We start from the raw sequence: 57,671 nt of genomic DNA, 5'->3' as shown, positions 1-57,671 counted from the left end.
TACCACCTGTAGATAAACCTAAAAGTGACACAAAGACTAGTCCAACAATCAAACCTATCCCTATAGAGAGAGTTAATGGATCCATATTTTCTCCTATTAAATGTACAATTTTTTAAAACAAACCGTATTTATAAACCATGCTTCTCTTTATGACTTTTATCACAAAAATCTACTAAACTCATTCCGATATCTTTAATATTACCAACTCCAACAAGTATGTATGATTTAGCTTCTTGAGTTTCGTGTACTTTTTCAAGAATTTCAAGAGGTTGCTTGTCTTCACAAATGATAACTTGAGATCTCTTTTTATTAAGTGATTTTGCATATTTTTTATAGAAAGAAGTGAAAACTTCTGTACCTGTTCCAATAAGAACAACCAAGTTTGGAACTTGCCAATCAAGTATAGCTTCTGCTATCTGTTTAGACCTATCCTCTCTATCCTCTCGGCAGTTGACAACTAAAACTTTTTTATCACAATTCTCATACTTACTATAAAGCTTATCCCAAAGCATTTTAGTTGAAACTGGATCATTTGCAGCAAAAGCATTAGCAAAATTCATTTCAGAGCCTTTAATATCAAAATTATACTCTGTCATAGCTCCAGGATCAGGGGTTGCTTCCCACATACCTTTTAAAGCTACTTCTCTTGGTATCCCCAAATCATCTGTCACTTTTAATGCCAAAGCTACGTTAATTTTAAACTCAGAATATACAAACTTATTAATTTCTTCATCTGTTATTTTCTCAGCATCAGTAGCAGTAGCAACTATAAGTTCACTTCCCCTATCTTTACATGCATATTTGAAAAAATCAACATGCACATCTTCAGCTGTAAAATATTTTGCTTTTACAGGAACTGCCCCAGCTAAAGCTTTTGCAACATCTCTTTCTGTTGGACCCATCACATCTAAATGATCAGGTCTAGCATTAGTAAGTACGCCATGTGTAGCTTTAACTAATTTTAGCTCACATAAAGATTGTAATAATGGTTGAAGTGCCATACATTCTATAACTATAGCATCAGCTTTAGCTCTTTTTGCTTTAAACATTATTTTTACTTGCTCAGCTATATTACTAAAACCTATTCTAAAAACTGGAGTTTCTGAACCATCAACATTTATGTACCTAGCTAAAGTTCCTGTAGTTTTCGCAACAGTCCTATGGCCTCCAGCACGCACCCCAGCTGCTATTAATCTAGCAACGCTTGATTTACCCCTAGTACCATTCACATGAATACGTATCGGGATACTCCTAATACTTATATTATGGATAATGTTTTCTATTGTTAGATAAATACTTAGAACAAGAAAAACTCCTATAATCAGCCAAAAGTCCAAAATAAACCCCTTTCACACCTTTAAAACTTCTTTTCCTAATATATCATAAAAGCTAGCTTATCAAAAGCTAATGAGCTAATTTAAAATTTTTGATAGTCCCTTTAGTCGCAAAATAAATACCTATAATAAGCACAATACCCCAAATAATAAAGTTCGCAGTTACTTTCTCAAGGTGAAAAATTATACTAAAAACACCTGCCCAAAAAATAAATGTAGCATTAAAAGTAGTTCCTAGACTTGCTCCTATACGCTTTATAGCATAATAATAAGCGATATATGATGCCATAGCAGACATCACACATATGATAAGTATTTTTATCATGAAAAAGTTTTCCACCACCTTTAAAAATTCTAAAGGAAAAAATATACAAATAAAGATTAAGCAAACCAAATAAGATATTGCTGAACAAAACTGTCTTGTAGCTAATAAAAATGAACTATGACCTTCAGTAGTCTTTTTTAAGGCCAATGAAAATAAAATTGATTCTAGACCCCACCCAAGCATTGCACAAAGAGCAAACATAATGCCAATTAGTATCTTACCACCTCCATGACGCCCGCCAGCAATTGATATGAATATAACAGCCAAGACTGATAGCACTATGCCAAGTATTTTTAAGTTTGTTGGTTTTTCTTTTAGAAAAAATATTGCTAAAACAAGAGCTACTATCGGGTAACATGAAGTGACAACACCAGCATAAATAGGCCCAGCATATGATATACCAACTATACCAGCAACCATTCCTAGAGGTCCAGCGAAAATAGCCGCTAGACACAGTAACCAGAAGATTTTTTTTAAAGATTTAATTCTAGTGAAAAAAATTTTGGGAGAACTAAAATAATGGTATCCAAATATAGCCAAACAAGATGAAGTATCTTGCACAGCAGCTAAGAGTAAAGAAAAAATTATAGTTAACAATCCTGTTGATAGGATTCCTATTTTAATACTAAAAATATTGATATATACATCATTAAGGCCCCACAGCACGCCTGATAAGACTCCCACAAATATACCAAAAAATTTTAAAGACTTAAAACCTAACAAAATAAATCTATTACAAAATAAAACTAGAATCATAATAACATCTTAAAAGGTTTAAATAAACCATTTCAAACTTTTCTAGGGACGAGTAATTAAAAACCGACTTTTATAACTTCACCATTAGCAATACCAGCAACAGATTTTAGATAAGCATTTGCTACATCACTAGCCTTAACAGGTTTAAATCCAACAAAAAATGGTGCATATTTTTCTAAAGCTTCTTCAACAACAGTAGGGCTAACAATGTTTATACGGAAATCTGTATATTCAAGTGAAGCTGCCTTAACAAACCCTTCTAGAGCAGAATTTATAGTTGCAGCTATAGTACCATTAGCTATTGGTTGTATGTTTAATATTCCTGAGGTAAGTGTAAAGGATCCTCCTTTTGAAACATGTCTTGCACCAATTTGGACTAAATTTATCTGGCCTAAAAGCTTATTAGATAAACTTAAATCCCAATCTTTTTGCTCCAAAAGGCGTATATCCTTAAATACAACTTTACCTGTAGTCGATACAAGAGCATCAAAACTCCCTATCTGTTCAAATAACGCACAAATGGAGCTTGTATCCTGTATATCAACTTTGTAATCAGAACCTTTTCCAGAGAAACTGGCAGAAATAACATCAAAGCCAGCTTCAACTAAAGTTTTATACGTTGCTGAGCCTATCACTCCTGTAGCACCGATTAGAACAACTTTTTTAGCCATAAATTACTTAGACTCTAAATATTTTAGTAAATTCTCTGGAGAAGTCTCACCATATGGGTCATCTTCTGAATTATTGCATTTCCCCGGTTCTACAAAAAATTTCTCAATTTCACCATTATTTACGACCATAGCATACCTCCATGATCTTTTACCAAAACCAAGGTTTTCTTTATCTACAAGCATATCTAAAGCTGCAGTGAACTCACCATTTCCATCAGGAATTGGTTTAATATTTTTAATCTTTTGAAACTCGATCCATTTATTCATTACGAACGAGTCATTCACAGCCAAAACATAAATTTCATCGATTCCAAGCTTTTTAAATTTGTCGAAGTTGTTTTCAAAACCTGGTAATTGATATGTAGAACAAGTTGGTGTGAATGCTCCAGGAAGTGAAAACACAATCACTCTTTTGTTATTAAAAATCTCTGAAGTAGTTAAATCTTGCCATCTAAATGGGTTTGAACCACCTATACTTTCATCTCTAACTCTTATTTTGAAAGTTACATTAGGTACTCGTTTTATCATTTTTCATTCTCCGACGTTATTAGATACAAGGTTTATTGTATTACAAATACACCAGTTGTAAAATATATAAAAGTTATGTTTGTAATAAGTTTTGCTTATATGAATACTAGAACCTTAGAATACATAATAGCAGTATATGAAACTAAAAGCTTTATTACAGCATCTGAAAAATGTTTTGTAAGCCAACCAGCATTAAGTATGCAAATTAAAAAATTTGAAGAGTACTTGGATATACAAATATTCGAGCGAGGTACAAAACAAGTATTTACTACACAAGCTGGCGAAAAAATAATTACTCAAGCTTATAAAATAATTGATGAGGTGAAAAACTTAAATAAAATAGCTAGCATGTATTTAAAGGGCAGTAAAATTAGTGTCTCTATAGGAGCTTTTCCCACCATATGCCCCTATATCATGCCAAAACTTTTACCATCTATAAAACAGCAAATACCTAATTTAAGTATCTCTGTGGTTGAGGAAAAAACCGATATCCTCGTAAGTATGCTTGAACAAGGAAAATTAGATTTTGCCTTATTTGCTGATCCTATAGATCACAATCAATTTATATCCAAAAAACTATTTGATGATAAGTTTTTTGTAGCTGTAGCAAATACAAATAAACTTTCTAAAAAAAAGAAGTTATCTATAGCTGAAATTATAAAACAAAATCTTATGATTCTTGATGAAGGACATTGTCTTAGAGATCAGACTCTAAAATTATGCTCATTAAACAAATATAACAATATTAATTTTAAAGGAAGTAGTTTAGAAACTTTACGTCAAATGGTGTCCATCGATGAAGGCATAACTCTTATACCAAAAATAGCTTGTACTCAAATGGAGAATATAAGTTATTTAGCGATAAATGATCCGAATTTCAAAAGAGAAATATTTTTAGTAATGAGGAAAAATTCTGTATATAGTAAGATTTTTAAACAATTAGCTACTATTATAATTAAACATCATTAGACATAATTACTCTATTTACCAGCTAAACTTTGCTATTACTAGTGTTAGCAAAATCTTTTAAAATAGACTTAACATATAAGAATAAATCTGTATTTACAGTCTTTAAAATGATATTATTTGAAACTATAAATCTAAAAACTGCATGGTTTATAACTTTGATTTTAAATAAACATTTTAGACTACTTTTTCTTATATTCTTAACTTTTATAAGTTTCTGCAGCACTTATGCAGCAACAGCTCGTAGTGAAATACAATATTTAGTAAAGGAATATGGCCTTACTGATGTAAAAATAAGTATAGCTACCCAAAATACAATTTCTGGTGCAAACTTATACGCTTATGGCCAAAATAGACCAATGAAACCTGCTAGTAATAATAAAGTTTTTACTATGGTAGCTGCATTATTTGCTATACCTGATAGTTTTACGTTTACAACGACAGTTAACTACTCTAGCAACAAAGTAAAAGGTCATATTTTACATGGCGATCTATATATAAAGTTCTCAGGCAACCCTGCTTTAACTGGAGGACAACTATCATCTTTAATAAAACAAATAAAAACTACTAAGGAAATAACACAAATAACAGGAGATGTATATCTTGTTGGCAATTTTTCGGGACCATATATCCCAGAAGGATGGACAAAAGAGGATAGTACTTTTTGTTATGGAGCACCTGCTTCAAGTTTTACTATAAACAGGAATTGTACAGTAGTAAAACTAGCCAAGAATCCAAATAGTTTAACAACTCGTGTTATCACACTTAGCAATGCCAGCAATATTACAGTCAAAAATACGGCTAAGTATACTAATTCAGCAGAACCTACTATTATTTCTATGAACGATGATAACGTTTTATATATTAGAGGCTACTTATCTCGTGCTGCAGAAAAAATGTTCAAATTAGCTATTAAAAATCCTGCTTTAAAAACATTAAATACCGTTGATGATTTTTTAAACACTAATGGAATTAAACATAACAAAATAGCTATAACAACTTCAATACCACCAGGAAATACTGAACAATTAAGCATAAGTTCTGCAACTATAGGTAGTTTTATCGACCAAACACTTAAACACTCCGACAATCTGTACGCTGAAACGATATTAAACACTATTGGTCTAAAGCAAAAAGGCATAGGCTCAACTAATGGAGGAACAGCTGCAGTTCAAGAAATTCTTTATGATAAGCTTAATCTAGATACTTCGGCATTAACTATGTATGATGGCTCAGGACTATCACACCTTGATAGAGTTACAGCCCAGTTTATGGTTAATTTTTTAACTAAAACATACAATAGCTCTATTGGTCAAAAATTCTACAGTTACTTACCAGCATCTGGGATAAGCGGAACTATATCATATAGAATGGGGGACAAATTACTAGGTAAAGTACATGCTAAAACAGGCACTCTAGCTGGAGTTTCCACTCTTGCAGGCTATGTTCTTACAGAGAAAAATCATCGTATAAGCTTTTCTATTATGCTTAATGATCTTAAGGCTTCTGATAGGTATAATGCTCGTAGGTTTCAAGATAAAGTAGTTGATGTTTTTTATAGGCATTTATAAATGAAAAAAATATTTAAGATCATATCAGTAACTACTGTATTAGGTATACTTAACTCTTGTGCAACTGAACAACCTAAAAATATAAATAACGCTTGTAGTATAATCCATCAATATCCTAATTGGTATTACGATATGATTGACTCATACAATAGATGGGGAGTACCTCTTAATATTCAAATGGCTTTTCTTCGCCAAGAATCCTCTTTTAGAGCAGATGCTAAACCTTCTATGAATTACTATTTTGGTTTCATACCAGTAGGTAGAGCTTCAACAGCATATGGGTATGCCCAAGCTCTTGATGGTACTTGGGATCATTATAAAAAAGAAACTCAGCAATCTTTTGTCTCAAGGTCAAACTTTTCTGATGCTGTAGATTTTATAGGCTGGTATTTAAATAATGTACATAATAAAACAGGTATTAGTAAAACTGATGCCTATCACTTGTATTTAGCCTACCATGAAGGTATTGGTGGATATAAAAATGGTACCCACAAAAACAACTCTTTCTTAAAGAACTATGCTAGAAAAACAGCTGATATAGCACAAAAATACTCTACTCAATTACAAAATTGTAAGATCCCTGGTAAGCCACTATTATCTTACTTATTCTAGGAAATTTATGAATAAACAGCCTTTCAAAAAAACAATAAATATACGTTGGTCAGATACGGATAAAAACGGCCATGTAAATAATGGAAAATATTTTGATTATTTTGAAGAAGCTCGCACACAATGGGTTTATGCCTTTAAAAAACTTATTAATTGGGGCATAGAAAACTCTATCCAATTTGTTGTAGCTGAACAAAGCTGCAAATATATGTACCCCCTATTACACCCAAATACAATTGAGGTAACGCAGTATGTATCTAGAATTGGAGCAGCAAGTATAGAGTTTAAATATGAAATAAGGATACTAGGAAGTGACAGAATTGTCACAACAGCATACTCCAAGCTAGCATGTTATAACTTAAAAACAGCCAGATTAGAAAAGATACCTAATGATATAAAACAAGCTACTTTAGAAGACTATTATGAATAACGATAAGCAAAGCCTTAAAAAGCTAGAAAAACAAATATTACGAAAAACTGCCCAGGCTATTAATCAGTATAATATGATTGAAGATGGTGATAAAATTATGGCCTGTTTATCTGGAGGCAAAGATTCCTATTGCCTACTAGAAATGCTGTTACTACTACAGCAAAAAGCGCCTATTAAATTTGATATCATCGCAGTAAACTTAGATCAAAAGCAGCCTAATTTTCCTGAAGATGTTTTACCAAATTATCTCAAAGAGAAAAATATAGATTTTCACATTATAGAGCGAGATACTTATAGTGTTGTAAAAAGAGTAATTCCAGAAGGTAAAACCACTTGTGGGTTATGCTCTAGGATGCGCAGAGGCATCTTATATGACTTTGCGCAAGAGCATGGAATTACTAAAATAGCTCTAGGTCACCATCGTGATGATATAATAGAAACTTTTTTTCTAAATCTTTTTTATAATGGCTCTATCAAAGCTATGCCACCAAAGCTACTTAGTGATGATAAACGTAATATTGTAATTCGTCCATTAGCTTTTGTAACTGAAGAAGAAACTACAGAATACTCAAAGTTAAAAAACTTTCCTATCATTCCATGTAACCTCTGCGGTTCACAAGATAATTTGCAAAGAGTCTTTATTAAAGATATGCTTAACAAATGGGAAAAAAATAACCCAGAAAGAAAAAATGTGTTATTTAAAGCTCTGTCTAACATTTCACCATCACAAATGCTAGATAAAGAGCTTTTTGATTTTTTTAATATAACAAAAAATGACATACAAAGATAAGGAGTACAAAATGAAACTCAAAAAAATTGTTACTATTATATCCTACTCACTAATAGGGCTAACTATTAGCTCATGTTCTACCACTAGTAGTAACGACACAAGCACTGTAGAACAAACTGATAAAACGGCACCATCAGTGACAGTTTCCCCAAAAGATACTACACTACCTACAGCTAAAGTTACAGTAAAACAGGTTAAGCCTATTACACTTGAAATGCCTGCAAATGCTAGCTATACAGTAGGATACCAAATCGGATCTGGTATTGCTAAACAAGACTTTATTTTAAACGATGAGCAAACTATAGCTGGATTTAAAGATGCTATGGCAAATAAAAAGCCCAAATTGTCTGAAGAGCAAATACAAGAAAATATAGACTCTCTAAAAGACAAAATAATAAAAAGACAACTTGGTGTAGCTAAAGAAAATCAAACCAATTCATCTGCTTTTATAGAACAAATCTCTAAAATGAATAATATAATAAAAGTTAATGATGATGTTTATTATCAAATTGTAAAACAAGGAAATGGTAAAAAACCAAACTCTGATAGTCAAGTAACGATAGCATACAAAGGAACTACCCCTACCGTAGCTTACCGGAAAGATAATTCTAAGTTAGACTCAGTTAAACAAGCTAAACTAATAGGTCCTACTTTTGATTCAAGTGATAATGCTACTTTCCCGCTAACAAACTTAATTCAATGTTGGAAAGATGCTATACCAAAAATACCTGTTGGCTCCACTATTATATTATACTGTGCTCCCAAAGTAGCTTATGGCAGCAGAGCTCCAGCTGCAATAGGTCCTAACCAGGCACTATCTTTTGAAATAACACTTAAAGATTTTAAATAGGCTCTAATACCTACTAATATTGATATATCTGGTAATAAAATAAGTGTTATCTATTTATATCTTGCTGAAACTTTTGTTTCATTAATTCATCCAAACTTCTATCATAAAAAATTATTTCTAATAAGGAGATGGCGTCCATTTCGCTATTAAGTACTATACTTTTTACCTTTTTTCCCAAATCTCCCTGAAGCAATGCCGCCTTCTCTTGTGGAGATAAAATAAATGGTGGAGACTCTCCTTCTGATAGAAACTTATTAGAATTAAATAACATACATAAAAGTTTTTTAGCTGCCCTTATTTTATCATCCTTAGAAAAACCTGTATTAAACAAAGATGTATAGTTACCCTTTTGTTCTCGTTCTTTAATATAATTTAAAAGAGCATATGCTAACCTATTCCTGATACAAATTTTTTTATAAAAAAGAAAATCATAAGATCTTTTATTTTTTGTTAATTGATCAACTGGGGAAGTATGTTCAAATCCCTTTTTTTCTACATCAAAATGTGCAAATGTAATTTTAGTAGCTAATAATGTTATATTGTCAATTTCATTAATAAACATTTCTTCTTTGATATCTTTAAAGACTGTTTTAAGATCATCTCTAAACAAAGGATTCTCAATGCAAAGCTCCTTTACAAAGTAAATAATTTGTTTTCCTTCTTGTGATATTTGTCTTATCCCATTTTCTCTAGAAAGGAACTTATCTGAGAATATGATTTCAGTAGAGTCTGCAATTATATCGGGACTTATATTATCAAGAACGTTAGGAAGCTTACTAATAAAACCTATCCATGGATCTAGTAACACCCAACCTACTTTTTGTTTAACAACAACAAAACTATGTACAGGATCTCTAGAGTCAGTAACAAAAACATGTTCATAATGTTTTCTAAGGTTAAGTGATAAAAACAACGCTTGAAGCCTACAGTTAGAATATCCTGCTTTTTTTAAAGACTCATAAGCTTTACCTATATCATCTCTCTCCCACTCGAATACTTTTGCCGCGTATTCATCGTTATGGAAATAAAAATTATTAGTAAGAACTGAGTCTTTTCCTTCAACTCCAAATATTTGTCTATCATGTAGGTAAGGAGTTTCTCTTTTAGAATAAAGATGAGTGTATTCATCTCTTATATCTCTATCACAAGTTCTACTTACATAAAACTCTGACATTATTTTTTTGAAAATGTCTGTTATTTTTTTATCTATCAAGTTTTTAGCTCATTTTTTAAAAAAAAGCTTATCACTAATGTGTTTAAAATCAATAAGTTTCGTGATAAAAATAATAAATTGGTATTTTCCCGTACTAAACCTCACAGCAATACTTACTGACTAGAAGCTATGGCTTCTTCAACTAATTTATAATAATTCTCTTTATTTGTATATAATTTGCTAACGTTAAAGTCAGGATTCCAACCCTCTAGTTTATTTAAAAAAACCATGTACTTACTTCTGTCGCTCCCAATCTTCCTAGCCTCCCTTACCCAGTCTAAGCTTAATTCGCCGCTCTCAAACGCTAATTTATTATTTGGTACTACATCAAAAGAGAAAATACCCTTCGCTGTTTTAGTCATCGTGATATTATCCTTGGATAATTGATTAGGCAAATTTTTTCCTCTAACTACAGCACAAACAGTTAACGTGCCCCTAAAAATACACTCTAAGTCATATTGACTCGGGAAGTAATAGTTATCTATACAAGTCTGTAAATAATTAATCACAGAACTTATAGCTTTACCTTTGCGATTACTATGATTTTTAGTATACCAACCCGATGATTTTTCTTTCAACCTAATAAAGAAATCCCTTAAACTAATCAGTTGCTGGTATTTCTGAATATTATATTTTAAGCTTCTTCTAACACTACTAAATCTACGACCTTGTGCAAAAGAATCTCGTTTATTTACTAATTTTTCTTTTTGTATTTTATAGCACTCTTCAAATGTATCTATATATTGTTTATCTATTTTAATAATATTTGAGGAAGGATTTATTTCTAAATGTTGACCTATATACATAACATTACCCCTATAATAATCTAGTACATCATATAACACAGCATGTTCTAAGTGTCCTCTTAAGTTTGACAATTTTGTAGCTTTATATATCCATGGATCAATAATAACAGCATTTTTTAGCTCATCATCTTGTTTAAGTTCACGAAGACTTTTTTTATACTTAGTCCATTCTCCTGCAGCATTATTAGCTATATTATTAGCTAAGCTTAAGCTATTATGTGCTATAAGAAATGTATGCTTTTTATGTATTGACATTAAAGACAAATAAAAAGTGCCTATTTTTATTTCTTCTAAACCTTGTGCAATATGTAAAATAGCTAACGATAGGGAATCACAAAAACCTACACCTTTTTTTAAATAAACCTGACTTCTTTGAGGAGTATATGGTAGATCAAGTGTTTGTATTTGTTCTATCTTTTTCCACTTATGCTTGTAAAAGTCACTTTTTTTATAGCCCCTATATAAGTTATCAATGTTTTCAGAATATTTAACATAGGTTCTAACAGTCTGAACCAAAGCAGCTCCTATAGCTAATAACTCATCACTGTCAATCATTAGAAATATGTTTTAAATAAAAATAATATATTTTATCACTAATTTTAAAAAATATTTTTTATTTTTATATGAAAATAATTATATTTATATTAAAAAATTGTATAGCTTTTATTTCTCTCTTTTAACCATTAAATCACACAATAAACACATAGCTTTTTTATAATCACTATTTGGCAAAAACTGTATTGCCTGTTTAGCAAGCTCAGCGTAGTTACATGCTACACTATAGGAATACTCTATTGCTCCACTGGTTTTAACTATATTTATTATTTCATTTATTTGGTACTGACCCTGCTCTATTGCTGTTTTTAAAATAGTTTGCTTTTCAACGGAAATATTTGTTAATGCATAAATAGTAGGCAAAGTCATTTTACCTTCATCCAAATCATCACCAATGTTTTTACCTAAACTTTCGGCATTAGAAACATAATCCAAAACGTCATCAGCTATTTGAAAGGCATTACCAAGGTAAACACCAAAATTTTTAATATCTTGGCTATGTTTTTCGTATTCAAGCTTATCTAAACTAATAACTCCAGCTAATTCACATGCTGCCTCAAAAAGCTTAGCTGTTTTACAATAAATCACATTAATATAATCTTTTTCTGTAAGTTCAGAATTTCGCGCGTTTAAAAGCTGTAAAACTTCACCTTCTGAAATCTTATTTGTAGCATCAGCGAGTATCTGCATAATCTGCATACTATCTAACTCAACCATCATCTGAAAAGCTCTAGAATAGAGAAAATCACCTGTCAAAACACTAGCGGCATTACCAAAAACGTTATTAGCAGTTTGCTTGCCTCTGCGTAGCTGTGAATTATCGACAACATCATCATGTAATAAAGTAGCAGTATGGATAAACTCGATAATAGCAGCACACGCTAAATGCTTTTGTCCTTGGTAACCTAAAGCTTTAGCAAATAACATCACTAAAAGAGGACGTAATCTTTTACCGCCACTATTTATTATATAGTGACTAATTTGGTTAATAAGTACCACATCTGAAGATAATGAATCTTTTATAAATTGATTATTGTCTTGAATATCTTTGTCTATAAGAGATTGGATGTCTTTTAGTTGCTGCATAATTATACTTTTAACCCATTTTAAAATACTATAGCTATCCTTGGTTCTATTATAGCTGATTGATTATTAATATTTCAAAAAAATATAAATTCCTTAGTTTTAATCATAGATCACAAATATTAGTTATTTGATGTATGTAATTCTTTAATTAATTGAAATATTTCTCTATATGATTTTTTTGGTTTATTTTTTTCTGCTTCTCTATGATGAGATCTAATTAATTGTCTTAATTTTTGGATATCCATATCTGGAAATTCCCCAATTAAATTATCTAAAGTTTGGTTACTCTTGTCTTTATCAGAATCTAAAAGATTATCACGGATATTTTCTAAACGATGAAATAAAAGATTGGCTTGCTTATCTTTATTTATAATTATATCGTAAGCTTTTTGAATTTCATCAAGATTATCAACCTTTCGCAATAGTTTACCTATAAATTGAATTTGTCTTTTTAAAGCTATCTTTTGCATAGACTTAGTAGCTAAAATATTATCTCGAAGGTTATCAGAAATAGGAAGCTTGACTAGCTGCTGATTACTAAGATCAATAAGTGCTTTACCAAAATCTGTAATTTCAAGCATATCTTTTTTTACGCTACTTTTACTTCTTGACAGTCGGTAGTGCGAATTCTCCTCTTCTCGCTCAAGACGTTCAACTTCATCTAGATCTATTACTTTGCCCATAATTTAGTATCTGTTATTTATTTACTATATATAAGGATATAAGATATAATCTAAAACATTCAACTTATTTTATTATATTTTAGAAGATCAGGAGACAATCAAGATATGTTCAACCGTGATAAAAATAGTCTAAAAAATACTGATAAAGAAATATTTGACGCCATAGAACTTGAAATTAAAAGGCAACATGAACATGTAGAGCTTATCGCATCAGAAAACTATGCTAGCCCTGCTGTGATGGAAGCACAAGGCTCCCAGCTAACAAATAAATATGCCGAAGGTTATCACGGCAAAAGATATTATGGCGGTTGTGAATATGTTGATATAGCTGAAAAGTTAGCTATTGAAAGAGCGCAAAAACTTTTTAACGTTGATTATGCTAATGTGCAACCACACTCTGGATCTCAAGCAAATGCGGCTGTCTATAATGCTATATTAAAACCAGGTGATACTGTACTTGGTATGGATCTAAGTGCTGGTGGACACCTAACTCATGGAAGTAAAGTTAATTTTTCAGGAAAGATTTACAATTCTATACAATATGGTCTTAATGAGGCTGGTGATATTGATTATGGCCAAGTAGCTGCATTAGCAAAAGAGCACAAACCAAAAATGATAATCGCTGGGTTTTCTGCTTTTTCCGGAATCTTAAATTGGGAAAAATTTAGAGAAATTGCTGATTCTGTAGATGCTGTACTTATGGCAGATATTGCCCACGTAGCTGGTTTAGTAGCAACAGGACTATACCCTAGCCCATTTCCATATGTAGATGTTGCAACTACCACCACCCATAAAACCCTTAGGGGGCCTCGCGGTGGTTTAATACTTTGCAACAATAATCCAGAGCTAGCTAAAAAGTTTCAATCTGCTATCTTTCCAGGTATTCAAGGTGGTCCTTTAATGCATGTAATTGCAGCTAAAGCAGTTGCTTTTAAAGAAGCTTTAGAACCAAACTTTGTAGAATACCAAAAGCAAGTACTAAAAAACGCCAAAGCTATGGAAAAAGCTCTTAAACAACGTAATATTAATATCATATCTGGTGGAACTCATAATCACCTACTACTTTTAGATATTACAAACTCTGGATTCTCTGGTAAAGAGGCTGAAGCTGCTCTAGGTAGAGCAAATATCACCGTAAATAAAAACTCTATTCCAAATGATCCTCGCTCACCATTTGTAACTAGTGGTTTAAGGATTGGTAGCCCTGCTATTACCACTCGTGGATTTAAAGAAACTGAGTGTGAACTTGTAGCAAACTTACTAGCTGATGTGGTTTTCAACTGTGGTAACGAACAAATAGAAAAAGATGTAGCTAAGCAAATCTTAGAACTTTGTGATAAATTCCCTGTTTATAAATAAGTATTAATTAGCATCTTTAAATACCCCAAATACCCACAATCTTAAACCTTCTTTATTAAAGCACTTATTACATATGGTATAAAATCACAACATTAATAAAGCTTATAATAAGCTAACATAGTTTGTTCTAGTTTTTAAAAATATATATGAACAAAAAACTTAAATTGAATTAATTTAACAAAAAAATGTAGAACTAATTTTGATAGTAATTCTAGAATGAGGCAGTTGATAATTTCTGCCTCTATTTACTAATATACTTTATAGCAACTCATAGAAACAACTAGGGTACCTTCATTTTGGTTTCTATACTTTAGATTAGTGCTAGTATCATTGAAGTCATTCAATATATTTCCACCATCATCAAATGATAAGTAAAGTCTATCTACATCTCTCCCCATAGGCCAGTTTATTTCTGTACCTACTGCCGGAGGAAGTATAGAATCTGGATATGCATAACCACTTGGACAAGTGAAAGTAATCTTGTCTGTCCCACCAGATGTAGACCAAGTAATACCTGTTACAGGGGCAGGACCTTTACCTTCGATATTAAAGTAATTACCACCTGTCATAGTCATTGATGTTTTTAAAGTGTCTATGCTTATATTAGCTGTTACAGGACTAAGACCTGAACCAGATGGTGGAGTAGCTTTAAAAGTTATAACATAATTATTATAGTCACCAAATATTACCGTTGCGTTAGTAGTGTCACTGTTAATAATCGTTCCTGACGTTGGTGACGATGGACTGAAGTACCAATATAACGCCCAGTCTGAAGTTATCCCAGTGTTTGTTAAATCTGCTGTTAAATCAAATTCTAACGAGTCTGTTCTATTACTACCCAATTGAGGTGCTGTAGCTGGGCCTGTGAGTACAGGTTCAGTAACACTTCTGGTACTTTGACCTTTTGTAGCAGTATACGTTACGTTATATGTTGTACTAGTAAGTGCAAATGTATAATTTAGTGTATCTGTAGATCCTGGTACTACAACATCATTTACCTTCCACTGTTTTGTCCAACTGCTATCTATAATTGTACCTGTAGTATCTGCGATCATCGTCCATGTAAGTGGATCACTACCATCTTGGCTATATGATAATGATGGTTGATTGACTGTACCTATATGTATAGTATCAGTAGCAGTTCTGATACTTTGACCTTTTGTAGCAGTATATTCTACCTGGTATGTTGTATCAGATTGGGTAAAAGTATGGTTTAGTGTATCTGTTGTAGCTCCTGATACTACACTACCATCTATCTTCCACTGTTTTGTCCAGCTACTATCTATACTTGTATTTGTAGTATCTGCTGTTATTGTATAAGTAAGTGGATCACTACTATCTGGAGTAGTGATTAATGTCGGTTGAATGACTTCTCCTACCTGTATAGTTTTAGTAGCACTTCTTGTAAGCTCTCCTTTTGTAGCAATATACTCTACTTGATATGTCGTATCAGATTGGGTAAATGTATAGTTTAGTATATCTGTTGTAGCTCCTGATACTACATTACCATTTATCTTCCACTGCTTTGTCCAACTACTATCTATAATTGTACCTGTAGTATCTGCTGTTATTGTATAAGTAAGTGGATCACTACTATCTACTACAGGTATTAATGTCGGCTCTACTATTTCACCTGTAAGTATATCTTTTGTATCTGTTGAGATTACTTCACCATCTACAGAGACTTCCACACTTACTGTATAAGTTGTATTCGGTGCTGGGAAAAGATACTCTATCTCTTGGGTTGTACCAACTTCTGTACCATCTATTTTCCAAGTAAAAGTCGCATCGTCTGGTATACCAGTATCTGTGGTATTAGCTGTAAATTTATAGTCCAATCCTGAACCTCCTACAACCTCTGACTCTATCTTAACTTGACCATACTCAGTACTTACTGTTTTCGCTATATCAATGCTCTGAACAGTACCATCTGGGTATGTTATTGTTCCAGAAACACCTATCTGATGTGCACCTGATGAACCAAATACCCAACCAGTTGGATTAGATTCATATGTACAATCACCATTACATAATGGTAAATTACTATTACCAAGTTGTTCATTTGTAGCAAACTGACCATCTGTCAGAACCCAAGTTATGTTATATTGTGGATCTGGTACAGCTTCTTGTTTTAGGACTTTATCTACTGTTTTACCTACTACGTTTGTATATCTAAGCAAATCAGCTTGGTCTAATTCTATACTACAAACTGCACCATCACAATTTGTCCCTATTTGATATTCTGTTAGCTCCTCTTGAGAACAACTACTTAAAAGCACTGCTAATCCTAAGACTGAACTAACACCACATATATATTTATTTAACACTCTAAAGCCTCCATTTAAGTTAAATACAAAATATAAAATATAATAAAATTTAATTTAAGTAAAGATATTTTATAAAAATTATTTATATTTTAATTGTTTTTCAATTTTTAAAATCATTGAAAACACGTCTAAACCCATATTTATATAGTATAAGTGAGCAAAAGAAGTTAAACGTTTTGAAACAATAAAACTTTTGATTAACGTGACTTTAAAAAAACTGAGTTAGATGTATGAAACACAATCTAAATGGAAGAATCGAGATATTACAAAGTATGGGCTGACTTCTTAGGTGAAATTAAAATTGAACATCTTATCATTAAAATTATTAAATAATATTAAACTTAATTAATATGGTGCCCCCGGAGCTGGACTATCTAATGTAAACAAGAAATATTACATGTTAGTTTCAGTACCTTGTATATACATTAAGAATAGAATTAGAATAAAAACTAGATAAATTATAAAATAAATCTAAAGTTTTGGATTTTATATATTAACAATCGCAATTAATCGCAAAATGTTGTATAATTAACTCATTAACATTTAATAAGGGCTAAAAATATGGCTTTGTCAGTTAGATTATCAGATGATTTAGTAATTAAAGCAAAAACAATAGCTAAGGTTATGCACCGATCTTGTGCAAGCCAAATAGAACATTGGGCTATGATTGGTAGAATTGTAGAAGAAAACCCGGACCTGCCTTATGATTTTGTTATTGGAAGTTTAGTAGCAAAAGCTGAGATGGATAATGGACTGGTAGAAGATTATGAGTTTGAAAATTAAACAAACCAATACGTTCAAAAAATATATAAAAAAACTATCTATCAAAGATAAAAAAGAAGTAGATAACGCTGTAAAACTTATCGCTAGCAATCCCAGTATAGGAGAGCAAAAGAAAGGAGATTTAGACTTCCTAAGAGTGTACAAGTTCAAAATAAATAATCAGCTTATACTGCTTGGCTATAACTATAATGACGAAACTATTACATTAACATTATTAAAAATTGGCTCACATGAAAATTTCTATAGAGACATAAGAAAAGTTTCTTTCTAAGATGGGATTTCTAAGTCGAAGCACCAATAAAGTTTTAAACTACAATCAAATAAAATTAAATCAAAAATTTAATAAACGATCTATTCTAGATTATGATCTTACACTTATACCCACCAAATTTACGTATATTTATGACTCCTGTATCAAAGATTAAGTACTGTCCTTTTATACCCATAAGTTTACCGCTGATTATAGAATCTTTATTTAAGTTAAGCGATTTAATTTTTATTGGATACTGGATAACAGGATAATTTATTAACTGAAGTCTTCCTTCTACTGGCTCAACACTATTTTCGCCGTATTTTAAACGTATACTACTAATTTCTGGATTTATTACTTCTAATATTTTATTTCTCAACTCAAATAAATCTACGGAGGTATCTGGCTTACCCTGAAGCATTTTACGCCAGTTTGTTTTATCAGCAATATATTTTTTTATTAACATTTCAACTAAACCAGAAATTAATCTACTCTCTACTGCAAAGATAGGTATAGCTTGGCTAGCTCCTTGATCAATCCAGCGTGAAGGTATATTTTTTAATTTTGTAATACCTACTTTCACATCTCCAGTATTTGCTAAATAAACTATGTGAGTCTTCATGCAGTTATCCTCACCCCATGCTGGGTCTCTACATGTGCCTTGTGCAAAATGACATAACTCAGGTTTAACTATACAGATATCACATTCCGGTAATCTTCTCATACACATAAAACAGTAACCTTGAGAATAGCTTTTATTAGTCTTAGCTCCACATGCAACGCAATTTATTTCATTTAAATACTCTATTTTAAGGTTACTACCAATATAATCATTTAAACAAATATCATCAAGTTGATATATAGCTGTATTATTTTTATCTAGAGATGTTCTTAACTTGTGTAAATTTAAAATCTTTTGCATTTTTGAAATTAATCTCGCTCAAATTATCTCTTAGCATACCAAACTTTGAAAATAGGTTAAAATATTTTACTCATATCAGCTATAAATAAACACTTCTTAGACTGTTACAAGAAGGGATTATAATAAAGCCTATTTGGCTATAACTTCTTAAAAGGGCTGTCTAACTTTTTTTTCATTTTCTCCTCTTGGAACACAGAGACATATGTTGTTTTTGAAGTTTGAATTTTGATTTTTTTTAGAAAACCAAAATATTTTAATGCAATTGCCCTGAGCTTTATTATGGACACCTTTACCAATAATAATTAGTTACTAAATTTCTCAATTAGTCTAAGGGCAACATAAATTATAGCGCTAATAATAGCTGAAATTATACAAACTTTTAAAGCTAGCGGAAACAGACTAATAAATACTGTAACTATAGTTACAATAATTAAAACACCTACAAATATCGATAAAAACTTATCCATTTTTTAAACTCCATCATTTTATAATTACTTTTGCAAATTTGCGTTTACCTACTTGGAATACATTCTCTGTACCAGCTGTGAAAACTAATTTGTTATCATCAACTTTCTCGCCATCAACTTTTACAGCTCCTTGCTTAATCATTCTGTTAGCTTCAGATGTACTAGCTACTAAACCTGCTTCTTTTAGTAAATTAGTTATAGGTAAACTACCTTTTATATCTAATTCTACAACATTTATATCTTCAGGTATCTGGTTTTTTTGAAATCTTTGTATAAAATCTTGATAAGCATTTTCAGCAGCTTCTACAGAATGAAATCTTTGTATAAGCTCTTTTGCTAACTCTATTTTGATATCACGGGGGTTTGTCCCTTCAAGCACACTTTGCTTCAAATTAGTGATAACTTCTAAAGATTTAAAACTAAGTAGCTCATAATAGCGCCACATCAACTCATCAGATATCGACATAATTTTACCAAAAATATCATTTGCTGGTTCTTCTATGCCTATATAATTCTGGCTAGATTTTGACATTTTTTTAACACCATCTAAACCTTCAAGTAATGGCATAGTTATAATAACTTGTGGCTCTTGATTATTTTGTTTTTGAAGCTCCCTACCCATTAGCAGATTAAACTTCTGATCAGTACCACCTAGCTCTATATCAGCCTTCATTACCACAGAATCATAACCTTGTACAAGTGGATACAAAAATTCATGTATAGAAATAGACTGGTTATTTTTATATCTCTTAGAGAAATCATCTCTTTCAAGCATTCTAGCAACCGTTGATTTGGAAGCTAGTTTAATCATATCAGCAGCTGACATATTGTTAAACCAATCACTATTTCTACGCACAATAGTTTTTTCTTTATCTAAGATTTTAAAAACCTGGCTTGTATAAGTTTCTGCGTTTTTAGCAACCTCTTGTGCTGTCAATGGTGGTCTAGTAGCATTTTTACCAGTTGGATCACCAATCTGAGCTGTAAAATCCCCTATCAAAAAATGAATTTCATGACCTAAATCTTGTAACTGCTTAAGCTTGTTAATAACAACCGTATGTCCTAAATGAATATCTGGAGCAGTTGGATCACAACCAAACTTTATAATTAAAGGTTTACCCTTTTGAAGCTTTTTAACCAACTCTTCTTCTAAAAGAATTTCGTCCACCCCTCTTTTAATAATATCTAGGGTTTGCTGTATGGATGACATCAGATTATTTAACTTTAATTTTACTCAATAAAGCAAAATTATATCACAAAACACTTTTATAGAACCAATAAAACCTTATACTTACAGAAAACTATAAATAACAACTAACTGATGAAAATATATATATCACAAAGCAACGATGTTTATTTTAATTTAGCTTTAGAAAATTGGTTATTCTTGGAAGATTTGAAAGATCAAAAAATATTATTTTTATGGCAAAACTCGCCATGCGTTGTAATAGGTAGGGCTCAAAACCCCTGGCTAGAATGTAATCTATTAGCTATGGAAAAAGATGGTGTACCTATCATTAGGCGTCAAAGTGGCGGTGGTACTGTTTATCATGATTTTGGTAATCTAAACTATACAATCATTTCTCCAAAGAACGATCACAATATTAAAGCTAATCTTGAACTTGTTTGTAGTGTTATACGAAAATTGGAAATAAATGCCTATCCAAACCAAAGAAATGATATTGTAGTCGATCATAACAATTTCACATATAAAATTTCCGGGAGTGCTTTTAGAGAAAAAAAAGACAGAGCATTTCACCATGGAACACTACTAATAAATGCAAACACTAACAAGCTTTATAACTACTTACACCAACCAATTGATACATCTTTGGATACTAAAGGAGTAAAATCATATAGATCTAAAGTAATCAATCTAAATGAATTAAAGCATGATTTACAAACTCAAGATATTACAAAAGCTTTTTTAAGTAGTTTTAAAAGTGTAAAACTGAGCTTAATAAATGAACAAACTCCTCTTGCAAATAAAGAGCTTATCGAACAAGAAATGAACGTATTAAAAAGTTGGAATTGGTGCTTTGGAAAAACTTTACCATTTACAAAAACATATTCTGAAAACCAAGAAGAATTAAAAATAAAAGTCGAATTTGGCATAATTAGTGAGCTAGATTATCAAAGTAAACAAAAAGATATTTCTAAGAAAGGTATTAAATTTAGCCAAAATTATAAATTTAAAGATTTAATCAAATATTTTGATCAATAGCATTTTTTTCACGAGTTACTAAAAAAGTAGCTACTGTAATAGCAAATATAAATGGTACCACTAATGAATCTACTATTGTCACAATAATATTTTGAATACTATTTTCTAAAGGGCTTATCTCCATACCTACATTTTTTAACAAATATATCAAACCCAAAGTAAGTAGCGGCTTAACCACCATAAGAATTAGTACCACAAATACCAACTTAAACATGTAAAAAAAGTTTAATTTGATAACCTTAAGGTTATCTGTGATAGCTTCAAAAATGCTACTCTTACCTAAAAGTACAGCTGGCATAACAGTTAAAAACAACAAGATTGCAAGGAAGATACCTATATACTGTAAAAACATTGACAATAACGTTAATACGATTATGGACAGTAAAAAAGCTCCTAAAAAAGAAAATATCCGTTTAGAAAAAATCTGTAAAGAAAGTTTTATAGCTTCAGATGCTTTTAGCTGATTTTTAATAAATATTCCTTGTAACAAAATTATCATAGCATAGACAAAAATTGTAGCTACCATAATTACTAGTACCATAAAACTTAGTACATTTGCTGACGGAAAGTCTACTGGTATAGTTTTTCCACCACTTTCTATATACTCAGCCATACCGTGCTGCATCATATACACAAAGCAATATTCAGATATAAATGAAAGCATAAATGCTAACACGAATGTGAGTTTAAATGATCTCTTATAAATATTCGTAGCCAAACTAATCGTCTCTTTAAAGTTTAAATCACTTCTCATATCAAAACTCTCTGTAAAGTTAAACAAAAATAAACAAAAACCAGCTAAAATATATCATAAAAATACACCCTTTGTATTACTTTCGAACAAATATAAAAAATAATATTAAAAAAGCTTGTAAAAAACATAACTAGTCCCAATCTAGTTATATTAAATTAATAACATATTTTTAAATTTATAAACCACTAAAGAAGGTGTGTCAATTATGGAAAAAATGAAAGGAACTACTATCTTATGTGTTAGAAGAGGAGATAAGGTAGTTATAGGAGGAGATGGTCAAGCAACTTTAGGCAACTCTATAGCAAAAGATAATATTGTAAAAGTAAGAAAACTGAATGGCGGTAAAGTTCTTACAGGTTTTGCTGGCTCTACTGCTGATGCATTTACATTATTTGAAAAATTTGAACAAAAATTAGAATTTTATCAAGGAAATCTTGAGCGTGCTGCGGTAGAAATGGTACGTGAATGGCGTCTAGATAGAATGCTTAGTAAACTAGAAGCTATGATTATCGTAGCAGATGAAAAATTATCACTACTGATATCTGGAGTTGGGGATGTGATGGCAGCAGATAAAAATGATATAATATCTATCGGATCAGGGTCAACTTACGCTCGTTCTGCAGCAACTGCTCTTGTTGAAAACACAAATTTAACAGCTGAAGAAATAGTCAAAAAAAGCTTAACTATTGCAGCAGATACTTGTATTTACACAAACCATAATTTCACGATAGAAAGTTTAGATAACAAAAAGGATAGTTAATACATTATGACGCAAATAATGACTCCAAAGACAATCGTACAAGAATTAGAAAGACACATAATTGGTCAAAATGATGCAAAAAAAGCCGTTGCTATAGCTTTACGTAATAGATGGCGTAGAATGCAGCTAGATAGTGAAATGCGTCAAGAAGTAACTCCAAAAAATATTTTAATGATCGGACCTACCGGTGTTGGTAAAACAGAGATAGCTCGTAGACTCGCTAAATTAGCTGATGCTCCATTTATTAAAGTTGAAGCTACTAAATTTACTGAAGTTGGTTACGTTGGTAAAGACGTTGAATCTATAATCCGTGATTTAGTAGAAATGGCTGTAAAAATGAAGCGTGAAGAAGCTAAAAATAAAGTTATTGAAAAAGCTTCTAAATTGGCTGAAGATAGAATTCTTGATGTACTAATCCCACCAGCTAGACCAACTGAGTCAAAGATTGGCTTTGCTAATGAGCCTGCTGAAGATTCAGCTTCTAAGAAAGAAAAAGAAAACAAAACCCGCGAAATTTTTAGAAAAAAAATTCAAAATGGTGAACTTGATGATAAAGAAATTGAAATAGAAATAGCGGCTGCTCCAAAAGCTATTGGAGTAATGGGACCTCCAGGTATGGAAGATATGACAAGTCAAATTCAAGATTTATTTTCTAGCTTAAGTAGTGACAAAAAGAAAAATAAAAAAATGAAAATAAAAGACGCTATCAAACTAGTAAAGGATGAAGAAGCTGCCAAATTAATTAACGAAGAAGATATAAAAGCTCGTGCTTTGGAGTCTGTGGAACAAAATGGTATTGTTTTTCTTGATGAGATAGATAAAGTTTGTAAAAAATCGAATACTTATGGTGCTGATGTATCTCGCGAAGGTGTACAACGTGACCTTTTACCACTTGTTGAAGGCTCTACTGTATCAACAAAATATGGAATGATAAAAACAGATCATATTTTATTTATCGCTTCAGGAGCATTTCATGTATCAAAACCTTCTGATTTAATTCCTGAGCTTCAAGGTAGATTACCTATAAGAGTAGAGTTGAAATCTCTTGAGATAAATGACTTTGTTAGAATTCTTAAAGAGCCAGATTGTTCAATACTTAAGCAATATATTGCTTTAATGAAAACAGAAGGTGTTGAGCTGACTTTTGATGATAATGCTATTCAAAAAATTGCTGAGATTTCATACAGAGTCAACGAAGAAATTGAAAATATTGGAGCTAGACGTTTACATACTGTAATGGAAAAACTACTTGAAGAAATTTCCTTTGACGCGCCAGAATTAACTGATAAGACCATCAGTATAACTACTGAGTACGTTAATGAGAAATTAGGTAAATTAGTTAAAGATAAGGATCTCAGCAAGTATATTCTATAAATTGTAAAAATCTATACACAAAACATATCTAAAACAGAACGATTAAACCTAAATTCCGGATACTCAACCCCAACAAAATAAAGTCCTTGAGCTTTAGCTGTTTGCCCTGCTTGAGTACGATCTTTAGCTATTAACAAATCATTTATCCAACTTGGATTTCTAAAGCTTAATCCAACCTTGATTAAAGACCCTACCAAATTTCTAATCATGTGATGCAAAAAAGCATTTCCTATTACTTCAAAAATTATAAAATTACCAAATTTTACAAACTCTGCCTTTTTAATATTTCTAAAAGCTGTATTTGATTGACACTGAGAAGACCTAAATGAACTAAAATCTTGCTCACCAAGTAAGTATTTACAAGCTTGATTCATTTTTTGTATATCTAAAGGTCTATTTTCCCATAAAGTGTGCTCGGTAAACAATGGGGAGCTTATAGGAGCATTATAAATCACATAATTATAAGTCCTATTTATAGCTGAAAATCTCGCATTAAAATCTACTTCAGCTTCTTTTATCTGCAAAACTTTTATATCTTGAGGTAACAATGCATTTACTCCTCGTTGCCAAGCCTGTAGAGATCTATCTGCATTAGATAAAAAATTAACAACTTGCGAGCTTGCATGAACCCCCGTATCAGTCCGACCAGCACATATAGTTTCTATATTGTGGTTAGCTACCTTTGATAAGGCTTTTTCTAGTTCCTCTTGTATACTTGATGAATGAGATTGTCGTTGCCAACCACAATAATTTTTTCCAAAGTATTCAATTTGTAAAACATAATTCTTCATTTTTTATTTAAGAAATTTAGTTATTCTTGTATGTAAAATATCCATCTCATTTGGAATAAGCTTTGAAAAGTTAATAAACCCATGTACCAAACTATCAAAATGGTAATGCTGTACTTCTACATTGTGTCGTATAAGTCTCTCTGCAAAAAGTAGACCTTCATCTTTTAGTGGATCAAACCCAGCTGTTATAACTAAAGTGCGTGGCATACCTTCTAATTTTTTGATATAAAATGGCGATATTTTAGGAGACTGTTTATCAACATTATCTGGTACATATAACTCTGAATACCACATGGTTTTGGCTTTAGTTAGTATATAACCACTAGCGAAATCTTCTAACGATTTAGTTGGCATATGTGATAAATCAACAGATGGATACAAAATAATATTATTAGCAATTTTGATTTTATTATCTTTTAATAAGTTATAAGTTGCAAGGATAGATAAATTAGCTCCTGCACTATCACCCATTAGTGTAAATTCTTTTTTAGAAACTCCAAAATTTTTTGCCTGGTTGTAAACATACTCAGCAATAAATTCTACATCATTTAGCCCTGCTGGAAACTTATGTTCAGGAGCAAGTCTATAGTCTACAGAAAAAACCACCCTATTTGTAGTTATTGCAACCTTTCTACAAAATGCATCAAAAGAGTCCAAAGTTCCTGAAACAAACCCGCCTCCATGTGAAAATACTATTACCTGAAGTTTTTTACTAGGATCAGGGTTATAGAGCCTAACTGGTATATTATGTCCATCGTTATGAGTAATTTGTAGATCCTCTACTTTCTTAACTTCTAGCTTTTGGTAACTATATAAGTTAAGTGAAGCTGCTGCCTTTCTCGTTGATTCAATGTCTCTACGATTTCCATCTCTATCATATTTACTTATGAAAGTTAGTAGATCTTGCATTTTGGCAGGTATTGTTTTGATTCCACCATACAAATCAGGAACTTTCTTAAAAATTTCGGCTTCAAGAGCTTTTTCATGTTTAGAGTTATCTTTAGCAATAACTTTTAGCCAAGCCCTTTTGTTTGGAGGCAGTGTATCTAAAGGAGTAGATAAATATCTAGCTATTCCAAGCTCATGACAATCATTTTCAGAATAAAAAGATAAGTTTTTAACCAACCATTTAATTATACTTTCAGCTTTTGTGTTATTTGTTTGTCTTATTTCTAAAACGTTATATTCATTCCTAACGTCATAAGACCAAGGAACATAATCAACTATGAAATTACAACAAATATAATTTAAACCAGCCTCTCTTGCTAATGCAAACTCTGGGTAAGCTGTCATACCTATTACACCACCACCCATACTTTGAAAACATTTAGCATCTATAATTGTTGGAAACTGAGGCCCTTCTATACAAACATAGCTTTGCTTGAAATGTATAGTAAAATCAAAATCTGCTTTTCTTTCTCTAATTTCTTCGGCTATGCTTTCAGTTATTGGCCTTGAAAGAGAAACATAATTAAGTAAACCTTGATCACAAAATGTAAAATCACGTAAAGATTTTGTTCTATCTATAAATTGGTATGGAATTACCATATCTCCTGGCTTTAACTCATCTCTTAAACTTCTCACCGAAGAAAGCGCTATTATAGAGGTTGCACCATATTTTTTTAGTGCATAGATATTAGCTTTATAGTTAATTTGATGTGGTAAAATATTTTGCTCAAGCCCTGTTCTGTTTAAAAATAAAGCTTCTTGCTTGTCTATTTTTACTTTAAATAATCCATTTGAGCACAAACCAAAAGGAGTTTCTCTAGATAACTCTTCTATAATCTCAAAACTATCGAAACTTTCAAATCCACTACTACCAACAATTGCCCACATTTTACCACCGTATTTTTATTTAAAAAATGTCTCTAGAATAATGCTATCTTTACAAAATAGTTCTAACTTAAATTTATCGTTATAATTTATAATTCCAACACCTTTAGGTGTACCAGTCATAAGTAAATCATTTTTACATATAGAAATGTTATTATCCTTTAGAAAGTTAATTACCTGATTTGGTTTATAAATCATTAAATCATAACTACCCTCTTGGATTAGTTGATTATTTTTGTATGCCTTAAAACTTAAAAAAGGAATATCTAGCGCTCCAATTTCCACAAAATCACTAATCACTGCACTACCATCAAAACTTTTAGCCAACTCCCAAGGTAGGCCTTTTGATTTAAGTTTTGACTGCAAATTTCTATCAGTTATATCTAATCCCAGCCCTACTGCTTTAATTTGAGATTTACCATCAAAAGCAAATACTATTTCACATTCGTAGTGTAACTCTCTACCAGAAAGTAGTTTTAATGATCTAGCTAAGCTAGAATTTGGCTTTATAAAAATAACAGGATTATCTGGAATCTCATTATTTAATTCTTGGATATGTTCTACATAATTTCTACCGACGCAAATCACTTTTGATTTAGAAGTATCTATTTCTTTTACCATTTTTATCTATAGTTTAAAATCTTCTCCTAAATATACTTTTCTTACAGTTTCATCTGCTAGCACTTCCTCTGGCGTACCTGATGCTAGCATATTCCCAGCATTTACAATATAAGCTCGTTCACAAATATCTAATGTCTCTCGTACGTTATGATCAGTTATAAGTACTCCTATACCTCTATCTTTTAGATGTCTGATAACTTCCTTAATTTCAATCACTGAAACAGGATCAACACCAGCAAATGGTTCATCCAACAGAATAAATTTCGGATCCATAGCTAAAGCTCTAGCTATCTCAACACGTCTTCTTTCACCTCCAGAGAGACTCATACCTAAGCTTTTACGAATATGCTGAATACTGAATTCATCCAAAAGAGAATTCAAATTTTCATTAATCTGATCTCTTGTCAGCTCTTTTCTTGTTTCAAGGATAGCTACTATATTATCCTCAACACTAAGCTTCCTAAAAACAGATGCCTCTTGTGGTAAGTAGCCAAGCCCTTTTCTTGCACGTAGATGGATAGGCATCTTAGTGACATCTTCTTTACCCATACGAACTTTGCCACGAGTTGCAGATACAAGACCAACTATCATATAAAAAGATGTTGTTTTACCAGCACCATTTGGTCCCAACAAACCTACAATTTCACCTGTTGAAACTTTCATTGAAACGTTATTTACAACCCACCTTGAGCCGTACTTTTTACCTAATCTTTTAGCTTCTAAAGTATATTTTTCCATTCCTAATCTCATATCCTTCTGCTTATGACAGAATATTTTCTGAATCGTCAAAACTAGAAGTTTTAACTGTACTACCACTACTGACTTTTTTATTCTTGTTATATTCACTAATAGGTTTTAACCCTGTATCAATCTTAGTTTCACTCTGAACACCATCTAAGATTATTTTAGAACGTCTATCTTTACTACCAGGAATAGCTACAAGATCATGCTCCATATCATAATTAATTTCTCTACCCTTATAGTGGTTTTCATTCTGGTTAATTACAGCATTTTCAAAAAGCTCAAGATTCTTTTTAACGATGTTATAAATAATCTTTCTAGCTACCCCATTTAGTGGTCCTTTGGTTAGCTTTTTACTTTTTTGGTAAGCTTGATCTGAATTAGTTGGGAAGGTATAAAATTGAGATAATTCACCATCCATTGATTCCATAGTAAGAGTTTGAACTTTACGATTTTTATCTAGTTCCATAACAAGTTTTTGACCTGATATGAAATTACACCCCTGCTCATCTTCACATAGCTCTTTTGCTTGCTCAAACCATTGTTGTTGTAATTCTTTAAAAGGAATTGATTTATTCCTAGTAAAATAAACCATATTTGTTTTGGTAGCTTTGGTAGTTTTAGGCTTCTTACATAAAATGTGCTTATTATGAATTTGGATTACAAAAACATCTCCATAATATGTAAGAGTTTCTTTATTGCTATCGTAGGTAGCTTTATCAGCACATATTGTAAGAGGACCATATTCTTTGAGAATATTATCAGCACTTGTATCTTCTTTTTCATCTGCTACTGCTACGCCACCTTCTTGAAAAGGTATATTTTGATTAGAACTTGAATGTAAACCATTATCTGCTGAGCTAGAAGAATCACTATAACCAGACAAGAAAATACCTAAAACTCCTAGAGCTACTAGTACGATCCTAGCTTGACGCATAGTAACTCCTTACGTCTTTCTTAAAATTAATAACCTTAGTATCTGAGTTTCCAACTATTCCTATACCTGTGGTATTATTTTCCGTGTCAGGATCATACACTTTGACAAATTTATCATTATAATAATCATGTGTTTCTGTATCATAGTACATTTCTGATGATTTTATATATATTTTCTTTGGTAGATATTTACCATCTGCATCTGGTGTCTGTTTAGCAGAACTTTCCCCTGAATCTGCTTGCTGATTTTTTGTAAACAAAATAGCATTAACTCCGTCAAATAAATGTATCAACTCATTATTATCTTTTTTCTGTGAAAAACCTTTAGGCGCTTTTACTCTCCAAGTCTCATCGCCTGTTTTCTCATCATAACTAGTTTCTATTAAATTGGTCATTTTAATATCTTGATTGACATATTGTTCTAGTTTTTCAGTAATAAAATTTGTAGTTAGTTTACCATCATCGTTATAATTATTATAATGAAAGTTAAATGCTGTTAATTCAACGCTACTTGAAGGTGAAAATTTTTTAGGATCGCTACCGCCCTGAACTGCTTCAGAATAAATAAATATTGTACTAAAAACCACAATCACTATCGCAAACACATTAACAAGCAGCGAATATTTAGTAAAAAACTTCATATTTCTATTTCATGCCACCATTTTCAATGTAATTTTCAATAACCTCATTGTAGCAACCAAGATGCTTTAATATATATTCACAAAACTCTCTAACAGCGCCAGTGCCACCCTTATTCTGACAAACGTAATCAGAGTAGTTTTTAACTAAATCTATACAGTTTGATGGTGCTGCTGAAATACCAACTTGCTTCATAAGGACTATATCAGGAAGATCATCACCCATATAAGCTACGTTACAGTCATCTAGCTGATACTTTTCCTTTAAGGTCTGGTAGGCACTAACTTTATTTTTTTGTCCTTGAAATATATCCTCTATATCAACACCCAAGCTTGTAAACCTGTTAATAACTATTTGTGATTCCTTACCAGTAATTATTGCTATTTTTATACCAACTTTTTGTAACAAAACCAAACCTAAGCCATCTTTAACGTCAAATAACTTTGTTTCGTTACCATCATTTGACAATATTATTTTTCCATCAGTCATAACGCCATCAACATCAAAGATAGCTAAACGAATATTTTGATAAAATTTATTATTTTTCATTACTTACCCATAAAAAGAAAACTTACATACCTTCAATAGAAATATTACCACAAATAGAAAAAAGACAAAAACAGTAAACGTGAAGTTTTAGACATTAATCCTGTACACAATAAAAAAGCTGCGAATTTTTATGTTTACGATTGTTTTTTAAAGCACATTTGCGTTTAGCAACTGTTCAGCTAGTGAAAAAGAAACTACAAATTTAGCAAAATTGTTAATAGCCATCAAGGTTAACTATCTCTAAATGCTCCATTTGAGTTTGTAAAAACATCTCACCTATAGCTTTAAATTTTATAGGTATATCAGTCACATAAAATTTATATTCTGGCTTAGATTGCTTTTGGTTTAGCAAGTTATTTTGTTTTAACGAATCTTCAAGCATTTTGCTAGCCTGTAGCGAAGGATCTATAAGTTTTACAGGGTTCAATTCAATAGCAATATTGTCTTTGATAATAGGATAATGCGTACAACCAAGTATCAAAACCTCTAGAGATTTATCATGAAAATACTCTAGATACTGTTTAGCTACTAAAGTTACAATTTCACCATTTATAAAACCCTCCTCAATCATTGGCACAAATAGGCCACAGGCTTTAGAGTAAACTTCAGCCTTAGGATTAAGCTTATGAATCTCTAACGCATAAGCGTTACTATTTATCGTAGCAGGTGTAGCTATTACACCAACATTACTTAAGTCTGCTACTAAACTTACACCTGCACTTATTATATCTATAACTGGTATATCACCAGCTATTTGTTTCACAGTATCTTTAGCGATAGCAGAAATAGTATTACAAGCAATAACAATAGCCTTAACTTCTTGATCAATTAGAAACTTAGCTGTTTGAGCTGCAAATCTTTGAATAGTTGCCCGAGATTTTGTGCCATAAGGGATTCTTGCAATATCCCCAAAATAGATTATATTTTCATTTGGCAGCATATCCATAAGGCTTCTAACAACTGTTAAACCCCCTATCCCAGAATCAAAAACCCCTATTGGTCTATTGTTAATCATTTATTTTTTCTCAAGCTTTTTGATAATTTTTCTACGTGAGCGAGTTGGCATTTTTTCAAGATATTGTTCTTTTGCGTTAATAAAAGGTAATAAATTTTCTAAAGATAAAACTGCTTGATTAGCATCTTCTGCGATAAAATTATCACTTAACTGCACTTCTGGATTAGCAAATATTACAACAGTAACTACAGGGATACCTTTTATATAAATTCTTTGATTATAAAGATAGGTTTGTAGAACTTTTTTCTGTGCAAAAGTTTGCCTAATCGGGTTTTTAATAGTTTTTGCATAAGTTTTGTTATTTTGCGAGATTTTTTCCACTTGCCATCTCTCTGCCATATTTTCGACCTTAATATAACCTCGATTATTTTTAACCTCTACTATATATATCGCTTTTCTAGATATAACAAGAAAATCTAACTCTCTATTGCCTATCGTAGATTTATCATCTGGTAAAACTATTCTATTAAAAAGTACATAGTTACTATCTAATTTTTTTAACTCATTTAATACTACTGATTCCCCTTTGGCACCTGATATTATGATATCTACAGGATTATTATCTTTTGTTATTAAGAAAAAAAATATAAATAGTATAAAAGCAAGTGTTACTGCTATCTGTAATGATTGGTTTACAAAATCTATATTGCCAAGGTATAAATTAACTCCTACAATAAAACCACACAATATAATTGAGGCATATAAACTTTTGCGTGCTCTAAACCAATAATTTTTAAATCTTACCCAAGTAAAGCGTAAAAAAAGCCGATCCTTTTTTAATTTATTCTCTATTGCCATAATCCATCAATAATATATTATTCATAACTCTATAAATCTCTGCTTTATTTTAAGTATTTTGTCTCTAATTAAAGTAGCCTGCTCAAACTCAAGCTCTTTTGCATGAGCTTTCATACGTTTTTCTAAAGCTTTTATAATTTTACTAGCTTCAGTTATACCTAGTATAGCCGAAACATCAACATCATCAACACTTATCCTGCTGTTATTTTTATATTCTCGCTTCTGCCTTTCTGGAGAGCTATCTAACATATCATCTATATTTTTTATGATCGTTCTAGGGATAATGTTGTTCTTTTTATTATACTCATCTTGTAGCTTACGTCTACGTAACGTTTCATCCATAGCCTTTTTCATAGACTTAGTTACAATGTCTGCATATAGTATTGCTCGACCATTTTCATTTCTTGCAACTCTACCTATGGTTTGTATAAGAGACTTTTCTGAACGTAAAAATCCTTCTTTATCAGCATCAAAAATAAGTAATATACCAACTTCAGGCATATCTAATCCTTCTCTTAAAAGATTAATACCTACTAGCACATCAAATATCCCTTGACGTAAATCATGGATAATTTGCACCCGCTCCACAGTATCAATATCTGAATGCAAATACCTCACATTGACGTTATGTTCTGACAAATACTCTGTCAAATTCTCTGCCATTTTTTTAGTCAATGTAGTTATCAAAACTCTTTCATTACTAGCTACAGCCTTATTTATCTCAGATAAAGCATCTTCAACTTGAATTGCCACTGGTCGTACAAAAACTTCCGGATCTAACAGTCCTGTTGGACGAATCACTTGCTCAACTGTATTTTGAGATCTCTCTAACTCATAAGTTGCTGGCGTTGCTGATACATAAATTGTTTGTGGAAGTAGTTTCTCAAACTCATTAAATTTTAGTGGGCGATTATCCAACGCTGATGGAAGCCTAAAACCATAATTTACTAAGTTTGACTTACGTGAAAAATCACCTTTTTGCATACCTCCAAACTGTGGCAATGTCACGTGAGACTCATCAACTATTACAAGAGCATTTTCTGGTAAATAGTCCAAAAGTGTTGGCGGCGGGTCTCCTGGATCACGTCCAGATAGCAATCTAGAATAATTTTCAATACCAGTACAGTAGCCTAGCTCTTGAATCATCTCGATATCATATTTTGTTCTTTGCTCTATCCTTTGAGCTTCAAGTAATTTACCCTCTTGTTCAAAATATTTAACTCTTTCTTTTAATTCTTTTTTAATTTCTTCTATAACTATATCTTTACGCTCTTTTGAAGCCACATAGTGAGTACTTGGAAATATTGTTGCTCTATGTAAAGGTTTAATTTTTTTTGAGGTTAAAGAGTCTATTATACTTATTGCTTCTATCTCATCATCAAAAAATTCTACTCGGATAGCATCTTTTTCAGAATCTGCTGGAAAAATATCTAGTATCTCACCACGCACACGAAAGCTACCTCGACTAAAGTCCATATCATTACGCGAATATTGCATTTCTACCAATTTAGTTTGTGCCTTTTTTATATCCAAAGTTTCACCAACCTTTAAGTGCAAAAGCATTTGCATGTATTGTTCAGGATCGCCTAAACCATAAATTGCAGACACTGTAGCAACTATAATTACATCGCTACGCTCTAATATAGCTTTAGTTGCGGATAAGCGCATTTGTTCAATATGCTCATTTACAGAAGAGTCTTTTTCAATATATGTATCTGATGCAGCAACATATGCTTCTGGTTGGTAATAATCATAGTATGAGACAAAATACTCAACGGCACTATCTGGAAAATATTGTTTCATCTCTGAATATAGTTGTGCAGCTAAAGTTTTATTATGAGCTAAAATTAGACATGGTTTCTGTGTTTGATTAATTACATTTGCCATAGTATAAGTTTTACCAGAGCCTGTTACACCAAGTAAAACTTGATGCTGTAAACCATTATTAACACCCTCAACTAGCGACTTAATTGCTTTGGGCTGATCTCCACTGGGGCTATATTTAGTAACTAAATTAAACTTAGCCATTTAAAAAAGATACTCCTCTAACTCATATAATAAAGAATGTTGTTCTTCTGTCAGCCCTTGTGTTTCTCTTAAATGTTCTATTTCTTTATAAATCTCTTCCAAAGTTACTCTTTTACGAGCTTTATGATCTACTAAAAGTTCCTCTTTTTCTAAACTCACTATTTTATTTAAATACTTTTGAAACTCATATTGAGCTTTCTCTGGTAACTTAGAAAAATCCAACCTACCAATTATTCGTACAGCTCTATCATAATAACTTTTAGGTAACTGATTTAACATTTGTGCTTTTTGTGTAACAGCTAAACTATGAAACTTATCACAACCCTTCTCATCAGCAGTAGTCATAAAATCACTTTGATATATAGCTGCATCACTATCGATATTTTCTATTTCCGGATACTTATACTCTAAAACATACTCAACAAAACTAACTAAAATCTCAGGATTATCCTTTATAAACTCTTTATTTGCTTTTATAAGATCTAGCCTTTGCTGCGGTAACTTGCCAACAAAGCGAGTTTTAGCTGGTAGAATAACTGGTATATCTCCCCACTTTTTAGCAATAGTTAATCTCCAATGTTCAGCCTCTAAACTACCAAACTCCTCTATAAAATCACTAAACAAATAATTATCTAAACGTAGAAAAATTTCTTGGTTTTTGTAGTGCCGATGCTGGCCTAAATCCAAAATAGCTGACATGAAATTACTGCTATAGCCAAAAGCACCACTTATAGCTATAGCCTGCTTGTAATGCGTATTATTTATACTAACACCAATATCAAGCTGATTCAAAACTTGCTCGTCGTTTTGCTTATTAAATCTATCTAGTAAAAACTGCCACATTTTAGGATTAGCTTTTTTGAGTTTTTTTGCTAATTCAACCGTTACTAAAACATCTGTAATAGCATCGTGAGCTCGACCCTCACTATACAAATTATTTACAGTATTTAAATTCTCAAGTTTTAGAGAAACTTTTTTATCACCTTCTTTATCTACAGTTTCAGGCCACTCTAAAGCTTCATTAAAAAATAAATGATAACAAGCAACTATTGGAAACAAATCCGCCCTAAAGCAGCCATTTTTGTACTGATGAGTATAGGGAGGTAACATATTCTTAAAAAAAGCGAACCTTAAAAACTCATCATCAAATCCAAGGGTATTATAACCTATGCTAATGGTTTCTGGTGTATTAATTATTTTATGGATTTTTCTAACAGCCTGATATTCTGATACGCCCTGTGAATTGGCTTGAGCTATAGATATATGATGTGTTATCGTAGCTGTTGGAGATGGTGTAGTGTCAGGATTTAATTTTACAAAAAAGTTAAACCTCTCAATTTTATTAAAGTTAAGGTCAGTTCTAACAGCTGCAAACTGCAAAATCTGATCAAAAGAGTTATTAATTCCACTGGTTTCTAAGTCATAAAATAGAAATGTTTGATTATTATACATGTTAAGATTCAAATACAAATTTAATTAATCTTTCTGTATTAAAATTCTATCATACCTAATTGTTAGTTTTTCAAAGTTTTTTGTTCTACTTACTGTACTCATTGAATATGTAGCTAGATTCGATTATCCGAAACCTAATTCTTCTTAGTTAAATAACCTTAAGATAACTTAGTTACCCAGGTCAGGCACAATCTTTATGATGCTTTTTGCACTTTAAAAACCTATTGATACAACCCTAAAAACCACTAAATAAATATTATTAATTACACCATATTTACTATATGTAATACTAAATAGAAAACTTTTATCTTATGATGGTTAAAAACATCACAACAGATGAGATAATAAATACTATAACTATCAGTTTAACTTCCAACTACAAATCTTTTTAAATTCACAAACATACTGTAGTAAATATTATATTATTGATACTTTTTTAATCAAAATAGGTATTAAAATTTAACATCTTTTGTCAAATAAACACTCCTACTAATTACAAAGTTTTTACTATATTATATAAATAGCAATAACTATAATCTTAATACGGTTATGGATTTATTAAATAACCTATAATGGTTAAACCAAATAAAGTGAAGATGAAAGATATGAGTTATATAACTGACTGGTGGGAAAACAAACTACCAACCTTAGGGCAAATCAAGTTAAGAGCATGCTCGTTTGACGTACAATGTATTTTACTACAACCTCAGGATGGCTATAAAATTATTTTAGGCCGCTTTAAGTATAATAATTTTGAGCGTCTTAGAATTTGGTATAGGTCGAAATCAGAAAGTTGTTGGCGGGCTTTTACAGGGTTTAGAGAAGATGGATCATGGCAAAAAGGTGATGAGGGTGGCCCAGATTATCGAGGATCAGGATATGTCTTTGAGTGTATGGTAGCTCCAGAACTAGATAAGGAATTTGATGATTTTTTTACAAAAAAACTAGTCAAAAACATCAATAATTTATTCCTGGATATATATACAGTGAAGTATTCTAATTTTAGGCTCTTCGATTATTTAGTGGCAACACACAATAATAATCAACGACCTGGAATAGCTCAAGAATATGCGGCTGAACGCAAGTTTTCACGACCTCTAAAGGATGCTAATGTACTACCAATACCAAAGTCAGGACATGAAAATTTTTCTAAAGTAGGAAGTATTGCTATCCAGAAGGGTTACAAAGGAAAACTAGTTAATATGTCTTACCTACAAAACTATCACAACTTATTTGGCGACGCACTAAGAGCAGGACATATAGGCAAAAGGAGATCGCGACATGATGTGCTTAACCAAGATATAGATATAGACACTTATCAATTTGAGTATAATGGAGAAATGTATTGCTATGAGATTGCCAAAACTCTTAATGAAGTACCACACTACTCCACTAGATTAAATAATAATCAACCTGTGAATGCAAGAGTTGTATGGGTACGAATGTTATATCAGTTAGATAACAATGAGGTTTCTAGCTTTGGTAATTATAAAGTGATACCTATTGAAATGGCAGGTTTAGTTCAAAAGCCTTGTGATTACTCTACACAGGTAGCAAATGTTTACAAGAATGAGATTCAACAACAAGGCACCTTAGGCGGCGCATATGTATTGCTTTCAGTTATGAACGAGATTACTTCGCCAATCATACAACAATATAAACTCATAAATAATGAGCCTCTTCTGTCTGGAAATAGCGAGCCGATGCTAGATGGTGTAAAGTTTACATATACTACACCTCCTTCGTTCAAACTTCTTCAGCTTAATCGACCATTTTTGTTATCAGGAGCGAACATGTTTAAGCCACCTGTAATTCAACAACCTGTAATTCAACAACCTGTAATTCAACAACCTGTAATTCAACAACCTGTAATTCAACAACCTGTAATTCAACAACCTGTAATTCAACAACCTGTAATTCAACAACCTGTAATTCAACCGCAACAAATTATTAACGTAGATTATAATGTAATAAGTGATAAGTTAATAGATTGTATTATTGAAGGGATAATGAGATATAACGCTTTATGGGAAATGCGAAATATAAATAAAGATGCAGTAGAATATAGGGAGGATGCAGAGAAATTTAAATTAGGACATCATGGTGATACTGGTCTAAGAAGAGCAGCTGAGTTAATGCGATGCGTTACCCGAGAAGCGAGAGATCTAGAAGAAGTAGATAGTTATTTAGTCTCTTGCTTTAAAGACAATAACATAGGCAATGAAAAGCATACATTTCGTGCTATTAAATCTGAACCTTATTCTCTATTTACCTTGATAAACCTGTCTCTACTTCATGTGTTAAAAAGTTTCAAGTTTGATTGGCAATATGATGGGAATTTAAAGTACATACCTTTGATCCACGCGCTTTATAGTTGCTTTAGTAAAGATGACATCCAAGCTGGACCTGATAAGTTTGTTAATTGTGTCGAACCAGTTAGTTCTAAATATCTTGATTTCGTTAAGAAAATAGATACAAAAAGTAAGTCACCTGTACAAGAGCTTATTATAAAAAGAAAACAGATAGTTATCATTTAATACGCTACAGAAGAATCATATTAGTAACTGCAAAAGTTTATAAACTTGATTAATCTTTTTGTATTAGAATTCTATCATACCTAATTGTTAGTTTTTCAAAATTCTTTTTGAGCTGGCTATTGGTATACTCTACCAAATCGGCATATAGCTCGTTATTATGTTTCTTTTGCTCAATAAATAAAGCTCGATAAGTTTTCAAATTTATTAAAAGTTCGTCCATAAGCAATATCATTTTTTTATACTCGTAGTATCTTTTATTAGACGAAAATTCATATTTAGCATTCACAAGCATTTCACTGAGTTGTATGTTTTTTTCAACTAAAAAAATTAATTTTCGGTTTGGAACATTTCTGTCAACATTATTGAGTATTTTCTTAAATTCCCCATAAGTTATATACATTTCTTTGGTAAAAATATTCAAAAACTTTTTACCTCTAGTCAAAAATGTAACAAGCACAATACAAACTGTACCGATAGCTACACTTACTATTCTTACAATAAAGAGTTCATGATCCCAGCCAACAAACAAACCAAAAAACATAACCAAGTATATATGTATAAAAAATACGCTTGTAGCATAATTTAAAAACATAGTGTAAATGTACAATGTCAAAGCCAAACCACAAAATACAGCTATAGTTATAAAACTAGCCATACTGTTATTTATCATAATCTTCTGGGTAACTAATAGTAAAACTGATCCTAATGACGTTCCAAGGATAGAAAATATAATAATAGCTTTCGCCCTGGTGTATATAACGCTAGTGCTAGTACTTGCTGCAACACTTATAACTGCAATTACAACCCAATAGATTCTATCCTTAAACCCATGCTCTCCAGTAAAACTAAAAACCCCATAGCTCACAACCAAACCCAATGAGGCTGCTATTAAAACCCTATATGCCAATAAAGTTGTATCAGAAAGCTTATCTATAAGTCTATTTTTAAATAAGATCATAATAAGCCTCTTTGATATTTTCTAAACTAGTAAATATATCATCTAAAAGCAATATACTATCAAAAAGCAATTTCCTTTTTTGACGGTCTTTTTGATACTTTTCAATGTAAGCAATCTCAAGTTTATACTTTAGGTAATCAATTTCTTTTTTCTTCTCTTCTAAAGTATTAGGTTCTTGTTGGAATTGGAGTAATAAAGCTAGAGTTTGTTTAAAAATTTTTTCCAAACTTTCTGCTAAAACCTGAGCTTCAGAAGCATCCTTAAAACCTAGCCGTATATAGCCTAAACTTATTTTTTTATAAGTCAGTATAAATTTAGCTGCTAATCTATTAAATAGTATTAAATTATGACAAAAATAACGCCAGTTATCTTGAGTGTTCTTACGCATAAACATAAGCCCATGAGACTGTAATGAAATTATATTATTAAACTTACTATGGCTTACCTCTAAAACTCTAGTTTGAGTAAATCTTCTATACTTTGCTTTCTCAAATGTATCTAAATAGCTTTTTACGGAAATATTAAAAAACTCCCTAACAATTTTTTCAATGCCACCTGAATTAATAAGCTTATAACGACTAATAAGTAAAATATAAAAAGCAACTCCCACTAATAATGCTGCTAGAGTAAAACTTAAATGATTGTACCTAGCCAGAGGAAACCTAATAAAACAGATACATGCCATTACTACAATCATGATTGGGAAAATAGTAAATGTATCCCCTAATCCACGCACCCAAAACCCCAAAAAGACCACAGTTATAATCAGCATAAAGTTATCTTCAAAAACATTATGCACATATGGTGATATGTTTAAAATAAAAATTGCACTTACTATGTACCAGAAAAATGCTTTTCTTTTTACTTCTATATTACCAATTAGTACGCTAGCTGCTAAATTTGCTATAAATAAAATCGTGATAATAATTAAATTTTTATCAAAATTAAAAGTTGCAGCTATTATCAAAAACGTAAAAAATATAATTGCAGACTTGATAGCTCCATCTTGAAAAATTTTTATAGGGTCTTGATCAATATATTTATGGTAAATCTCACTAACCTTTAACATTTACTGGTTTAAACCTCAAAATACAACCCTTATCACCTTGCTATAGATTATATTGCAAAAGCATTTTAATTAATATTACTAGAATGGTTATTTTCACATAAAAATGTAGTAGAATCTAGACGATATGAATATTACTATTTTTCTTATAAAATGATTTATAAAACTACTTATGATGTAATAGTTGTTGGTGGCGGTCATGCTGGTGTTGAAGCTGCTACTGCATCTGCTCGTATAGGAGCAAAAACACTACTTCTAACCCATAATATAGACACTATAGGACAGATGTCTTGTAACCCCGCTATCGGTGGAATTGGTAAGGGTCACTTGGTTAAAGAAATAGATGCTATGGGTGGCATCATGGCAAAAGCTATTGATATGGCAGGGATCCAGTTTAGAATTCTTAACTCACGTAAAGGTCCTGCTGTTAGAGCAACACGTGCCCAAGCAGATAGAGTTCTCTATAAACAAGCTATAAACACCCTTGTTACAAATCAAGAAAACCTTGATATATTTCAAGATTCTGTAGATGATGTTGTGATAAATAATGACATTATTTCTGGAGTTATAACTAAAACTGGCATCACATTTAAGTCTAAAAAAGTGGTTTTAACGGTTGGTACATTCTTAGGCGGGAAAATTCATATTGGTAAAGTATCAAAATCAGGCGGGCGTGCAGGCGACCAACCGGCTAACGCTTTAGCTGCTCGTCTTAGAGCACTACCATTTAGGGTAGATAGACTTAAAACTGGTACTCCTCCGCGTATTGACAAAAGAAGTGTTGATTTTAGTGTTATGGATGTTCAGCATGGTGATACTCCTACTCCTTATTTTTCTTTTTTTTCTAAAGGAAAAATACAACATCCACAGCAAATACCATGCTATATAACTTATACAAACCAAAAGACTCATGAAATAATCACAAATAACCTTGATAAATCAGCCATGTATGGTGGGCTGATAGAAGGCATAGGGCCTAGATATTGCCCCTCTATCGAAGACAAGGTAGTCAGATTTGCAGAAAAAGAAAGACACCAAATATTTGTAGAACCTGAAGGTTTAGAGAGCATTGAACTATATCCAAATGGTTTATCTACTAGCTTACCATTTGAGGTGCAATGTGAATATATCCGCTCTATAAAAGGTTTTGAAAATGCTTTTATTATGCGTCCAGGGTACGCTATAGAGTATGATTTTTTTGATCCTCGTGATCTTAAACCAACGTTAGAGACTAAATTTATTAAAAACTTATATTTTGCTGGTCAAATAAATGGTACTACTGGATACGAAGAAGCTGGCGCTCAAGGTTTAGTTGCTGGTATAAATGCTGCTATAAGTATTGATAATGATAAAGCATGGTACCCTACTCGTGCTAATAGTTATATTGGTGTACTTATTGATGATCTTATAACTAAAGGTACTAAAGAGCCTTATAGAATGTTTACTTCACGTGCTGAATATAGACTAATATTGCGTGAAGATAATGCTGACTTACGTTTATCAGATATAGCTTGCCAATTAAGTTTACTAAATAATGAAGATCAAAAAACTTTTATTGATAAGAAAAACACTATCAATGAACAGATAAACTTTATGCAAAATACATGGATAGGACCACAAACACAAAAAGCACGTGATTTAGAAAAATTCCTTGAAAAAAAGATGACCAGAGAAAGTACGCTTTTTGATCTTTTAAAACGCCCCGAGTTGGATTATAAAAAGTTACAACAAATACCTGAATTGAATTTAAATCTAAGCGATGAAGCTATAATTGAACAAATTGAGATATCTGCTAAATACTCTGGCTATATAGAACGCCAAAACAAAGATATTGCTAAATTATCGATTTTTGAACAAAAGAACATTCCAGTAGAGTTTGATTATTCTCAAGTCAAAGGATTATCAAATGAAGTCTTGCAAAAACTTACTGAACAAAAGCCAACCACGTTAGGAGAAGCTTCACGTATTCCAGGAATCACTCCTGCAGCAATATCTTTGCTAACAATATACATGAAAAAAACTGGTTTTATAAAATAAGGAGTTTAAATGTTTAAACATACTTTTAAAATAACCCTCCTATTGTTATTTATTATAAGTCTTTTTTCTTGTGCTACTAGACAAAAATACATAGACCAGCAAAAAGCCTGGATTGGCAAAAACATTGATCAATATATGAAAGTATTTGGTTACCCTGAAAATGTAATAAGCGTTGCTCCTAATCCAAATATCCAAACGTATGTCTACATACGCACAGCTGTTAACCCAGAAACTCCAGCTCTAGCTGGTTCAGCCGTTAACAGTTTAGTTATGGCTAATAGAGATCCTCAATTTGTACAGTTTGGTGCTCTTAAGTGTACTACTTGGGTTTCTATTGATAAAAATACCAAAATAATAAAAAATATTACATTTCGCGGTAACTACTGTGCAACTAGAAACTAATTTATAGGTTAGGTAAATGAACATAAAACAAACATACGCTTCCCTTCTAGTAGGATTCATTTCAACAGCAACTTGCTTTAGCTTTGGCTTTTTTACAACTGTTTTAAAATATAATGGACTTGAGTTTTTTTATGCTTATATTATATTTTCTATACTTTTATCTTATACAATGAATTTGGTTGCTTTTTATATAAGCAAATTTCATCCAGAAATTAATACATACTCTAGTCTAGTAAAATATGTCATTGGTAGCTCAAAGTTTAGGTCTATTAGTATTTTATTTACAGGTACTGTAATTATATTGCTGACACTAATACTTTTCAATACAGTTACATACCTATCAGATCTTATCAGCAGCGTTTACACAAATACTTTAGATGTTAGTACAAGCTTAAACTTGGCAGCGTTAGGTATTACATTTATCTATATAACAATACTATTAGTTCTAGCTTTAAAGACAAAAAACCATATTAAAAGGTTTTTCAAAGCTTTAGCTTTTGTGGGCTTAATTCTAGTTATAACCACTGTTTTAATAGTTATATACACCTCACCATATAGCTTAATTGAATTTAAAAACTTCAATACTGCAGATAGCCAAATAAACACCTTAAGCAACATGCTAGTAATGGCTTTAGTTTACGCTATATTAAGTAACTTTATTTCACTAGCACTTTATAAAAATATTCTAAACACTCTTGATAATAGTTTTAATAATTTAAAAGTTATTTCTTTTAGCAGTCTGTTTTGCAATATTACATTTTCTTTAGTAATTTGTATGTCTATATACGCTACTTTAGGAAACTATGGTATTTTTCTACAATCCATGGATGAAGTGTGTCTAATCACTCTCTTTAGCTTAATAAAGCAAAATTCTTTTATCGTTTACATTTTGCTTGAAACTACTTTTATTCTATTTAATTTAATTGTAATGATTTCAATTTTAGTCTACATTACCAAAATAACTAACAAATTCTATATTAAAGTAGCAATTAGCATAATTCCTTTACTAATTACTATAAGCTTGATCTCTCAAGGCTTCACACATGTTAGTTTTTCAAAAATGTTTGCCCTTGATCTTCTTATAGTATTTATTTTCCTTTTTGAAGTTTTTATCATCGGTTGGATTTATGATGCACAAAAACTTAGTTACGAGATCCTAAAACATACAAACACAAAACTATCTCCTATGTTTAATATTATGCTAAGGATCGTTATTCCTTTTGTTTGTTTATATACAGTAGCTGGCTATAGCTTTGTGTGCAAATCAGTAATATTACAAACGTTAATAGCTGTGATTTTTATGATTATCTACATAACAATAGGTATAATATTCAACAAAGTTTTTAATAAGAGAAAGTTTTAACATGTTCTTTAATAAAAAAAATAATCAAGACGAGTTAAAAAAGCTTGTTGCTATTGAAGCTGCCAAATTAATCACTCCAAATATAACTCTAGGTATTGGTACAGGTAGTACGGTTAGATTCCTTATAGAAGAACTTGTTAATTATAAAGATAAGATTACAAGTGTCGTATCAAGTTCTGAAGATTCTACTGAAAGGTTAAAAAAGTTAGGCTTTGATGTGGTAGACCTTAATTATGCTGGGAACATTGATTTATATATAGATGGTGCTGATGAGTGTAATGCCCATAAAGAGCTTATCAAAGGTGGGGGGGCTGCTTTAACACGTGAAAAAATATGTGTCGCTGCTGCAAAAAAATTCGTATGTATTATAGATGAGTCAAAAAAAGTTGATATTTTAGGTAACTTTCCTCTACCAATAGAAGTAATACCCATGGCTAGAAGCTATGTGGCTAGAGAAATAGTAAAACTTGGTGGCCAGCCGGTCTACAGGGAGCAAACTATTACAGATAATGGCAATATAATCTTAGATGTACATAACCTAAAAATTGATAACCCTCTAAAATTAGAAACTGAATTAAATCAAATAACAGGAATTGTCACTAATGGTATTTTTGCGTTAAAGCCTGCTGATACTGTTATTATGGCCAAAAAAGATGGAAAGGTTGAAATTTTCTAGTACTCAAACTCATATCGTTACATTATCTACCAATAGTATTTATTTTCTAACAATTTTTTTAACTATAAATGGCACCACTGTCAATACTGCTAAAATACTCAGAGCCAATACAAGCTCTTTGTCTAAAAAACTTTCATTATTAGTAAGCTTCTGGCTAAAATTGGTACCAATCCATACATATATAAATGTAATTGGAACAATACCTAGCAAAGTGGTAAAAAAGAAAATACTATTTTTAACTTTTAAGATTCCAGCTAAAATATTTGGCACGAAAAACGGTATAGGTAACAATCTTGCTAAAAATAATACCATAATAGGATGACTCTCCACCATATCCTTAAATCTAGATATTAGTTTATATTTAGAGCTATTAGAGACTTCTCCCCAATTATATTTTATAAACATAAAAGCTAACATACCACCAGTTGTGGCAGATACTATAGATACACAAAAACCAAAAAACAAGCCAAAAAACAAGCCTGCTAACATTTTCAAAGCTGGTTTTATTGGTATAGAGAAAAAAACTGTTAATACATAAATACATCCAAACATGAAAATAGCTTTTGTGAAGTGAAGATCTACATAACTTTTAAAATTTTTATATATACCTACAAGCTCATTGAAAGAAGAATATTTAGACCCATTAAATAAAAAAAATAAAACTAACCCTCCTACAAGAAACAGTAGTAAAAAAAACCTTTTTAAAAAAGTTAAATAATGAGAATTCACAAAATAGGATTACTATAGAAAAAAGCTAATTCAGATAATAAATATATAAACCCAGAACTAAGCTAACGCAGCTTTTGCTTTTTCAACTACAATAGCAAAAGCATCTTTGTTATATACTGCTAGTTCAGCTAAAGCTTTTCTATCCAACTCAACACCAGCTTTATTCAAGCCATTAATTAATTGGCTATAGCTCATATCATACTGTCTTGCCGCAGCATTAATACGAACAATCCATAAAGATCTAAATGTTCTTTTCTTAACTTTACGATCTCTATAAGCATATTGACCTGCTTTAATTACAGCTTGTTTAGCTACTCTATATACTCTTGAGCGAGCACCGTAGTAACCTTTTGCTTGCTTTAAAACTTTCTTATGACGTGCACGTGCTGTTACACCTCTTTTTACTCTTGACATAATCTAATTTTCTCCACTTTAAAAATTTTATACACAAACCTACGCGTAAGGCATTTGTTGAACTAAACTAGCAGTATCAACTTTAGCTACTTGATTCATACCTCTTAAATGACGTTTTCTTTTAGTCGTCATCTTAGTGTTGATATGAGCACGATTTGCACAACGGTGTTTAAAACCACCTTTACCTGTCTTTTTAAAGCGTTTAGCCGCACCACTTTTTGTTTTTAACTTTGGCATATTTAAATACTCCGCATTGTTAATTTATTTTTATTACATCTGTTTTTTCTTTGGTCCTAAAACCATTACCATCTGGCGACCTTCCACTTTAGGTTGGTGTTCCACTACACTATGTTCAGCTGCATCATTTGCCATACGGTTAAGCATTTCAATACCTAACTCTTTATGGGACATTTCTCTACCTCTAAATCTAAGCGTAACTTTTACTTTATCGCCTTTTTCTAGAAACTTAATCAGGTTGCGTAGTTTTACCTGATAGTCTCCTACATCAGTTACAGGTCTAAGTTTTATTTCTTTGATCTGCATCTGCTTTTGGTTCTTTTTAGCTTGTGCTTTTTTCTTACTCTGTTCAAATAAGTACTTACCATAGTCCATCAAACGACAGACTGGTGGCTTAGCATTTGCTACCATTTCAACCAAATCAACACTAGCCGCTTCAGCTAATGCTAAAGCTTCATTGATAGATACAACTCCAATTTGCTGACCATCAACTCCTATTAAACGCACTTCTTTAGCTTTTATTTGCTCATTTATAGGTGCTTTTTTTTCCGCTTTAATAACTATTTTCCTCCAAGAAAATTATTTTTTATTTCTACCTGTTCTTTCAAGAAAACACAAAAATCCTCTATTGACATTTGTCCTAAAGTTTCACCATTATGTTTTCTCACAGTTACAATATTTTGCTCTAATTCGTTTTTACCAAGAACTACTAGGTAAGGAACACGCAACAGAGTATGCTCACGTATTTTAAACCCTATTTTCTCATTTCTCAAGTCTATTTTCACCCTAAAGCCTCTTTTTTCAAGGGCTTCAAATACACGACTACAATATTCATCTTGCTGATTACTAATTCCCATCACGACAACCTGAGTTGGTGCTAACCATAACGGTAAATTACCAGCATAATGCTCTATTAACATACCTATAAACCTTTCTAGAGAGCCAACGATTGCCCTATGTAACATTATCGGAGTTTGTTTATCACCATTGTTATCAATATAGGTTGACCCCAATCTTTGCGGCATTGAGAAATCCACTTGTATCGTTCCACACTGCCAACTTCTACCAATAGCATCTTTTAAATGAAACTCTATTTTAGGTCCATAAAAAGCCCCTTCGCCTGGCAATAATGTATACTTGACATCATTTCTTTGTAAAGCATTTTTTAGAATCTGCTCAGATTTATCCCAAATTTCATCACTACCGATTCTATTATCAGGTCTTAAAGCTATTTTTACTTCAAAATCTTCAAAACCAAAATCTTTATAAACTTCAAAGCATTGTTTTACCATTAGGCTAACTTCGCTTTCAACCTGTTCAGCTGTACAAAAAACATGTCCATCATCTTGAGTAAAACTTCTGACTCTAAGTAGCCCATGTAAAGATCCAGATGGCTCATTTCTATGTACCACACCAAACTCTGCCATTCTTACAGGTAAATCTCTATAACTATGTAGCTTAGTATTATAAACTTGCACGCACATAGGACAGTTCATAGGTCTAATTGCAAAATCTTTATTTTCTGATTTCGTTGCAAACATATTTTCAGCATATTTAGAGGCATGACCTGATTTTTCCCACAAACTAAAATCTGCTATTAACGGCGTGCGTATCTCTTTACAACCATACTTGTTGTTAGATTTTCTCATATAGTCTTCTACTTCACGCCAAATCCTAACTCCATTATCATGCCAGAAAGCAATCCCTGGAGACTCTTCTTGAAAGTGAAATAAATTTAAAGCTTTACCAATTTTACGATGATCACGCTTTTCTGCTTCTTCAAGCATATGTAAATATTGGTCTAGCTCTTCTTTAGTTGCCCAACATGTACCATAAATTCTTGTTAGCATTTCATTATTAGCGTTACCACGCCAATATGCTCCGGCTATTTTAGTTAATTTAAAAGCTTTTAGCATAGAAGTATTTGGGATATGTGGGCCCCTACATAAATCACTAAAATCACCTTGAGTATAAATCTTTAAATTCTCGTCAGCAATGTTATTAATTATCTCAACCTTATAACTTTCATTTTGTGAATTGAAAAAATCTATAGCTTCTTGTTTTGAAACTACTCTATAATCAATTGGCATAGATTTCTTAACAAGCTCTTTCATTTTGTTTTCTATTTTTTCAAGATCAGACTCACCAAGAGATTCTTTGAAAGAAAAGTCGTAATAAAAACCGTTCTCTACTACTGGACCTATAGTTACCTGCGTTTCAGGATATAATTGTTTAACAGCATAAGCCAGTAAATGAGCACAAGAGTGACGTAACACTTCTAAACCTTGAGGATCTTTCAAAGTAACTAACTTTACATTGCTATCGGTAGTTATAGCATCCTTAGCATCTCGCAATTGACCATCAATACATACAGCTACTGTAATTTTTGCTAAACTTGGGGATATAGATTTAGCTATTTGTAATGAATTAACCCCTTTTTCAAATTCTCTAATCGAGTTATCAGGAAATGTAATTTTTATCATAATTGTTTTCTTCTTATTTTTATAAAAATGGTCACCAATCAAACATGAAAATTAATTATATTATATAGGTATGATTATGTAAATTTTTATCTGATTGACAAGACAATTCCTAAGAAAATAGCATATGCTTCCATTTAATAGATTATCTCTTTATACTCAAGGCTATCAAATATTAATACTGACTATTAATTTTACCATGTTTTAAATAACTATCTTCAATGTATCATTAAACACATTGAAAAATTGTATTACCTTGAAAAGGATATATAATCATGAATGAAGATATATGCGGGCTAGAAAGTTACGTACTTATGCATGAAAAATCGCCCTTCCTACCTGCCATGAGGATTCAATCGGAAAAACTAGGCTTTCGCTTAAAGGTTTATAAAGACAAAAGAGATGATGTTTGGCTTCGTGATTATATTATGCAAATCAATGGTAATATCTATACCCCAGGTCGCCCAACAACAAGTAATCCAGATCTTATCAAAGAAACTTCTTTACTAAATAAAAATGACTCACGATTATATTATTCGCTGCTAGTTAACAAATCGTTACAATACCCCCATAACAACTATCATCCTCAAATCTTTCTTGGACATCAAAAAGTTTACGTTCAAAATAAAATTGCCTTAGAAGGTGGGAATATGTTTTGTGCCAAAAATAAAGACAACAAGCTCTTTCTTATAATAGGAGAAAATGTATTATTATCAACAGCTGCTTATGTACGGGAAAATGACCCTCAGTGGAAAAATCATCCTATAATTGGTAAGAGTCATCATTACAATCTCACTCAAGGTTATGATATCGAATTTCTCCAACTAAGAGACTATTGTAAATATCTCATTACATCATCTTTAGGATTTGAAAAGAAACAATTAATAGTGATTCCACAATGGACCTATCATATTGATTTGCAAATGTGCTACGTTGGAAATGGTCAATTTTGCGTCAACACATTCGCTTTACCAAAGAAGAATCATTTACAAACTGATATAGATTATGAGCACGATGGTAACATACAACCACTTGATGAAGATGAAAAAATGGATTTTATAGTAGATTGGCCAAAACCAAAAAATAGTTTCTTTGGGTATAAGGAGAAGACAGGTCCACTGGCATCAGGATACAATATGAAAGTCTCTCAAATTAAAGGTCCATATCAAAATTTAGAGAAGCTAGAAAAAAACATTGTCGATGTAATCGTGAAAAAGCTTAAAAAGAAAAATTTTGACGTTACTAAAGTGTTTGGAACTGCTTTCGTACCAAATGGTTTAAATGGAAAATTTTATAACCTCCATAAGTGTACAAATACAAGTAAATCAGGAGCTATCTCTCTGCTTAATAATGGCATCCTTATTAAGTCACCAAAGACAGGTAAGAGACACTTTATAACGGCAAATGCTGTTGATCAGACAAGTCAACTGAAGGATTATTTCTCCTATAAACTTAAAGAATTAGAAGTTGAAGTTGAGTATATTGATATTGACTTAAAGTCCGATTTTATTGAAAATAAAGTGCGGAAAATAAATTCTACGCTGGACTATGTCGAAGTCTTTGAAGGTTCAGTCCGATGCCAAACTAGTATAATACAAGATATGAACTTAGATAAAGAATATGAACCCAAAACAGTGTGGGTAGCAAGAGAACGCGGGGGATAAAAATATAAGATTTATATGTAGTAGCTCAAACTTGATCTGACAGTCACCAATTAATTTGAGACTGAATTTATTTCTAAACTAGTGTCAGATTTATCAAACATATTACCTAAATTTTTCTCTTTTGCCAAAGGTTTTGAGTCAATAAAAGTTTTCATAGGCGTTTTTCCATAACAGTGCTTACCAGAATGTGGTCTATCGTTATTGTAATAATCCAGCCATATATCAACATCTTGCTGAATCTCCTCAATCGTTGAATAAACCTTTTTTCTAAACATTGTCTCATAACATTCATTTTTCATAGTTTTATGAAATCTTTCACAGATACCATTAGTTTGAGGGGAGTTAGCTTTTGTTTTAGTATGGTCAATGTCTTCTATGCTTAAGTACATCTGGTAGGAATGATTCTCCAGCTTTCCACAATATTCCGTGCCTCTATCTGTTAATACTCTTAATAGATCTATTCCATGTTCCTCAAAGAATGGTAATACCTTATCATTAAGCATATCAGCAGCTACTATTGCATTTTTTTCTGTATATAACTTAGCAAATCCTACTCTAGTATACGTATCTACAAATGTCTGTTGATATATCTTACCTATACCTTTTATATACCCTACATAGCTATCTTGAGATCCTAAGTAACCTGGATGATGCGTTTCAATCTCACCAGTAGCAACCTTTTTAGCTTTTTCTTTTTCTAAAGCTTGTAATTGAGCTTCTGTAAGTATAAAGCCATCTTGAGCTACTTTGGTCTCTAGTGCTGTTAATCGCTTCTTAAAATTCTCTAAGTCATGTCTAAGCCAAATAGATCTAACTCCACTTCCTGAGACTAATATTCCTTGCTTTGCTAATTCATTTGATACTCTATGTTGTCCATACGCCGGATATTCATAAGCCATATTAACTACTGCTTGCTCAATATGTGCCTCAACTCTATTTTTCTCTAATGGCTTCTTACGGGATATTTCTTGTAAAGCTAATTCTCCACCATTATCGTATAACTCTTTAAAGCGATAGTAGCTGTCTCTTGAGTAACCCATCACTTTACAAGCTTGCTTGACATTACCTAATTGTTTTGCTAATTCTAACAGACCTAATTTGGGTTTGATTATCTTTTGAGATGCATTCATTTTATTCTTCCTTAATTTGACATCTTATTTTATACACAATGTCAGATTAAGTCAAAGCTATTACAATTATATAAATTATTTCAAGATGCATTATTAAAGTGATAAAACCTAGAAAAGCGTATCTTCTCATAAGCCTTTGTAGAAAAATAAAGGCTTATGAATAAATTATACTACACATTAGCTAGTGACAGGATGTTTAAGGTCGTATCAACAAACACTTATGCTTCTTTTTTATTATGTTTTTTTACTATACTGAGTATTGCATTTATACCTTTTTTGATAATTATAATTAAAGATTATTAATTGCATAAAACTGTAAAATTAATACCAATAGCCAATCTTGATAGTAATTTCTTTTTTTATGAAGTTTTTTGAAAAGAGAAAAAGATAATAAGCGTTAATTATTCAACTTATTTTAAAGGAGCTGAAGCACTAGCTTGTACACGTTGGTTACTCGCGTCGCTCTTAGCAACGCCTGAAAGAGTATCATAATAACCAAATCCTTTTGTTATTATCTTTTCATTATTTAAACCTAGAGATCTCATATAATTAGCAACTGCTTGTGCTCTTTTTTCAGAAAGCTTTTGATTGTAAACCTCAAACTCACCACCAGTTTGACCTTGGGATGCATAACCTTTGACTGTTACAGATGCGATGTTACTATCTTTAACAAAATTCACAAAAGAAGATATCGCTTCTTTACCTTTTTTATTTAATTCAGCACTATCATAAGCAAATTTAGTGTCTAAATAAACAGTTACATCATCCCCATCTACTGTGTAGCAAGCAACTCCCTCTTTAGTTAAGTTAAAGTTACCTTCACACTGTTTTATGCCTTCTGGTAGCATATATTTAGCTTCATCTATTGATGGCATAGCTGCAACAGCTCCTGTTTCTGCAGCTGTTTTTGCGCCATTATCTTGTATCTTTGCAGTACTTGTACCAGCAGAATCTCCACCAAAGAACCAAGTAAGACCTGCACCTATCATATTAGTTCCTGCTGCTGCATTGATTTGTTGACCACCACCAGCAATTGGGTTTGGTGCCATCGTTTGAATATATCTGTAATCAACACTAGCTTGAACATCTCTAGATAATTCAAACTTAAGTCCTCCACCTACATCCCATGCCCCTGTAGCACGACCAGCAAGGTTCGCCCATCCTGCACCACCTACCGCATATGGAGTAAACATAGTATCATTTGACAGGTTAATTACACCTTCACCTAAACCACCAAACATACCATTATATGTAGCAAACTGATTATATTGAATAGCTAAGTATTTATTAAAATTATAACCTACTATACCATTCCAGCCTGAATTAGAGCCTTTAGAATTTATATTATTAGCAAAACCACTAACACCTATGCCTAAATACCACTGGCCTGTTCTATCTTGTGGACCCCAAGTGTTATTTTCATTAGTTATAGAACTCCAAGTGTTTGCAAAAGGTTTCATAATACTACTTGAAAGACTTGTATCTACTGAAGAACTATCATTAACTGTAGTATCTGAAGATACAGCTGCAAAAGACATACTAGTTGTACCAAGTAGCACTGACGTAGCTACAAAAATACCCTTTAATTTCATAAAAACTCCTTTTCACATGCCAAACATGCGTTAGTTTAATAAATGTTTAATAAATAATTTTCCATAATCATAACTAAAGTATACTATGTAAAACTATTTTTCAACCTTTTTATCTAACGGAAATTAAATATTGTCGCGTCTGTTTCTACAGCTGTTTTTGCGCCATTATCTTGTATCTTTGCAGTACTTGTACCAGCAGAATCTCCACCAAAGAACCAAGTAAGACCTGCACCTATCATATTAGTTCCTGCTGCTGCATTGATTTGTTGACCACCACCAGCAATTGGGTTTGGTGCCATCGTTTGAATATATCTGTAATCAACACTAGCTTGAACATCTCTAGATAATTCAAACTTAAGTCCTCCACCTACATCCCATGCCCCTGTAGCACGACCAGCAAGGTTCGCCCATCCTGCACCACCTACCGCATATGGAGTAAACATAGTATCATTTGACAGGTTAATTACACCTTCACCTAAACCACCAAACATACCATTATATGTAGCAAACTGATTATATTGAATAGCTAAGTATTTATTAAAATTATAACCTACTATACCATTCCAGCCTGAATTAGAGCCTTTAGAATTTATATTATTAGCAAAACCACTAACACCTATGCCTAAATACCACTGGCCTGTTCTATCTTGTGGACCCCAAGTGTTATTTTCATTAGTTATAGAACTCCAAGTGTTTGCAAAAGGTTTCATAATACTACTTGAAAGACTTGTATCTACTGAAGAACTATCATTAACTGTAGTATCTGAAGATACAGCTGCAAAAGACATACTAGTTGTACCAAGTAGCACTGACGTAGCTACAAAAATACCCTTTAATTTCATAAAAACTCCTTTTCACGTGCCAAACATGCGTTATTTTAATATATTTTAAACAAATACGTAAATAAAATATTATAATTAAAATAAATTTTCAATACTTTTTTAAAATAAAATAAAATTAAATATATGATTTAAAGAAGCATACAGCTTATCGAGCTAAATTTTTATATTTCCCCAAGAGTTGTTCTTTCGTTTCCATATAATTTGGATCAACAGTTATGCACCTTATAGGACAAACTTTTGTACATTGAGACTCAAGAAAATGTCCTACACATTCTGTACATTTTGCAGGATCAATTTCATAATATTCCTCTCCCTGAGATATAGCCTGATTAGGACACTCTGGCTCACAAATATCACAATTAATGCAGTCATCTGTTATCAGCAAAGCCATTTATCACACCTTTATATTTTTTTTCTATTTCTTGAAATACAAACTCTGGCACAAACTCCCCTAAACGTCTATAATCATGTATTGCTACAGCTCTTACCATTGTTGAAGAAATACAAGAAAATTTTTCACTAGGTGTTAAAAATATAGTTTGGATATTACTATTTAACTTACTATTAATACTTGCTAACTGATATTCGTAATCAAAATCTGAAACTGCTCTTAACCCCCTAACAATAGAGCATGCTTGATACTTAGCTGCTGCATCCACTAATAGTCCCTGGAAGCTTATAACTTTAACCTTTGGATTATCTTTAAACACTGTTTTGACAATTTTCTCACGATGATCTATATCAAATAAAGTTTTTTTGCCATAAGCTGTTGATACAGCTATTACTATTTCATCAAAAATGTTTAAAGCTCTATCAACTAAATCAACATGTCCATTTGTAATTGGATCGAAAGTCCCAGGGTAAATAGCTATTTTATTATTCATAACTTTAAAACAAACCTAACTCCAGTTTTGCCTCTTCTGTCATCATTTCAGAATTCCAAGGAGGATCAAAAACCATTACAACGTCAACCTTATCTACATTTGGTAACATTGCTACTCTTTTTTCAACATCTGTCATTAGCACAGGACCCATACCACATCCTGGTGCTGTAAGTGTCATATCTATTATTACATGGTAATTACCACTTTCCAGCTTCCTAGTTACGATATTATAGATCAAACCTAAGTCTACTATATTTACTGGAATTTCTGGATCATAAACAGTCTTCATCTGATCCCAAATGGCATCCATATTAATAGGATCTCCTGCTTTTATATTATAATCTTCAACAGGGTATCTCACTATTTGCTTACCAATTGCATCAGCATCTTTTCCATCTAAGTGAAGTAAGTTTCCATTAACATTTAAAGTAAAACTTCCACCTTTATCTTGAGTTACAAGTACCTCTTGTCCTGGCATTAGTTCAATCTCATTACCAAATGGAACTGCTATTGCTTTTACCTGTCTTCTTATTATTGTTACGTCTGTAGGTTTCATTATTATTCCTAAACTGTAAAGCTTTCACCACAACCACAACGAGCTGACTCGTTTGGATTAGTATACTCTAACTTATATAAGCCAAATTCATGTTTAACATAATCTATCTTTAATCCATTAAGAAAATCTTTAGATTTATCAGATACAAAAAACTTTAAACCATGTTGTACTACTTCTGTAGTCTCTAATGGCTTACTCTCAACAAAATCTATATCATAAGATAGCCCTGAGCATCCCATAACCTTAGTACCAATATAAACACCTATACTTTGCGGGTGTTTTTCTAGGTGTTTCTTAAAATGCTTCGCAGCTGATTCTGTAACTTCTAATATATTATTTGTAGGGTTAAAAATTTCTACCATAGTGCCAAACCTCTTAATATATCTGACTATTTTAATTGAGATATTACTTTTTTTAAAGCAGTTATAAATAAGTCTATCTCTTGGAATGTATTATACATACCAAATGACATTCTAACTGTTGAAGTAACCCCAAACCTGTACAACAATGGATGCGCGCAATGTTTACCTGTACGTACACAAATTCCTTTTATAGCAAGTAATTCTCCAATATCACCAGCATTACATCCTTCTACAGTAAAAGTAATCACCGCTGCTTTATGCTTTGCTTTTCCAACAATATGTAAGCCTTCTATATTTTCCAGCTCAAAAGTCGCATAATCTAAAAGTTTTTGTTCATAATTAGCGATATTTTCCATACCTATAGAGTTCACATACTCAATTGCTCGACCAAAGCCAATAACTCCAACAATATCAGGTGTGCCAGCCTCAAATTTGTATGGAGGCAATGCAAATGTAGTTTTCTCTATCGTTACATCTTCTACCATATCACCACCATAGTTATAAGGAGGCAGTTGATTTAATAAATCATATTTTCCATATAAAACACCAACCCCTGTAGGACCATAAAGTTTATGGCTAGAAAAAACAAAAAAATCGCAACCTAAGTCTTGAACATCTATTTTAGCATGGATTACAGCCTGGGCTCCGTCAACTAATACAAGAATATTAGGATTAATGTTCTTAACCTTATGAATAATCTCTTTTACAGGATTAATCGTACCTAATACATTCGAGCAAAGCGTGATAGCTAAAACCTTAGTTTTAGCAGTAATTAAAGATAACAAATTATCTACATCAAGCTCACCATTATCTGTAATTTTAGCAACTTTAAAGCTAAAGTTTTTGTTCTTGCATAACATCTGCCAGGGTACAAAATTTGCATGATGCTCCATTTCAGTTACTACTATCTCATCTCCTTCATGTAAAACAGCATTACCTAATGAATTAGCTACCAAATTAATAGCTTCTGTAGAACCTTTTGTCATTACTATTTCATTCTGAGATTTTGCGTTAATAAATTCTTTAACTATAGCGCGAACGTTCTCATATCTATCACTAGCTTCTTGACTTAAAAAGTATACTCCTCTATGCACATTTGCATAACTAAAAGCATAAGCATTAGCTACTGCATCAATTACTACTTGTGGTTTCTGTGCTGATGCTCCCGTATCAAAAAAAACTACCGGTTTATTATTTACACTTTGAGCTAGAAAAGGAAAATCTTTTCTGATGTTATCAATATCGATCATTTTTGTGTCAAATTTAAATTCGTAATAAAAACAAAAACAATTATACTAAATTAGTATAATTTTACTAGAACTTATTAGCTAACATACTGGAACATTAATAGCTAAACCACCTAAAGATGTTTCTTTATATTTGCTAGACATATCCAAACCTGTTTGATACATAACTTTTATGACATAATCTAAGCCAACAAAACGTTTCTCACCCGTATCAAGGTAAGCAAGTTTAGCAGCATTTATCGCCTGAACAGCCCCCATAGCATTACGCTCAATACATGGAATTTGCACTAATCCTCCTATAGGATCACAAGTAAGCCCTAGATTATGCTCCATAGCTATCTCAGCAGCTGATTCTATAGACTCTATATCGCCACCCAGTAAAGCACAATATCCAGCTGCAGCCATCGAACAAGCTACACCTATCTCACCTTGGCAACCTACTTCTGCTGCTGAAATAGATGCTCCTGACTTATATAAAATCCCTATCGCTGCACAAATAAGTAAATATTTATCGATATTTTCTTCAAGCTCAGTTTCTGTTAATTCTTTATGTGTTTCAATATAATATTTTAATACTGCTGGTACAACTCCTGCAGCTCCATTTGTAGGTGCTGTAACTATACGCTCACCACATGCATTTTGCTCATTTACAGCTATAGCATATGCGTTTAAATAATTAAAATCGGTATTAACAACATT

General features: G+C 31.8%; 58 protein-coding genes and 1 pseudogene (2 of these 59 cut by a window edge). 18 read left to right on the top strand and 41 right to left on the bottom strand.

The window, feature by feature from the left end:
* The 5 genes from pgsC to FRA_RS02965 form a co-directional block, all read right to left on the bottom strand.
* Nucleotides 1-85: the beginning of a poly-gamma-glutamate biosynthesis protein PgsC gene (gene pgsC, locus FRA_RS02985; protein ID WP_035718738.1), read on the bottom strand. 380 nt of this gene lie to the left of the window's left edge; the window shows 85 of its 465 coding nt (coding positions 1-85); it begins with the start codon at nt 83-85; the stop codon falls past the left edge of the window.
* A gap of 43 nt (nt 86-128) precedes the next feature.
* Nucleotides 129-1,337, bottom strand: a complete 1,209-nt coding sequence (pgsB, locus tag FRA_RS02980; RefSeq protein ID WP_035718736.1) for a poly-gamma-glutamate synthase PgsB — start codon at nt 1,335-1,337, stop codon at nt 129-131.
* A 67-nt stretch (nt 1,338-1,404) separates the two neighbouring features.
* Nucleotides 1,405-2,415, bottom strand: coding sequence for a DMT family transporter (locus FRA_RS02975; RefSeq protein ID WP_035718734.1), 1,011 nt, complete (start codon nt 2,413-2,415; stop codon nt 1,405-1,407).
* A gap of 56 nt (nt 2,416-2,471) precedes the next feature.
* Nucleotides 2,472-3,086 carry a short chain dehydrogenase gene (locus FRA_RS02970; protein WP_035718732.1) on the bottom strand — a complete coding sequence of 205 codons (615 nt, stop codon included), beginning with the start codon at nt 3,084-3,086 and terminating at the stop codon, nt 2,472-2,474.
* A gap of 3 nt (nt 3,087-3,089) precedes the next feature.
* Nucleotides 3,090-3,614 (bottom strand): peroxiredoxin, encoded by a 525-nt coding sequence (locus tag FRA_RS02965; RefSeq protein ID WP_035718730.1) that lies wholly within the window; start codon nt 3,612-3,614, stop codon nt 3,090-3,092.
* Nucleotides 3,615-3,713: 99 nt separating this feature from the next.
* Between FRA_RS02965 and oxyR the strand changes: the two genes are divergently transcribed.
* The 6 genes from oxyR to FRA_RS02935 all read left to right on the top strand — a co-directional run bounded on the left by oxyR (nt 3,714) and on the right by FRA_RS02935 (nt 8,830).
* Nucleotides 3,714-4,583: an oxidative stress transcriptional regulator OxyR gene (gene oxyR / locus FRA_RS02960; protein WP_035718729.1), complete on the top strand. Its 870-nt coding sequence runs from the start codon at nt 3,714-3,716 to the stop codon at nt 4,581-4,583.
* A 107-nt stretch (nt 4,584-4,690) separates the two neighbouring features.
* A complete protein-coding gene (dacB, locus tag FRA_RS02955; protein WP_081835910.1) occupies nt 4,691-6,151 on the top strand; it encodes a D-alanyl-D-alanine carboxypeptidase/D-alanyl-D-alanine endopeptidase in 1,461 nt (486 codons plus the stop codon).
* Nucleotides 6,152-6,763: a transglycosylase SLT domain-containing protein gene (locus FRA_RS02950; protein ID WP_035718727.1), complete on the top strand. Its 612-nt coding sequence runs from the start codon at nt 6,152-6,154 to the stop codon at nt 6,761-6,763.
* Nucleotides 6,764-6,770: 7 nt separating this feature from the next.
* Nucleotides 6,771-7,190, top strand: a complete 420-nt coding sequence (locus tag FRA_RS02945; protein ID WP_035718725.1) for an acyl-CoA thioesterase — start codon at nt 6,771-6,773, stop codon at nt 7,188-7,190.
* Entirely contained in the window at nt 7,183-7,980 is a 798-nt protein-coding gene (gene ttcA, locus FRA_RS02940; protein ID WP_035718722.1) for a tRNA 2-thiocytidine(32) synthetase TtcA, read from the top strand. The genes FRA_RS02945 and ttcA overlap by 8 nt, the downstream gene beginning before the upstream one ends.
* A 10-nt stretch (nt 7,981-7,990) precedes the next feature.
* Nucleotides 7,991-8,830 carry an FKBP-type peptidyl-prolyl cis-trans isomerase N-terminal domain-containing protein gene (locus FRA_RS02935; RefSeq protein ID WP_035718720.1) on the top strand — a complete coding sequence of 280 codons (840 nt, stop codon included), beginning with the start codon at nt 7,991-7,993 and terminating at the stop codon, nt 8,828-8,830.
* Between the two features lie 46 nt (nt 8,831-8,876).
* Here FRA_RS02935 and FRA_RS02930 read toward each other — a convergent pair whose 3' ends face one another.
* From FRA_RS02930 to yjgA, 4 genes are all read right to left on the bottom strand, one after another.
* Nucleotides 8,877-10,043, bottom strand: a complete 1,167-nt coding sequence (locus FRA_RS02930; RefSeq protein ID WP_035718717.1) for a hypothetical protein — start codon at nt 10,041-10,043, stop codon at nt 8,877-8,879.
* A gap of 113 nt (nt 10,044-10,156) precedes the next feature.
* Entirely contained in the window at nt 10,157-11,404 is a 1,248-nt protein-coding gene (locus FRA_RS02925; protein WP_035718715.1) for a hypothetical protein, read from the bottom strand.
* A 108-nt stretch (nt 11,405-11,512) separates the two neighbouring features.
* Nucleotides 11,513-12,490 (bottom strand): polyprenyl synthetase family protein, encoded by a 978-nt coding sequence (locus FRA_RS02920; protein WP_035718713.1) that lies wholly within the window; start codon nt 12,488-12,490, stop codon nt 11,513-11,515.
* Nucleotides 12,491-12,609: 119 nt separating this feature from the next.
* Nucleotides 12,610-13,173, bottom strand: coding sequence for a ribosome biogenesis factor YjgA (yjgA, locus tag FRA_RS02915; RefSeq protein WP_035718711.1), 564 nt, complete (start codon nt 13,171-13,173; stop codon nt 12,610-12,612).
* 105 nt (nt 13,174-13,278) lie between these two features.
* On the opposite strand from yjgA, the gene glyA reads away from it, so the two are divergent.
* Nucleotides 13,279-14,532 (top strand): serine hydroxymethyltransferase, encoded by a 1,254-nt coding sequence (gene glyA, locus FRA_RS02910; protein WP_035718709.1) that lies wholly within the window; start codon nt 13,279-13,281, stop codon nt 14,530-14,532.
* A 248-nt stretch (nt 14,533-14,780) separates the two neighbouring features.
* Here glyA and FRA_RS02905 read toward each other — a convergent pair whose 3' ends face one another.
* Nucleotides 14,781-16,859, bottom strand: a complete 2,079-nt coding sequence (locus tag FRA_RS02905; protein WP_035718706.1) for a DUF3281 family protein — start codon at nt 16,857-16,859, stop codon at nt 14,781-14,783.
* Between the two features lie 561 nt (nt 16,860-17,420).
* Here FRA_RS02905 and FRA_RS02900 point away from each other — a divergent pair.
* Entirely contained in the window at nt 17,421-17,642 is a 222-nt protein-coding gene (locus tag FRA_RS02900) for a TA system antitoxin ParD family protein (RefSeq protein WP_035718705.1), read from the top strand.
* The gene (locus FRA_RS02895; RefSeq protein ID WP_035718702.1) at nt 17,626-17,913 is read left to right on the top strand and encodes a type II toxin-antitoxin system RelE/ParE family toxin; all 288 of its coding nucleotides are present in this window, start codon (nt 17,626-17,628) and stop codon (nt 17,911-17,913) included. Before FRA_RS02900 ends, FRA_RS02895 begins: the two co-directional genes overlap by 17 nt.
* Before the next feature lie 85 nt (nt 17,914-17,998).
* On the opposite strand, the gene FRA_RS02890 is transcribed toward FRA_RS02895, so the two are convergent.
* The 3 genes from FRA_RS02890 to tyrS all read right to left on the bottom strand — a co-directional run bounded on the left by FRA_RS02890 (nt 17,999) and on the right by tyrS (nt 20,491).
* On the bottom strand, nt 17,999-18,814 hold the full coding sequence (locus tag FRA_RS02890; protein WP_035718701.1) for a DUF2797 domain-containing protein: 816 nt from the start codon (nt 18,812-18,814) through the stop codon (nt 17,999-18,001).
* A 302-nt stretch (nt 18,815-19,116) separates the two neighbouring features.
* Nucleotides 19,117-19,281: a hypothetical protein gene (locus FRA_RS02885; RefSeq protein ID WP_166666868.1), complete on the bottom strand. Its 165-nt coding sequence runs from the start codon at nt 19,279-19,281 to the stop codon at nt 19,117-19,119.
* A 13-nt stretch (nt 19,282-19,294) separates the two neighbouring features.
* Complete coding sequence (tyrS, locus tag FRA_RS02880; RefSeq protein WP_035718699.1) at nt 19,295-20,491, bottom strand: tyrosine--tRNA ligase; 1,197 nt, start codon at nt 20,489-20,491, stop codon at nt 19,295-19,297.
* 111 nt (nt 20,492-20,602) lie between these two features.
* Here tyrS and FRA_RS02875 point away from each other — a divergent pair, with 111 nt between their 5' ends.
* Nucleotides 20,603-21,505: a lipoate--protein ligase gene (locus FRA_RS02875; protein WP_035718697.1), complete on the top strand. Its 903-nt coding sequence runs from the start codon at nt 20,603-20,605 to the stop codon at nt 21,503-21,505.
* On the opposite strand, the gene FRA_RS02870 is transcribed toward FRA_RS02875, so the two are convergent.
* Nucleotides 21,486-22,259, bottom strand: coding sequence for a hypothetical protein (locus FRA_RS02870; protein WP_051686740.1), 774 nt, complete (start codon nt 22,257-22,259; stop codon nt 21,486-21,488). The two genes, FRA_RS02875 and FRA_RS02870, sit on opposite strands and share 20 nt — an antisense overlap.
* Before the next feature lie 205 nt (nt 22,260-22,464).
* On the opposite strand from FRA_RS02870, the gene hslV reads away from it, so the two are divergent.
* Both hslV and hslU read left to right on the top strand, forming a co-directional pair.
* Nucleotides 22,465-23,019 carry an ATP-dependent protease subunit HslV gene (gene hslV / locus FRA_RS02865; RefSeq protein ID WP_035718695.1) on the top strand — a complete coding sequence of 185 codons (555 nt, stop codon included), beginning with the start codon at nt 22,465-22,467 and terminating at the stop codon, nt 23,017-23,019.
* A gap of 6 nt (nt 23,020-23,025) precedes the next feature.
* A complete protein-coding gene (gene hslU, locus FRA_RS02860) occupies nt 23,026-24,393 on the top strand; it encodes an ATP-dependent protease ATPase subunit HslU (protein WP_035718692.1) in 1,368 nt (455 codons plus the stop codon).
* Between the two features lie 11 nt (nt 24,394-24,404).
* Here hslU and truA read toward each other — a convergent pair whose 3' ends face one another.
* The 11 genes from truA to FRA_RS02805 all read right to left on the bottom strand — a co-directional run bounded on the left by truA (nt 24,405) and on the right by FRA_RS02805 (nt 35,796).
* On the bottom strand, nt 24,405-25,184 hold the full coding sequence (truA, locus tag FRA_RS02855; RefSeq protein WP_035718690.1) for a tRNA pseudouridine(38-40) synthase TruA: 780 nt from the start codon (nt 25,182-25,184) through the stop codon (nt 24,405-24,407).
* Nucleotides 25,185-25,187: 3 nt separating this feature from the next.
* Nucleotides 25,188-27,020, bottom strand: a complete 1,833-nt coding sequence (locus tag FRA_RS02850) for an alpha/beta hydrolase fold domain-containing protein (protein WP_035718688.1) — start codon at nt 27,018-27,020, stop codon at nt 25,188-25,190.
* A gap of 15 nt (nt 27,021-27,035) precedes the next feature.
* The gene (locus tag FRA_RS02845; RefSeq protein ID WP_035718685.1) at nt 27,036-27,638 is read right to left on the bottom strand and encodes a fumarylacetoacetate hydrolase family protein; all 603 of its coding nucleotides are present in this window, start codon (nt 27,636-27,638) and stop codon (nt 27,036-27,038) included.
* Nucleotides 27,639-27,644: 6 nt separating this feature from the next.
* Complete coding sequence (gene lptB, locus FRA_RS02840; protein WP_035718833.1) at nt 27,645-28,376, bottom strand: LPS export ABC transporter ATP-binding protein; 732 nt, start codon at nt 28,374-28,376, stop codon at nt 27,645-27,647.
* A gap of 22 nt (nt 28,377-28,398) precedes the next feature.
* Entirely contained in the window at nt 28,399-29,316 is a 918-nt protein-coding gene (locus FRA_RS02835; protein ID WP_035718683.1) for an LptA/OstA family protein, read from the bottom strand.
* On the bottom strand, nt 29,303-29,956 hold the full coding sequence (gene lptC, locus FRA_RS02830; protein ID WP_035718682.1) for an LPS export ABC transporter periplasmic protein LptC: 654 nt from the start codon (nt 29,954-29,956) through the stop codon (nt 29,303-29,305). Before lptC ends, FRA_RS02835 begins: the two co-directional genes overlap by 14 nt.
* A 4-nt stretch (nt 29,957-29,960) precedes the next feature.
* Nucleotides 29,961-30,503 (bottom strand): KdsC family phosphatase, encoded by a 543-nt coding sequence (locus tag FRA_RS02825; RefSeq protein ID WP_035718679.1) that lies wholly within the window; start codon nt 30,501-30,503, stop codon nt 29,961-29,963.
* Between the two features lie 214 nt (nt 30,504-30,717).
* Nucleotides 30,718-31,518 carry a glutamate racemase gene (gene murI / locus FRA_RS02820; RefSeq protein ID WP_035718677.1) on the bottom strand — a complete coding sequence of 267 codons (801 nt, stop codon included), beginning with the start codon at nt 31,516-31,518 and terminating at the stop codon, nt 30,718-30,720.
* Nucleotides 31,519-32,316 carry a nuclease-related domain-containing protein gene (locus tag FRA_RS02815; protein ID WP_035718675.1) on the bottom strand — a complete coding sequence of 266 codons (798 nt, stop codon included), beginning with the start codon at nt 32,314-32,316 and terminating at the stop codon, nt 31,519-31,521. It abuts the gene before it with no gap.
* A 21-nt stretch (nt 32,317-32,337) separates the two neighbouring features.
* Entirely contained in the window at nt 32,338-34,344 is a 2,007-nt protein-coding gene (uvrB, locus tag FRA_RS02810) for an excinuclease ABC subunit UvrB (protein WP_035718673.1), read from the bottom strand.
* Nucleotides 34,345-35,796 (bottom strand): exodeoxyribonuclease I, encoded by a 1,452-nt coding sequence (locus tag FRA_RS02805; RefSeq protein WP_035718669.1) that lies wholly within the window; start codon nt 35,794-35,796, stop codon nt 34,345-34,347.
* Between the two features lie 605 nt (nt 35,797-36,401).
* Here FRA_RS02805 and FRA_RS02800 point away from each other — a divergent pair.
* On the top strand, nt 36,402-38,333 hold the full coding sequence (locus tag FRA_RS02800; RefSeq protein WP_464110837.1) for a hypothetical protein: 1,932 nt from the start codon (nt 36,402-36,404) through the stop codon (nt 38,331-38,333).
* 49 nt (nt 38,334-38,382) lie between these two features.
* On the opposite strand, the gene FRA_RS02795 is transcribed toward FRA_RS02800, so the two are convergent.
* Nucleotides 38,383-39,291 carry an FUSC family protein gene (locus tag FRA_RS02795; protein WP_035718663.1) on the bottom strand — a complete coding sequence of 303 codons (909 nt, stop codon included), beginning with the start codon at nt 39,289-39,291 and terminating at the stop codon, nt 38,383-38,385.
* Entirely contained in the window at nt 39,278-40,360 is a 1,083-nt protein-coding gene (locus FRA_RS02790) for a hypothetical protein (protein ID WP_035718661.1), read from the bottom strand. Before FRA_RS02790 ends, FRA_RS02795 begins: the two co-directional genes overlap by 14 nt.
* Nucleotides 40,361-40,510: 150 nt before the next feature.
* Here FRA_RS02790 and mnmG point away from each other — a divergent pair, with 150 nt between their 5' ends.
* Genes mnmG through rpiA form a run of 4 tightly spaced genes read left to right on the top strand, consistent with a single transcriptional unit; the run spans nt 40,511 to nt 44,835 of the window.
* Complete coding sequence (gene mnmG / locus FRA_RS02785; RefSeq protein WP_035718659.1) at nt 40,511-42,394, top strand: tRNA uridine-5-carboxymethylaminomethyl(34) synthesis enzyme MnmG; 1,884 nt, start codon at nt 40,511-40,513, stop codon at nt 42,392-42,394.
* A gap of 9 nt (nt 42,395-42,403) precedes the next feature.
* Nucleotides 42,404-42,796: a hypothetical protein gene (locus tag FRA_RS02780; protein WP_035718658.1), complete on the top strand. Its 393-nt coding sequence runs from the start codon at nt 42,404-42,406 to the stop codon at nt 42,794-42,796.
* Between the two features lie 16 nt (nt 42,797-42,812).
* The gene (locus FRA_RS02775; RefSeq protein ID WP_035718656.1) at nt 42,813-44,159 is read left to right on the top strand and encodes a hypothetical protein; all 1,347 of its coding nucleotides are present in this window, start codon (nt 42,813-42,815) and stop codon (nt 44,157-44,159) included.
* A gap of 1 nt (nt 44,160) precedes the next feature.
* Entirely contained in the window at nt 44,161-44,835 is a 675-nt protein-coding gene (rpiA, locus tag FRA_RS02770; RefSeq protein ID WP_035718653.1) for a ribose-5-phosphate isomerase RpiA, read from the top strand.
* 39 nt (nt 44,836-44,874) lie between these two features.
* On the opposite strand, the gene FRA_RS02765 is transcribed toward rpiA, so the two are convergent.
* The 5 genes from FRA_RS02765 to thrS all read right to left on the bottom strand — a co-directional run bounded on the left by FRA_RS02765 (nt 44,875) and on the right by thrS (nt 48,698).
* Nucleotides 44,875-45,519 carry a TVP38/TMEM64 family protein gene (locus FRA_RS02765; RefSeq protein WP_035718832.1) on the bottom strand — a complete coding sequence of 215 codons (645 nt, stop codon included), beginning with the start codon at nt 45,517-45,519 and terminating at the stop codon, nt 44,875-44,877.
* Nucleotides 45,520-45,621: 102 nt separating this feature from the next.
* The gene (gene rplT, locus FRA_RS02760) at nt 45,622-45,978 is read right to left on the bottom strand and encodes a 50S ribosomal protein L20 (RefSeq protein ID WP_035718651.1); all 357 of its coding nucleotides are present in this window, start codon (nt 45,976-45,978) and stop codon (nt 45,622-45,624) included.
* Between the two features lie 39 nt (nt 45,979-46,017).
* Nucleotides 46,018-46,215 carry a 50S ribosomal protein L35 gene (rpmI, locus tag FRA_RS02755; protein ID WP_003034330.1) on the bottom strand — a complete coding sequence of 66 codons (198 nt, stop codon included), beginning with the start codon at nt 46,213-46,215 and terminating at the stop codon, nt 46,018-46,020.
* 33 nt (nt 46,216-46,248) lie between these two features.
* Entirely contained in the window at nt 46,249-46,773 is a 525-nt protein-coding gene (gene infC, locus FRA_RS02750; protein ID WP_081835906.1) for a translation initiation factor IF-3, read from the bottom strand.
* Nucleotides 46,774-46,775: 2 nt separating this feature from the next.
* The gene (thrS, locus tag FRA_RS02745) at nt 46,776-48,698 is read right to left on the bottom strand and encodes a threonine--tRNA ligase (RefSeq protein ID WP_035718644.1); all 1,923 of its coding nucleotides are present in this window, start codon (nt 48,696-48,698) and stop codon (nt 46,776-46,778) included.
* A 272-nt stretch (nt 48,699-48,970) separates the two neighbouring features.
* Between thrS and FRA_RS02740 the strand changes: the two genes are divergently transcribed.
* Nucleotides 48,971-50,359, top strand: coding sequence for a hypothetical protein (locus FRA_RS02740; RefSeq protein WP_035718642.1), 1,389 nt, complete (start codon nt 48,971-48,973; stop codon nt 50,357-50,359).
* Nucleotides 50,360-50,409: 50 nt separating this feature from the next.
* Here the strand turns inward: FRA_RS02740 and FRA_RS02735 are convergent, their stop codons facing one another.
* From FRA_RS02735 to FRA_RS02695, 9 genes and pseudogenes are all read right to left on the bottom strand, one after another.
* Nucleotides 50,410-51,489 (bottom strand): IS481-like element ISFw3 family transposase, encoded by a 1,080-nt coding sequence (locus FRA_RS02735; protein ID WP_035718769.1) that lies wholly within the window; start codon nt 51,487-51,489, stop codon nt 50,410-50,412.
* Between the two features lie 410 nt (nt 51,490-51,899).
* Nucleotides 51,900-53,081 carry an OmpA family protein gene (locus FRA_RS02730; RefSeq protein ID WP_035718634.1) on the bottom strand — a complete coding sequence of 394 codons (1,182 nt, stop codon included), beginning with the start codon at nt 53,079-53,081 and terminating at the stop codon, nt 51,900-51,902.
* A 134-nt stretch (nt 53,082-53,215) separates the two neighbouring features.
* A pseudogene (locus FRA_RS02725) lies at nt 53,216-53,923 on the bottom strand (porin family protein); the annotation flags it as partial.
* A gap of 145 nt (nt 53,924-54,068) precedes the next feature.
* Nucleotides 54,069-54,314 carry a YfhL family 4Fe-4S dicluster ferredoxin gene (locus FRA_RS02720; RefSeq protein ID WP_035718632.1) on the bottom strand — a complete coding sequence of 82 codons (246 nt, stop codon included), beginning with the start codon at nt 54,312-54,314 and terminating at the stop codon, nt 54,069-54,071.
* The gene (gene coaD, locus FRA_RS02715; RefSeq protein WP_051686739.1) at nt 54,292-54,807 is read right to left on the bottom strand and encodes a pantetheine-phosphate adenylyltransferase; all 516 of its coding nucleotides are present in this window, start codon (nt 54,805-54,807) and stop codon (nt 54,292-54,294) included. Before coaD ends, FRA_RS02720 begins: the two co-directional genes overlap by 23 nt.
* A gap of 4 nt (nt 54,808-54,811) precedes the next feature.
* Complete coding sequence (gene sufT, locus FRA_RS02710; RefSeq protein ID WP_035718630.1) at nt 54,812-55,363, bottom strand: putative Fe-S cluster assembly protein SufT; 552 nt, start codon at nt 55,361-55,363, stop codon at nt 54,812-54,814.
* 8 nt (nt 55,364-55,371) lie between these two features.
* The gene (locus tag FRA_RS02705; protein ID WP_035718628.1) at nt 55,372-55,725 is read right to left on the bottom strand and encodes a HesB/IscA family protein; all 354 of its coding nucleotides are present in this window, start codon (nt 55,723-55,725) and stop codon (nt 55,372-55,374) included.
* 26 nt (nt 55,726-55,751) lie between these two features.
* Nucleotides 55,752-56,975, bottom strand: a complete 1,224-nt coding sequence (locus FRA_RS02700; protein ID WP_035718625.1) for an aminotransferase class V-fold PLP-dependent enzyme — start codon at nt 56,973-56,975, stop codon at nt 55,752-55,754.
* A gap of 78 nt (nt 56,976-57,053) precedes the next feature.
* A protein-coding gene (locus FRA_RS02695; protein WP_035718622.1) for an L-serine ammonia-lyase crosses the window boundary here: on the bottom strand, nt 57,054-57,671 show its end. Its footprint extends 756 nt past the window's final position; the window shows 618 of its 1,374 coding nt (coding positions 757-1,374); its start codon lies off the right edge, out of view; its stop codon occupies nt 57,054-57,056.

Origin of the sequence: Allofrancisella heilbronnii (assembly GCF_000710735.2) — a bacterium.
GTDB lineage: Bacteria > Pseudomonadota > Gammaproteobacteria > Francisellales > Francisellaceae > Francisella > Francisella frigidaquae.
This window is presented reverse-complemented; position numbering and strand designations above follow the sequence as displayed.

Coding starts and splice junctions, on each gene's coding strand:
- oxyR (WP_035718729.1), top strand. CDS start 3,714: ATGAATACTAGAACCTTAGAATACATAATAGCAGTATATGAAACTAAA.
- FRA_RS02720 (WP_035718632.1), bottom strand. CDS start 54,314: ATGGCTTTGCTGATAACAGATGACTGCATTAATTGTGATATTTGTGAG.
- FRA_RS02735 (WP_035718769.1), bottom strand. CDS start 51,489: ATGAATGCATCTCAAAAGATAATCAAACCCAAATTAGGTCTGTTAGAA.
- FRA_RS02845 (WP_035718685.1), bottom strand. CDS start 27,638: ATGGTAAAAGAAATAGATACTTCTAAATCAAAAGTGATTTGCGTCGGT.
- uvrB (WP_035718673.1), bottom strand. CDS start 34,344: ATGGCTAAGTTTAATTTAGTTACTAAATATAGCCCCAGTGGAGATCAG.
- thrS (WP_035718644.1), bottom strand. CDS start 48,698: ATGATAAAAATTACATTTCCTGATAACTCGATTAGAGAATTTGAAAAA.
- FRA_RS02825 (WP_035718679.1), bottom strand. CDS start 30,503: ATGAAAAATAATAAATTTTATCAAAATATTCGTTTAGCTATCTTTGAT.
- FRA_RS02850 (WP_035718688.1), bottom strand. CDS start 27,020: ATGTGGGCAATTGTTGGTAGTAGTGGATTTGAAAGTTTCGATAGTTTT.
- FRA_RS02945 (WP_035718725.1), top strand. CDS start 6,771: ATGAATAAACAGCCTTTCAAAAAAACAATAAATATACGTTGGTCAGAT.
- FRA_RS02775 (WP_035718656.1), top strand. CDS start 42,813: ATGAACATAAAACAAACATACGCTTCCCTTCTAGTAGGATTCATTTCA.
- FRA_RS02970 (WP_035718732.1), bottom strand. CDS start 3,086: ATGGCTAAAAAAGTTGTTCTAATCGGTGCTACAGGAGTGATAGGCTCA.
- rplT (WP_035718651.1), bottom strand. CDS start 45,978: ATGTCAAGAGTAAAAAGAGGTGTAACAGCACGTGCACGTCATAAGAAA.
- FRA_RS02805 (WP_035718669.1), bottom strand. CDS start 35,796: ATGTATAATAATCAAACATTTCTATTTTATGACTTAGAAACCAGTGGA.
- FRA_RS02795 (WP_035718663.1), bottom strand. CDS start 39,291: ATGATCTTATTTAAAAATAGACTTATAGATAAGCTTTCTGATACAACT.
- sufT (WP_035718630.1), bottom strand. CDS start 55,363: ATGAAACCTACAGACGTAACAATAATAAGAAGACAGGTAAAAGCAATA.
- FRA_RS02900 (WP_035718705.1), top strand. CDS start 17,421: ATGGCTTTGTCAGTTAGATTATCAGATGATTTAGTAATTAAAGCAAAA.
- FRA_RS02890 (WP_035718701.1), bottom strand. CDS start 18,814: ATGCAAAAGATTTTAAATTTACACAAGTTAAGAACATCTCTAGATAAA.
- truA (WP_035718690.1), bottom strand. CDS start 25,184: ATGAAGAATTATGTTTTACAAATTGAATACTTTGGAAAAAATTATTGT.
- dacB (WP_081835910.1), top strand. CDS start 4,691: ATGATATTATTTGAAACTATAAATCTAAAAACTGCATGGTTTATAACT.
- FRA_RS02870 (WP_051686740.1), bottom strand. CDS start 22,259: ATGAGAAGTGATTTAAACTTTAAAGAGACGATTAGTTTGGCTACGAAT.
- rpmI (WP_003034330.1), bottom strand. CDS start 46,215: ATGCCAAAGTTAAAAACAAAAAGTGGTGCGGCTAAACGCTTTAAAAAG.
- lptC (WP_035718682.1), bottom strand. CDS start 29,956: ATGAAGTTTTTTACTAAATATTCGCTGCTTGTTAATGTGTTTGCGATA.
- FRA_RS02885 (WP_166666868.1), bottom strand. CDS start 19,281: ATGGATAAGTTTTTATCGATATTTGTAGGTGTTTTAATTATTGTAACT.
- glyA (WP_035718709.1), top strand. CDS start 13,279: ATGTTCAACCGTGATAAAAATAGTCTAAAAAATACTGATAAAGAAATA.
- FRA_RS02800 (WP_464110837.1), top strand. CDS start 36,402: ATGAGTTATATAACTGACTGGTGGGAAAACAAACTACCAACCTTAGGG.
- hslV (WP_035718695.1), top strand. CDS start 22,465: ATGGAAAAAATGAAAGGAACTACTATCTTATGTGTTAGAAGAGGAGAT.
- yjgA (WP_035718711.1), bottom strand. CDS start 13,173: ATGGGCAAAGTAATAGATCTAGATGAAGTTGAACGTCTTGAGCGAGAA.
- FRA_RS02895 (WP_035718702.1), top strand. CDS start 17,626: ATGAGTTTGAAAATTAAACAAACCAATACGTTCAAAAAATATATAAAA.
- murI (WP_035718677.1), bottom strand. CDS start 31,518: ATGATTAACAATAGACCAATAGGGGTTTTTGATTCTGGGATAGGGGGT.
- FRA_RS02935 (WP_035718720.1), top strand. CDS start 7,991: ATGAAACTCAAAAAAATTGTTACTATTATATCCTACTCACTAATAGGG.
- FRA_RS02975 (WP_035718734.1), bottom strand. CDS start 2,415: ATGATTCTAGTTTTATTTTGTAATAGATTTATTTTGTTAGGTTTTAAG.
- FRA_RS02950 (WP_035718727.1), top strand. CDS start 6,152: ATGAAAAAAATATTTAAGATCATATCAGTAACTACTGTATTAGGTATA.
- FRA_RS02780 (WP_035718658.1), top strand. CDS start 42,404: ATGTTTAAACATACTTTTAAAATAACCCTCCTATTGTTATTTATTATA.
- FRA_RS02815 (WP_035718675.1), bottom strand. CDS start 32,316: ATGGCAATAGAGAATAAATTAAAAAAGGATCGGCTTTTTTTACGCTTT.
- FRA_RS02730 (WP_035718634.1), bottom strand. CDS start 53,081: ATGAAATTAAAGGGTATTTTTGTAGCTACGTCAGTGCTACTTGGTACA.
- hslU (WP_035718692.1), top strand. CDS start 23,026: ATGACGCAAATAATGACTCCAAAGACAATCGTACAAGAATTAGAAAGA.
- rpiA (WP_035718653.1), top strand. CDS start 44,161: ATGTTCTTTAATAAAAAAAATAATCAAGACGAGTTAAAAAAGCTTGTT.
- mnmG (WP_035718659.1), top strand. CDS start 40,511: ATGATTTATAAAACTACTTATGATGTAATAGTTGTTGGTGGCGGTCAT.
- FRA_RS02920 (WP_035718713.1), bottom strand. CDS start 12,490: ATGCAGCAACTAAAAGACATCCAATCTCTTATAGACAAAGATATTCAA.
- FRA_RS02705 (WP_035718628.1), bottom strand. CDS start 55,725: ATGGTAGAAATTTTTAACCCTACAAATAATATATTAGAAGTTACAGAA.
- FRA_RS02700 (WP_035718625.1), bottom strand. CDS start 56,975: ATGATCGATATTGATAACATCAGAAAAGATTTTCCTTTTCTAGCTCAA.
- FRA_RS02835 (WP_035718683.1), bottom strand. CDS start 29,316: ATGCGTCAAGCTAGGATCGTACTAGTAGCTCTAGGAGTTTTAGGTATT.
- FRA_RS02925 (WP_035718715.1), bottom strand. CDS start 11,404: ATGATTGACAGTGATGAGTTATTAGCTATAGGAGCTGCTTTGGTTCAG.
- FRA_RS02740 (WP_035718642.1), top strand. CDS start 48,971: ATGAATGAAGATATATGCGGGCTAGAAAGTTACGTACTTATGCATGAA.
- FRA_RS02875 (WP_035718697.1), top strand. CDS start 20,603: ATGAAAATATATATATCACAAAGCAACGATGTTTATTTTAATTTAGCT.
- FRA_RS02965 (WP_035718730.1), bottom strand. CDS start 3,614: ATGATAAAACGAGTACCTAATGTAACTTTCAAAATAAGAGTTAGAGAT.
- lptB (WP_035718833.1), bottom strand. CDS start 28,376: ATGGAAAAATATACTTTAGAAGCTAAAAGATTAGGTAAAAAGTACGGC.
- FRA_RS02790 (WP_035718661.1), bottom strand. CDS start 40,360: ATGTTAAAGGTTAGTGAGATTTACCATAAATATATTGATCAAGACCCT.
- tyrS (WP_035718699.1), bottom strand. CDS start 20,491: ATGTCATCCATACAGCAAACCCTAGATATTATTAAAAGAGGGGTGGAC.
- ttcA (WP_035718722.1), top strand. CDS start 7,183: ATGAATAACGATAAGCAAAGCCTTAAAAAGCTAGAAAAACAAATATTA.
- coaD (WP_051686739.1), bottom strand. CDS start 54,807: ATGAATAATAAAATAGCTATTTACCCTGGGACTTTCGATCCAATTACA.